This window comes from Paenibacillus lacisediminis (assembly GCF_046567315.2).
The window spans coordinates 173015-230685 of record NZ_JBKIAX020000009.1; the positions used below are offsets into that span (position 1 = coordinate 173015).

At 54.5% G+C, this 57671-nt stretch carries 45 protein-coding genes (2 of these 45 running past the window's edge); 8 read left to right on the forward strand and 37 right to left on the reverse strand.

All coding sequences use genetic code 11. The annotated features are described in order from the left end of the window. From ACLD72_RS18480 to ACLD72_RS18530, 11 genes are all read right to left on the reverse strand, one after another. Nucleotides 1-31: the beginning of a Ppx/GppA phosphatase family protein gene (locus ACLD72_RS18480; protein ID WP_411001619.1), read on the reverse strand. 1514 nt of this gene lie to the left of the window's left edge; only the first 31 of its 1545 coding nucleotides appear in the window; its start codon is at nt 29-31; its stop codon lies off the left edge, out of view. A gap of 178 nt (nt 32-209) precedes the next feature. After that, nucleotides 210-1922, reverse strand: a complete 1713-nt coding sequence (gene ptsP / locus ACLD72_RS18485; RefSeq protein ID WP_411001618.1) for a phosphoenolpyruvate--protein phosphotransferase — start codon at nt 1920-1922, stop codon at nt 210-212. After that, nucleotides 1915-2190, reverse strand: a complete 276-nt coding sequence (locus ACLD72_RS18490; protein WP_251592625.1) for an HPr family phosphocarrier protein — start codon at nt 2188-2190, stop codon at nt 1915-1917. The genes ptsP and ACLD72_RS18490 overlap by 8 nt, the downstream gene beginning before the upstream one ends. A gap of 130 nt (nt 2191-2320) precedes the next feature. Continuing rightward, nucleotides 2321-4384: a glucose-specific PTS transporter subunit IIBC gene (gene ptsG / locus ACLD72_RS18495; RefSeq protein ID WP_411001617.1), complete on the reverse strand. Its 2064-nt coding sequence runs from the start codon at nt 4382-4384 to the stop codon at nt 2321-2323. A gap of 225 nt (nt 4385-4609) precedes the next feature. Beyond that, nucleotides 4610-5455, reverse strand: coding sequence for a glucose PTS transporter transcription antiterminator GlcT (gene glcT, locus ACLD72_RS18500; RefSeq protein WP_411001616.1), 846 nt, complete (start codon nt 5453-5455; stop codon nt 4610-4612). A 174-nt stretch (nt 5456-5629) separates the two neighbouring features. Beyond that, nucleotides 5630-7228, reverse strand: coding sequence for an SPFH domain-containing protein (locus ACLD72_RS18505; RefSeq protein WP_411001615.1), 1599 nt, complete (start codon nt 7226-7228; stop codon nt 5630-5632). A gap of 5 nt (nt 7229-7233) precedes the next feature. Beyond that, nucleotides 7234-7773 (reverse strand): NfeD family protein, encoded by a 540-nt coding sequence (locus ACLD72_RS18510; RefSeq protein WP_411001614.1) that lies wholly within the window; start codon nt 7771-7773, stop codon nt 7234-7236. A gap of 177 nt (nt 7774-7950) precedes the next feature. Continuing rightward, nucleotides 7951-9114 carry an iron-containing alcohol dehydrogenase gene (locus tag ACLD72_RS18515; RefSeq protein ID WP_411001635.1) on the reverse strand — a complete coding sequence of 388 codons (1164 nt, stop codon included), beginning with the start codon at nt 9112-9114 and terminating at the stop codon, nt 7951-7953. A gap of 575 nt (nt 9115-9689) precedes the next feature. After that, nucleotides 9690-11267 carry a UDP-glucose--hexose-1-phosphate uridylyltransferase gene (locus ACLD72_RS18520; protein ID WP_411001613.1) on the reverse strand — a complete coding sequence of 526 codons (1578 nt, stop codon included), beginning with the start codon at nt 11265-11267 and terminating at the stop codon, nt 9690-9692. 15 nt (nt 11268-11282) lie between these two features. After that, a complete protein-coding gene (gene galE, locus ACLD72_RS18525) occupies nt 11283-12272 on the reverse strand; it encodes a UDP-glucose 4-epimerase GalE (protein ID WP_411001612.1) in 990 nt (329 codons plus the stop codon). A 2-nt stretch (nt 12273-12274) separates the two neighbouring features. Further along, on the reverse strand, nt 12275-13453 hold the full coding sequence (locus ACLD72_RS18530; protein ID WP_411001634.1) for a galactokinase: 1179 nt from the start codon (nt 13451-13453) through the stop codon (nt 12275-12277). Nucleotides 13454-13938: 485 nt separating this feature from the next. Between ACLD72_RS18530 and ACLD72_RS18535 the strand changes: the two genes are divergently transcribed. Continuing rightward, nucleotides 13939-14835, forward strand: coding sequence for a helix-turn-helix domain-containing protein (locus ACLD72_RS18535; RefSeq protein ID WP_411001633.1), 897 nt, complete (start codon nt 13939-13941; stop codon nt 14833-14835). A 17-nt stretch (nt 14836-14852) separates the two neighbouring features. On the opposite strand, the gene ACLD72_RS18540 is transcribed toward ACLD72_RS18535, so the two are convergent. Further along, the gene (locus ACLD72_RS18540; protein ID WP_411001611.1) at nt 14853-15605 is read right to left on the reverse strand and encodes an NAD-dependent protein deacylase; all 753 of its coding nucleotides are present in this window, start codon (nt 15603-15605) and stop codon (nt 14853-14855) included. 37 nt (nt 15606-15642) lie between these two features. Continuing rightward, the gene (locus tag ACLD72_RS18545; RefSeq protein ID WP_411001610.1) at nt 15643-16419 is read right to left on the reverse strand and encodes an HAD family hydrolase; all 777 of its coding nucleotides are present in this window, start codon (nt 16417-16419) and stop codon (nt 15643-15645) included. 215 nt (nt 16420-16634) lie between these two features. Here ACLD72_RS18545 and ACLD72_RS18550 point away from each other — a divergent pair, with 215 nt between their 5' ends. The 3 genes from ACLD72_RS18550 to ilvD all read left to right on the forward strand — a co-directional run bounded on the left by ACLD72_RS18550 (nt 16635) and on the right by ilvD (nt 19959). Further along, on the forward strand, nt 16635-17690 hold the full coding sequence (locus ACLD72_RS18550; protein ID WP_411001609.1) for an acyltransferase family protein: 1056 nt from the start codon (nt 16635-16637) through the stop codon (nt 17688-17690). Between the two features lie 129 nt (nt 17691-17819). Beyond that, entirely contained in the window at nt 17820-18077 is a 258-nt protein-coding gene (locus ACLD72_RS18555; protein ID WP_128634826.1) for a KGG domain-containing protein, read from the forward strand. A 196-nt stretch (nt 18078-18273) separates the two neighbouring features. After that, nucleotides 18274-19959, forward strand: coding sequence for a dihydroxy-acid dehydratase (gene ilvD, locus ACLD72_RS18560; RefSeq protein ID WP_411001608.1), 1686 nt, complete (start codon nt 18274-18276; stop codon nt 19957-19959). Between the two features lie 410 nt (nt 19960-20369). Here ilvD and ACLD72_RS18565 read toward each other — a convergent pair whose 3' ends face one another. The 20 genes from ACLD72_RS18565 to ACLD72_RS18660 all read right to left on the reverse strand — a co-directional run bounded on the left by ACLD72_RS18565 (nt 20370) and on the right by ACLD72_RS18660 (nt 45862). Further along, the gene (locus ACLD72_RS18565) at nt 20370-21797 is read right to left on the reverse strand and encodes a polysaccharide deacetylase family protein (protein WP_411001607.1); all 1428 of its coding nucleotides are present in this window, start codon (nt 21795-21797) and stop codon (nt 20370-20372) included. 208 nt (nt 21798-22005) lie between these two features. Continuing rightward, on the reverse strand, nt 22006-23784 hold the full coding sequence (locus ACLD72_RS18570) for a peptidoglycan D,D-transpeptidase FtsI family protein (protein ID WP_411001606.1): 1779 nt from the start codon (nt 23782-23784) through the stop codon (nt 22006-22008). A gap of 812 nt (nt 23785-24596) precedes the next feature. Next, the gene (locus ACLD72_RS18575; protein WP_411001605.1) at nt 24597-26780 is read right to left on the reverse strand and encodes a methyl-accepting chemotaxis protein; all 2184 of its coding nucleotides are present in this window, start codon (nt 26778-26780) and stop codon (nt 24597-24599) included. Nucleotides 26781-27024: 244 nt separating this feature from the next. Then, complete coding sequence (locus ACLD72_RS18580) at nt 27025-28359, reverse strand: peptidase U32 family protein (RefSeq protein WP_411001604.1); 1335 nt, start codon at nt 28357-28359, stop codon at nt 27025-27027. A 564-nt stretch (nt 28360-28923) separates the two neighbouring features. Continuing rightward, on the reverse strand, nt 28924-29859 hold the full coding sequence (locus ACLD72_RS18585; protein WP_411001603.1) for a peptidase U32 family protein: 936 nt from the start codon (nt 29857-29859) through the stop codon (nt 28924-28926). A gap of 13 nt (nt 29860-29872) precedes the next feature. After that, complete coding sequence (gene mltG / locus ACLD72_RS18590) at nt 29873-30928, reverse strand: endolytic transglycosylase MltG (RefSeq protein WP_411001602.1); 1056 nt, start codon at nt 30926-30928, stop codon at nt 29873-29875. A 95-nt stretch (nt 30929-31023) separates the two neighbouring features. Then, entirely contained in the window at nt 31024-31326 is a 303-nt protein-coding gene (locus tag ACLD72_RS18595) for a DUF1292 domain-containing protein (protein WP_251592663.1), read from the reverse strand. Beyond that, nucleotides 31319-31636 carry a DUF1292 domain-containing protein gene (locus ACLD72_RS18600; protein WP_251592665.1) on the reverse strand — a complete coding sequence of 106 codons (318 nt, stop codon included), beginning with the start codon at nt 31634-31636 and terminating at the stop codon, nt 31319-31321. The genes ACLD72_RS18595 and ACLD72_RS18600 overlap by 8 nt, the downstream gene beginning before the upstream one ends. A gap of 13 nt (nt 31637-31649) precedes the next feature. Then, on the reverse strand, nt 31650-32066 hold the full coding sequence (gene ruvX, locus ACLD72_RS18605; protein WP_411001601.1) for a Holliday junction resolvase RuvX: 417 nt from the start codon (nt 32064-32066) through the stop codon (nt 31650-31652). Nucleotides 32067-32289: 223 nt separating this feature from the next. Beyond that, nucleotides 32290-32550 carry an IreB family regulatory phosphoprotein gene (locus ACLD72_RS18610; protein WP_036620680.1) on the reverse strand — a complete coding sequence of 87 codons (261 nt, stop codon included), beginning with the start codon at nt 32548-32550 and terminating at the stop codon, nt 32290-32292. Nucleotides 32551-32682: 132 nt separating this feature from the next. Continuing rightward, nucleotides 32683-35307: an alanine--tRNA ligase gene (gene alaS / locus ACLD72_RS18615; RefSeq protein WP_411001600.1), complete on the reverse strand. Its 2625-nt coding sequence runs from the start codon at nt 35305-35307 to the stop codon at nt 32683-32685. Between the two features lie 742 nt (nt 35308-36049). Next, complete coding sequence (locus ACLD72_RS18620; RefSeq protein WP_411001599.1) at nt 36050-37117, reverse strand: AI-2E family transporter; 1068 nt, start codon at nt 37115-37117, stop codon at nt 36050-36052. A gap of 538 nt (nt 37118-37655) precedes the next feature. After that, the gene (locus ACLD72_RS18625) at nt 37656-38813 is read right to left on the reverse strand and encodes a mannitol-1-phosphate 5-dehydrogenase (protein WP_411001632.1); all 1158 of its coding nucleotides are present in this window, start codon (nt 38811-38813) and stop codon (nt 37656-37658) included. Nucleotides 38814-38815: 2 nt separating this feature from the next. Continuing rightward, nucleotides 38816-39247 carry a PTS sugar transporter subunit IIA gene (locus ACLD72_RS18630; RefSeq protein WP_240752015.1) on the reverse strand — a complete coding sequence of 144 codons (432 nt, stop codon included), beginning with the start codon at nt 39245-39247 and terminating at the stop codon, nt 38816-38818. A 43-nt stretch (nt 39248-39290) separates the two neighbouring features. Further along, on the reverse strand, nt 39291-41414 hold the full coding sequence (locus tag ACLD72_RS18635; protein WP_411001631.1) for a BglG family transcription antiterminator: 2124 nt from the start codon (nt 41412-41414) through the stop codon (nt 39291-39293). A gap of 94 nt (nt 41415-41508) precedes the next feature. Continuing rightward, on the reverse strand, nt 41509-42945 hold the full coding sequence (locus tag ACLD72_RS18640) for a PTS mannitol transporter subunit IICB (RefSeq protein WP_411001598.1): 1437 nt from the start codon (nt 42943-42945) through the stop codon (nt 41509-41511). 232 nt (nt 42946-43177) lie between these two features. Beyond that, complete coding sequence (locus tag ACLD72_RS18645) at nt 43178-43387, reverse strand: hypothetical protein (RefSeq protein ID WP_082208025.1); 210 nt, start codon at nt 43385-43387, stop codon at nt 43178-43180. Nucleotides 43388-43418: 31 nt separating this feature from the next. Next, complete coding sequence (locus tag ACLD72_RS18650; protein ID WP_411001597.1) at nt 43419-43922, reverse strand: PRC-barrel domain-containing protein; 504 nt, start codon at nt 43920-43922, stop codon at nt 43419-43421. An 83-nt stretch (nt 43923-44005) separates the two neighbouring features. Beyond that, nucleotides 44006-45166: a cysteine desulfurase family protein gene (locus tag ACLD72_RS18655; RefSeq protein WP_411001596.1), complete on the reverse strand. Its 1161-nt coding sequence runs from the start codon at nt 45164-45166 to the stop codon at nt 44006-44008. Nucleotides 45167-45253: 87 nt separating this feature from the next. Further along, nucleotides 45254-45862 (reverse strand): TetR/AcrR family transcriptional regulator, encoded by a 609-nt coding sequence (locus tag ACLD72_RS18660; RefSeq protein WP_411001595.1) that lies wholly within the window; start codon nt 45860-45862, stop codon nt 45254-45256. 156 nt (nt 45863-46018) lie between these two features. On the opposite strand from ACLD72_RS18660, the gene ACLD72_RS18665 reads away from it, so the two are divergent. The 4 genes from ACLD72_RS18665 (at nt 46019) to ACLD72_RS18680 (ending at nt 50407) form a co-directional block, all read left to right on the forward strand. After that, complete coding sequence (locus ACLD72_RS18665) at nt 46019-46588, forward strand: hypothetical protein (RefSeq protein WP_411001594.1); 570 nt, start codon at nt 46019-46021, stop codon at nt 46586-46588. Then, nucleotides 46585-47226, forward strand: a complete 642-nt coding sequence (locus tag ACLD72_RS18670) for a GNAT family N-acetyltransferase (RefSeq protein ID WP_411001593.1) — start codon at nt 46585-46587, stop codon at nt 47224-47226. Before ACLD72_RS18665 ends, ACLD72_RS18670 begins: the two co-directional genes overlap by 4 nt. A gap of 109 nt (nt 47227-47335) precedes the next feature. After that, a complete protein-coding gene (locus ACLD72_RS18675) occupies nt 47336-49738 on the forward strand; it encodes an AraC family transcriptional regulator (RefSeq protein WP_411001592.1) in 2403 nt (800 codons plus the stop codon). Between the two features lie 18 nt (nt 49739-49756). Then, entirely contained in the window at nt 49757-50407 is a 651-nt protein-coding gene (locus tag ACLD72_RS18680) for a carbohydrate deacetylase (protein ID WP_411001591.1), read from the forward strand. Between the two features lie 91 nt (nt 50408-50498). Here ACLD72_RS18680 and ACLD72_RS18685 read toward each other — a convergent pair whose 3' ends face one another. The 4 genes from ACLD72_RS18685 to ACLD72_RS18700 form a co-directional block, all read right to left on the reverse strand. Continuing rightward, a complete protein-coding gene (locus tag ACLD72_RS18685; protein ID WP_411001590.1) occupies nt 50499-51515 on the reverse strand; it encodes a glycoside hydrolase family 130 protein in 1017 nt (338 codons plus the stop codon). Beyond that, nucleotides 51512-54727 (reverse strand): alpha-mannosidase, encoded by a 3216-nt coding sequence (locus ACLD72_RS18690; protein WP_411001589.1) that lies wholly within the window; start codon nt 54725-54727, stop codon nt 51512-51514. The genes ACLD72_RS18685 and ACLD72_RS18690 overlap by 4 nt, the downstream gene beginning before the upstream one ends. Continuing rightward, nucleotides 54724-57036 carry a glycoside hydrolase family 3 N-terminal domain-containing protein gene (locus tag ACLD72_RS18695; protein ID WP_411001588.1) on the reverse strand — a complete coding sequence of 771 codons (2313 nt, stop codon included), beginning with the start codon at nt 57034-57036 and terminating at the stop codon, nt 54724-54726. Before ACLD72_RS18695 ends, ACLD72_RS18690 begins: the two co-directional genes overlap by 4 nt. Before the next feature lie 116 nt (nt 57037-57152). Next, nucleotides 57153-57671, reverse strand: the 3' portion of a protein-coding gene (locus ACLD72_RS18700) for an ABC transporter substrate-binding protein (RefSeq protein ID WP_411001587.1). 1083 nt of this gene lie beyond the right edge of the window; 519 of the gene's 1602 nt are visible here — the last part of the coding sequence; its start codon lies beyond the right edge, outside the window — the gene reads right to left on this strand; the stop codon is at nt 57153-57155.

The window sequence follows — 57671 nt, forward strand, 5'->3', positions numbered from 1 at the left end:
TGATTCCGATCGTCATTCGGCTGTTTTCCATAAGTTTGCTCCTACGACTTAAAGTAAGTTTTACCTCACTTTATCCCAAATTCGCCCAAAAATAAACCTTTTCGAGGAGAAAACACAAAAACAAGATATGAAAAAACCGGCGCCTTGAGAGGCGCCGGCATCATAGAGAAAACTCGCAAAACCAGTTGGAAAAGAATAGATAGAACTTCTTACTCGCCGATGCTGCGCACCAGTTCCACGACTTCCTCCGCGGTCCGCATTTGCAGCGCTTTGGCCGCCAAGGTTTCCATCTCCGCTTTGGAAAGCTTGGAAATCTGCGAGCGTGCCGGCAGAATCGAAGTTGCGCTCATGCTGAACTCATCCAGGCCGAGGCCAAGCAGCAGCGGAATCGCCACCTTATCGCCCGCCATCTCGCCGCACATGCCGGCCCATTTGCCTTCCTTGTGCGCGGCGTCGATCACCATTTTCACCAGGCGCAAAATCGCCGGGTTATACGGTTGATACAAATAGGAGACGCGTTCATTCATGCGGTCGGCCGCCATCGTATATTGAATGAGATCATTGGTGCCGATGCTGAAGAAATCCACTTCTTTAGCGAACTGATCGGCCAGAACGGCGGTCGAAGGAATCTCCACCATAATGCCGAGCTGAATATCGCCTGCGACCTGGACGCCTTCGGCCACCAGCTTCTCCTGCTCTTCCAGCAGCACCGCTTTGGCTGCGCGGAACTCGTCCAGCGTGGCGATCATCGGGAACATGATCCGCAGCGAGCCGTAAACGCTCGCCCGAAGCAGGGCGCGCAGCTGCGTGCGGAACAGGTCTTTTTGCTCCAGGCAAAGACGAATGGCACGGAAGCCGAGGAACGGGTTCATCTCCTTCGGCAGATTCAGGTAAGGCAGCTCCTTGTCGCCGCCGATGTCGAGCGTTCTGACGACAACCGGCTTGCCCTCCATTTTCTCCAGCACCGTTTTGTAAGCATTAAACTGGACTTCCTCCGACGGCAGTTCGGTGCGGCCCATGTACAAAAACTCGGTACGGTACAAGCCTACGCCTTCGCCGCCGTTGTCGAGCACCCCGGCAACGTCGTTTGGCGTGCCGATGTTGGCCGCCAATTCGACGTGCACGCCGTCCTTCGACGTGGTCGCTACTCCGCGCAGCTTCTTCCATTCCTCGATTTGTTTGAGGTGGTCGTCGCGTTTTTGCGTGTATTCCTTCACCACATCGTCGGACGGATTGATAATAACCAGGCCGTCCAAACCGTCAACAATCACCAGATCGCCGTTGTTTACTTTGCCCAGCACCTCTTTGGTTCCGACAACGGCCGGAATTTCCAGCGAGCGGGCCATAATTGCGGAGTGCGACGTTCTGCCGCCGATATTCGTCGTAAAGCCTTTGACGTATTTCCGGTTAAGCTGAGCGGTATCGGACGGCGTCAAATCCTCGGCAACAACAATTACTTCCCGGTCGATCTCCGCCGGGTTGACGTAGGTGAGACCCAGCAAATGGGTCAGCACCCGTTTGGTGACGTCCCGCATATCGGCGGCGCGTTCTTGCAGGTACGCGCTTTTCATGTTCTCGAACATGGCGATAAACTGGTTCGCCGTTTCGTTCAGCGCGTATTCCGCATTCACTTTTTCGCTGGAAATTTTGTCACGCACCGGATCCAGCAGCTCGGGATCGTTCAGAATCAGCAGGTGGGATTCGAAAATTTCCGCTTTCTTCTCGCCAAGCTCTTGAAGCGTGCGCTCTTTGATCGCTTCAAGCTCCTGCTGCGATTTGGCCAACGCATCGTCCAGCCGCGCCAGCTCGGCGGCAGGATCGGAAGCATCCCGGCGTTTTACCGTAAAATCGGGATGCTCCAGTTTGAATGCCTCGGCGATGGCCACGCCCGCCGAAGCGGCGATGCCGTCGATCTTAAGCATTTACTTCTCCTAACCCTTCGTTAACCATGACGTCGGTGAGCGCTTGAAGAGCTTCTGCAGCCTGTTCTCCATCTACGGACAACGTAATGGTGTCTCCTTGCTCCAGTCCCAGGGACAACACCCCGAGAATCGATTTCAGAGTCACTTTTTTACCCTTCGCTTCGGCAAAGGATTCAGCTCCTTTAAACTTGTTTGCCGTATTTACCAATGCCGTAGCAGGGCGTGCATGAATACCGTCTTCATCCGTAATTCTAAAGGTTCTTTCCATAATAAAATCCTCTCGCTTTCTCATCAATGTAGTATAAATGTATATCAACGCTCCCTTTTATTTTAAGGGAACGAGCTTACAAATCCAAATTTTTTGCTGGCGCCCGCGACGCCAAAGCGTTTGGCAGTTCTTATTTGATTGTGACGATACCGGGTTCGCCTTTCGCCAGCTTACCGGTTTTGTTCATCTTGACCGCCGCCCCTTCCGGCAGGTTGGAGAACACGATCGGCGAAATGATCGAAGGCGCGTGCGCTTTCACGTAATCCAGGTCGACCTCCATAATCGGCTGTCCGGCCGAAACCAGGTCGCCTTCGTTCACGAGCACGTTGAAGCCTTGGCCTTTCAGCTTCACGGTGTTCACCCCGATGTGCACCAGCACTTCCTTGCCGCCGTCCGACATGATCCCCACGGCATGTTTGCTCGGAAAAACGTTAAACACCTTGCCGTAGACCGGGGAAGCGATGACGCCGTCATGCGGCAGAACCGCAAAGCCGTCGCCCGTCATTTTTTCCGCAAACACCGGGTCCGGCACATTGGAAATATCCATCAGCTCGCCGTTTACCGGCATCACGATATCCTCGTTGACGATGGCGTCGCCGTCCTGGGCCGCCTGCTGCTCCACTTCGACAGGTTTGTCCGTCTCCGTCTTCTCGGCCGCTCTCGGCGCCTTGCCGCTCATAATATCGGCAATTTGCGTCTTGATCGTATCGGAACGCGTGCCGAAGATCGCCTGGATATTGTTGCCGACCTCCAGGACGCCGGAAGCGCCCAGTTTTTTCAGCCGGTCCTTGCTTACGTTGGCTTTATCTTTGACTTCAACCCGCAGCCGCGTAATGCAAGCGTCCAGGTGGACGATGTTTTCCTGTCCGCCCAGCGCGGACAAAATATTGTGCGGCAGCTCATCTTGCGTAACTTTTCCTCGGCTGGCTTCCGTATCTTCGTTATCTTCAGCCTGCTCTTCCCGTCCCGGCGTCCTGAGATTGAACTTGCGGATGACGAACCGGAATCCGAAATAATAGATCACGGCCAAAATCAAACCGACGATGATGACGTACCACCAAGGCGTGCGGTTTGGAATAACCCCGAAAATGAGGTAGTCGATCAAACCGCCGGAGAACGTCATCCCGACTTTTACGCCTAACAGATGCATTGTCATAAACGACAAACCGGCGAAAACGCAGTGCACTGCAAACAGGACCGGAGCTACGAACAAGAACGAAAATTCAAGCGGCTCGGTAATCCCAGTTAGGAACGAGGTCAATGCCGCCGAGCCCATGATCCCCGCCACATATTTCTTGTGCTCGGGTCTGGCCTCGTGATAAATCGCGAGCGCCGCAGCCGGCAAACCGAACATCATGAACGGGAATTTGCCGGTCATGAACGTTCCGGCCGTAAACGGCGCGCCGTCGCGAAGCTGAGCCATAAAGATGTTCTGGTCGCCGCGGACCAGTTGACCCGCTGCATTGGTGTATTCCCCGAATTCGAACCAGAATGGGGAATAGAAGATATGGTGCAGACCAAACGGAATCAATGCGCGTTCGATAATCCCGAACACAAACGCGGACAACGTCCGGTTCTGGTCCAGCATGAAGTGGGAGGCGGCGTTCAGCCCCGATTGAATCGGCGGCCAAATGACGACCATCAGCAAACCAAGCAACACCGAAGTGGCCGCCGTCATGATCGGAACAAACCGTTTTCCGGCAAAAAATCCGAGATAAGATGGCAGTTCGATTTTAAAGAAGCGATTATACATGGCGGCGGCCAAGATCCCGACGATAATCCCGCCAAACACGCCGGTGGCCAGCGTCGGAATGCCCAGCACATCGGCGTACGCCGCGTTGGTTCCGATCATCGATGGCGTTACGCCGATAACCGTACCCATCGTTACGTTCATCACGAGATAGCCGATAATCGCGGCCAGGCCGGCGACGCCCTCGCCTCCGGCCAGACCAACGGCAACGCCGACGGCGAAAAGCAAGGCCAGATTCGTAAACACGATTTGCCCGGCGTTCATCATGACGGTCGCTACCGCATGAATCGTATGGTTGTCCAAGGCTGGAACCCGTTCAAGAAAGTCCGGGCTGACTAGCATATTGCCGATCCCTAGGAGCAGTCCTGCGGCAGGGAGCAGCGCGACGGGAAGCATAAGCGCTTTCCCAACCCGCTGCAAAACACCAAAGAAACGCTTGAACATAATGCACCCTCCTGAAATCTTAATTAACCATAACAACAAAAAAGCATGAGTCAAAAAAGATTTTCGGATATCGTTTCGTTAGGGATAGAATACCCCGTAATTCAACGATACACTCAAAAACCTTTGATCAACTCATGCCTGATCGAATCAGTTACACATTGTGATTTGAAATTGTTGTTAATGCATTTGAAATTATAGCAGACCTATCTCGCTAACGCAAGAGGTCTAATTGATCTCGGGCGGCACAATGCGGTGCAAATGCATTGTCAAATAGGAGACTTCCGCTTGATAAACCGGCATTTTCAGGCGTTTCTCCATCACTTTGGTCAGTTTCCAAGCCAGCGAATACAGGGTTGGATACTCGCGCTTAAGCAAGCTTTCCAGCTTATCGACCTCGGCCACCCGCTCGCCGCGGCGGACCCGCTCGATGGCAAACCGCAGGTGCGTCAGCAGCCGCGAATAATCGAGCGAATTCCGCAAGATGGAAAAATGCAGATCATCCTCAATTATGCCGACCAAATCGGCGATTAGTTGGGCATGCCCCCGCACCTCGCTGATGTGGCGGTTCGTCATGGCGCTGTTGATGTGAAGCGCCACGAATCCGGTTTCATCCTGGCCAAGATCGACGCCCATTTTACGGCGGATCAAATCGATGGCGTATTCGGCCAATTCGAATTCCAGCGGATAAAGCTCCTTCGTTTCAAACAGAAACGGATTGTGGAAGGCGAGATCCTGCTCCGCCCGCTTAATGGCAAACGCTAAATGATCCGTGAGCGCAATATGGATGTGCTCATTCAATGTTGCTTGCGTTTTGCTGGAAATATACATGATGATTTCGCCAATGAGCTCAATCAGCTGTTCGTCCACCTGGGGAATGAGCTGTTTGTATTGTTCCTGTTCCTGCTGATTCGTAAGAATGAACAGTTTCTCTACCGCCTCAAGAGGAATGGACTCGCCCGATTTGCGGTTAAATCCGATGCCTTTGCCGATCACAACGACTTCGCCATGATCCGGATGGTTGGCGATAATGACGTTGTTATTCAACGCTTTGGCAATGCGTAGACTGTTCACAGGTCGCACCTCTTCTTGTCTATTCTCCGAAAACATGTACGCCCATTATAAACGATTGGCCAAGCCCTTGTCAGCCGTTGCAGCATAAATTAAAAGGAGGACCGCTACAAAAGCACTTCATCCGCAAAACAAGAGGCCGTCCAAACTGCTTAGGACGGCCCCCCGATCCGTTCGTTATTCCTTATCTTCCCGCGAAGCCGCGCTTTCCAGTACAACCGCTTCCCGGCCGGCCTCGCTGGTTTGCGCAGCCGCTGCGGGCGCCGCCTTTGCCGGTTGTGCGGACGCAGCCTTTGCCGGTTGTGCGGACGCAGCCACCTTGCCTTTCGTCAATCCCTGAATCAAGCGGTCAAGTTCGATGCCTGACACGTTTTTCAACATATCCGGAGCCGTCGCCATCAGCTCGGTGACATAATTGCTGACGCGGGCCGCCCCTTCTCCTTTGCCCGTATCAACCACTGTCAATTTATCGATAGAGGACAATGGGCTTGCGATCTGCCCGGCCAGGTCAGGAAGCATTTTGACGACGATATCCAAAACCGCGGCTTCTCCGAACTTCGAGAAAGCTTCGGCCAGCTTTTCCTTCGCCTCGGCCTCGGCCAGCCCGCGCAGGCGGATAATCTCGGCTTCCGCAGCCCCTTTGGCCCGCTCGGCTTCGGCGATCGCCAAACCCTCCAGCCGTTTCTGTTCGGCCGATGCTTTCGCCTGAGTTTCGATAGAGTACTGCAGCGCGTCGGCTTCCCGCATCTTCCGGGCCTTCTCGGCTTCCGCCGCCTGTTCGACCGCGTAACGGTCGGCATCGGCTTTTTTCTTCACTTCAGCATCATATTGCTTCTGACGTACGTTAATTTCTTTATCCTGCAGGTCGATTTCCCGTTCCTTGCGCACGAGTTCGACCTTCATCTGCTCCTCAACCGCGATCTGCTTGGCCCGGGCCTCCTGGATGAAATAAGCCTGGTCGGCATCGGCCTTGGCAGTGTCCTGCTCTTTTTTGAAGGAAGCGATCTTCAGCTCTTTTTCCTTCTCTGCTTCGGCGATATTCGTGTCCCGCAGCAGCTCAGCCTTTTGCCCGGACTCTTCGGCCAGCGCCTTTTGAATCCGCGCATCCCGCAGCGCTTCCGCTTCGGCGATATCGGCATCCCGTTTGACCGCCGCGATCCGCGGTTTCCCCAGAGCCTCCAAATAGCCGTGCTTGTCGCGGACATCCTTGATCGTGAACGAGACGATCTGCAGCCCCATCTTTTTAAGGTCGCGCGCCGCCACGCCTTGCACCTCTTGGGCAAATTTATCGCGGTTACGGTATACTTCCTCAACGGTCATGGAGCCTAAAATGGAGCGCAAATGCCCCTCAAGCACTTCCTGGGCTTCGCCTTTAAGCGATTCGATCGGCTTGCCCATAAACTGTTCGGCCGCGGTAGCCACGTCCTCGATCGAACTGCCCACTTTAATGATCGCTACGCCGTCTGCCGAAACCGGCACCCCTTGTTCGGTGTACACTTCCGGGGTCATTACATCAAGTTTATGGGACAATAGCGATAAATACTCCGCTTTCTGAAAAATCGGCCAGATAAACGCCCCGCCGCCGCGGACGATTTTAATTTTGCGGCCGGACTGGTCATCGGAAATGTTCCGGTTGCCGAGAAAAGAACCGGTCACGATCATCGCTTCATCCGGGCTTACGGTTTTGTATCGGGCCCAAAAAGCCAGGCCCAGCACAATGATGACCGCGATCACAACACCGGGAATCAGGATAATGTCTGGAATGGTTTCAAACAATCACATCAGCTCCCTCTTAAAAATTGGTTTTCATACAACTCGGATACTCGAACGGTTCCGTCCTTCGTATCCACGACGACGACGCGCGTTCCGGCGGGAATTTCCCGATGGTCAAAGCTGGAGGCGATATGAAGGGTGTTGCCCGCCACCAGCGTTACCATCACTTCGCCGAAACCTTCCGAAGGAATTGGCACGGTCACCTCGCCCACTTTACCGGGCAGTTCCGCGGTCGAATAACCGGTGGAATTTTCGCTGTTTTCCGCCGGCTTGACGTAAGCGAAGTACACTGCGGCGGCGAGCGCCAAAGCGATGACAAGCGCAAGTACGACCACGGCGGTGTTCCCGAATCCAGTATAGCGAGTCAATAAAATCCCGGCCCCGCCAAAGCTGGTTACGGCCGAAGCCGTAATGACCGGTTTGAGGAAATCGGCGGACACCGCGTCGAAAATCCCGTCTATCCAGCTTCCGATCACGTCTCCAATCAGCACGCTGACGACCGCAAACAGCGCTCCACCGATAAAGCAGGACCAAAACAGCGTTTCCATGCCGCCCCTCCTTTCGATAAACAAATATGTAAATCTATATATTTCATACGTTATTTTAGGGAATTTGTTTCAACAAAAAAAGCCAAAAGGCCACCAGAGCACGTATTTCCGGCGATTTTTCACCCTGAAAACAAAAGGGGCCGGTCCCTAAAAAACGGGACGGCCCCTGTTATATGCTTACAACGACATCCGGTAAATTTCCACCACGTCCTGCTTATTGAGTACGGCAAATCGGCCGAACGGCCCGAATTTGACCGCCTTGTCGGCCATGACCTCAAGCTTGCTGCCGTCGATGCCGTAATCCGCCAGCCGGCTTGGTGCACCGATGGAACTCCAGAACGAACGAAGCGCCTCGATACCCTCCAGGGCCACGGCCTCGTCGCTTTTGCCCTCCGGATTGACGTCAAACACGTTTACGGCCAGGCGTTTAAAGCGGGATACGTCATGCTTCAAGTTGTATTTCATCCAGTTGGGGAACAGAATGGCAAGCCCGCCGCCATGCGGAATATCGTATACGGCCGACACGGCGTGTTCGATATTGTGGGTCGCCCAGTCGCCCGAATAGCCCATATTCAGCACGCCGTTCAACGCCATCGTGCCGCAAAGCAAAATCGTTTCCCGATATTCGTAGCTTTCGAGATCGGCGATCAGTTTGGGCGCCGTTTCGATTACAGTGCGCAGCAGCGCCTCGCAAAAACCGTCCTGCAGCAGGGTGTTGGCCGCTTGGTGGAAATAATGCTCCAGCACGTGCGACATCATGTCGACCATCCCGTAAACCGTCTGATCCAGCGGTACCGAAAACGTATTTTGCGGATCGAGGATCGAAAAAGCGGGATAGGCGAGCGGGCTGCCCCATCCTTGTTTTTCCTGCGTCACTTCGTTCGTAATGACCGAACCGCCGTTCATTTCGGAGCCGGTGGCGGCCATCGTCAGCACCGTTCCGAGCGGAAGCGCCGCCGTCGCGGCAGCCTTGCGATCCACGATATCCCACATGTCTCCGTCATATTTGGCGCCTACCGCAATCGCCTTGGAGCAGTCCAGCACGCTGCCTCCGCCGACGGCAAGCACCAGCTCAATGCCCTTCGTTTTGCACAACTCGATCCCGCGGTGAACCGTGGACAGCCGGGGATTCGGCTCCACGCCGGCCAGCTCCGTCACTTCGGCGCCGATTTCCCCCAAAATCGCCATCACTTTATCATATAGGCCGATGCGCTTGATGCTCCCGCCGCCATACACTAGCAGTACTTTTTTGCCGTAAACCGGAACCTCGGTTTTTAAAGCTTCCAGCTGGTTTTTGCCGAAAATCAGCTTCGTCGGATTACGAAACACAAAATTGTCCATGCCAAGCTCCCTCCAACCTGTTTTATGTAGAAAATACGACCTTATTATACTTCCAACCGGAAAAAGAAAACAATGAAAAGGGGGATCGCGGATGAGCCGTCTCGGGAATGGCGCCACGAGGAGACACCACGGGAGCCGTCACGTTGAGGGACCGCCTGCTCGGGAAAGGCCAGCCTACCTGAGAAACCTACAGTGAAAAAATAAGGGCAAAAAATGTCGTTATTCCGGCGATATCCGTTCATTTGAGAGAAATAGAGGAAATTTATGTCGTTATTTTACCCCGTAGCAAAGAAATGTCCGCGTTTCGGACCATTCTTAGGAAATAAGTACATAAAATGCCGCTAATGGAGATGAACAAGCCAGGGTTAAGATGATAAGTACATAAAGTACCGCTATTTTGCTGGCCGGCGGTCGATCGTTCCCAGTAGCCGGCTAGCGAATGCCAATTTCTAGGTTTAATTGCGTATTGGATGGAAATTAGTGGTGAAAATGGACCGGGACATAAAAATTGGGGCCGTCCCGAAGCTACATGCTTGCCCGGATCAGCCCCTGATTCATCTCTAAATAAACCTGTGTTACTGTTTCCGGTATCCCGCCGAGACGACGAAACGTTCAAAAGCCGCTCGCCCGGCTTCGGCCGTCTTAAACACGCCGGCATGCCCCAGGATTTCCGCGAACTTGCGCCCGACCTCGTCACGCAGCAGTGCATCGGCCGCTTCCCGGGTCAGCGAAGCTCCGGCGCGGTCAACCATTTCCTTTACCCAATCGGCATGCACCGCCAGAGGGGCGTTCTGGTCGGTTACGGTCTGATCATACAATGCCTTGTCCCCGCACAGGATGCCGGCGATCTCCGCCAGCTCTTCCTTCAGCCGTCCCGGCAAAATCGCCAGACCCATAACCTCGATCAAACCGATGTTTTCTTTTTTGATATGGTGCATTTCCCGGTGCGGATGGAAAATTCCCTCCGGATGCCGCTCGTCCGTCCGGTTGTTCCGCAACACGATGTCGGCCTCGAAGCCGCCGTCCGCGCTGCGCCGCACAATCGGCGTCACCGTATTGTGCGGTACGCTTTGCCCGTCCTGTTCGCTAAACGCGTAGATCTCGGCGTCAGGGTCGCTGTAGGTTTTCCACTTCTCGTACAGATCGTCCATCGCCTCCAGCAGCACGCCGGGATCCCGCCCTTGCAGGCGCAGCACCGACATCGGCCATTTCACCATGCCGGCCGTTACGCCGGAATACTGCGGATGGGCGAAAGACGCTTCGATCGGCGCTTTTTCCAACGGGAACGTATGGCGGCCCCCCTGAAAATGATCATGGGTCAAAATCGAGCCGCCGACGATCGGCAAATCCGCGTTAGAGCCGATGAAGTAATGCGGGAACAGCGCCGTAAAATCGAGCAACCGTTTAAACGTCTCCCGGGTCAGCTTCATTGGCACATGGTCATGATGGAACACGATGCAATGCTCGTTATAGTACACGTAAGGCGAATACTGGAAAAACCACGGTTCCCCGTTTAATTCCAGCGGAATGACGCGCAGGTTTTGCCGGGCCGGGTGGTTGAGCCGTCCCGCATAGCCGACGTTTTCGCGGCAGAGCTGGCATTTCGGATACACAGGAGGCGGCAGCAGCTTGGCCATGGCGATTTCTTGCGGATTTTTTTCCGGTTTGGAAAGATTAATCGTAATCTCCATCTCGCCATAAGGCGTAGGCTGGTTCCAATAAATATTTTGCCGCACCCGATCCATCCGGATGTAGTTGCTGTCCACCGACAGCTTGTAAAACGCGTTCGTCGCAGCGACGATCCCCCGTTCGCTTTCCGTTTTGCGGAAGGCGGAGATCGTCTCGGAAGGGCGCGGCATCAAAAGACCCATAATCTTGGCGTCCAGCAGATCGCGGTACGTTGCGGTATTTTCCGGGATCAGCCCGATGGCAAAGCCGTAATCGATCAAAATTTCCAGCGGCTCCTGCGGCCCGGGCAAAGGCTCTTCCGCCACCGCTCCGGCAAACGGCTCGTCAAAAGCAAACAGCTCCAGCAGGCGGTTGCGCGAGTAATCAACGTCCCACCAATCGATCATGCCTTGCTCCAGCGCGTAATGGACCAGCCGTTCGACCGCATGCAAAGCGTCCAGACGATTTCTCTCGTCTACTCCCATCGCTTAACTCACCCCTTAGTTGTCTTTATAGCCGTCCGGATGATTGCTGTGCCAAGCCCAGGCGCTCTCGATGATGTCCTCCAGCTTGCCCCGTGAAGGCTGCCAGCCAAGGACGCTGCGCGCCTTGTCGGAAGAGGCGATCAACACCGCCGGGTCGCCGGCGCGGCGCGGGCTGACGACGACCGGAAAATCGCGGCCGGTCACGCTTTTTACCGTTTCGATCACTTCTTTGACCGAAAAACCCTGGCCGTTACCGAGGTTAAACACCTCGCTCTCCCCGCCGCCCAGCAGGTGGTCAACCGCCCGCAGATGGGCGTCCGCCAAATCGCCGACATGGATATAGTCGCGGACGCAGGTGCCGTCCGGCGTATTGTAATCGTCGCCGAACACTTGGATCGATGGGCGCTGCCCCAAAGCCGCCTGAATAATAAGCGGAATCAGATGGCTTTCCGGGCGGTGGTCTTCGCCGATTTTCCCGCTTTCGTGGGCGCCGGCGGCGTTAAAGTACCGCAGCGATACGTATTTGATCCCGAGCACCTGATCGAACCAGGCCATCATCCGCTCCATCGTCAGCTTTGTTTCACCGTACACGTTGGTCGGCTCGGTTTTGTCGCTTTCTTCGATCGGCACTTTTTCCGGCTCGCCGTAGGTTGCCGCCGTGGAAGAAAAGACGATCTTGCGCACGTTCGCCTGATTCATCGCGTCAAGCAAGCACAGCGTGCCGTAAACGTTGTTGTCGAAATATTTGACCGGGTCCTTCATGCTTTCCCCGACCAGGGAGTTCGCGGCAAAATGAATAACCGCCTCAATGGAGTTTTCGGAGAACAACTTTTTCAGCAGCTCTTTGTCCCGCAAATCCCCTTCGTACAGCTTGCCGCCCAGCAAAGCTCCCCGGTGTCCGGTCTGCAGATTGTCGATGACGACAACCTCCTTGCCCTGATCCAGCAGCGCCGCCACCGTATGCGAGCCGATATAACCCGCACCGCCCGTAACCAAAATCGCCATGATTAGTTCTCCCCTTTCATTTCATGCACACCATCGCCCACACCGCAAACGTAGAACTCGCCTTCGATGCCGGTCCGCTCCTGATAAGCTTTGCCGACCTCGGCCAGGAACCGGTCCACCGCGTCCTCATGCACGAGGGATACGGTGCAGCCGCCAAACCCGGCGCCGGTCATCCGCGCGCCCAGTGTTCCCTCGATTTTGCGCGCTTCTTCCACCATCACATCCAGTTCCAGGCAGCTGACTTCATACAAGTCGCGCAGCGAATCGTGCGAAGCGTTCATCAGCTCGCCAAAAGCTTTCAGATCGTTTGCGGTCAGCGCTTCGACCGATTTCAACACACGCGCATTTTCTTCCACAACATGTTTGGCCCGGTTGAACAGCACCTCATCCTGAAAATCCCCCCGCCATGCGGTAAGCTGCCCCGGCTGCAAATGCGCCAGGTACTCCAGGCCAGGCTCGCGCTTTCGCAAAATCTCCAGCGCAGCGTCGCACTGCGAACGCCGCTCGTTGTATTTCGAATCGACCAGCCCGCGCCGTTTTTTCGTATTGCTTATTATAAGCTTATAAGCCCCCGTCCGGAACGGAACGAGCTTATATTCCAGCGTATCGCACATCAGCAGGATTGCGTGGTCCTTTGCCCCGTTCGCCACCGCAAATTGATCCATAATTCCGCTGTTGACCCCGACATAACCGTTTTCGACCCGTTGGGACAAGCGGGCGATTTCCACTGTATCGGTTTCTTTTCCTTCCACACTGAGCAGCGCGTAGGCCGTTACCACTTCGAGCGAAGCGGAGGAGGACAGGCCCGAACCGTTCGGGATTTCGCCTTGGAACAGCAAATCATAACCGCCGCTAAGCCGGGTGCCGAGCTTTTCCAATTCCAGGATGATGCCAACCGGGTAATCGACCCATTCGCCCGATTTCTCCTTGCCGAGCTCATCCAATTCAAGCTCCGCCGTATAAGGCAAATTCATGGAAGCAAACGACACTTTGCGGTCAGCGCGTTTGCGCAGCGCCAGCGTGGTGCCGAACTCGAGCGCCGCGGGAAATACGTATCCTCCGTTGTAGTCGATATGCTCGCCGATCAGGTTGACGCGTCCCGGCGCGTTGAAGATACGCAGCGGTTCCGCGCTTTCGCCGTATTTGGATATAAACAATTGTTCCATTTCCTGTTTTCTCATCAACGTACACCCCATCGTCAAAGAATCTGTACTTCTTGTTCCCAGTATAATGAAAACGCTCCGCTTTGATAATGCATCTTTGCGAGTTCTATATAGATAAATGTGACTTTTCCGGTTAAAATGGGGACAGTAAAATGCGTGCTCAAAAAGTCAGGTTTTCAGCGCCGAGAAGGTTGGATGAAGCAGGGACTGAGTAGCGGAGCGTAGGAAGATCCTACGTGAGCAACTGAAATGTTTCCGCAGGAAACATACTTCGGAAGCATATGCTACAGGCCCGGCTGAATTCAAGATTCGATGTCGATTAAGCTTCTTGTCCTGCTTCGTGATAAGAAAAACTTCTATCGAAGTATTTTCTAGGAAGCCAGACCGCGATTAGCGGTAGTTTTTCTTGCGATATAAGGAAGCTGATACTTGGACGTCTATTCTTTCTTATATCTTCAAAAGATGACTTTTTGAACTTCCTTGTTAAAGGAGAAGTCGATATGATGCAAAAAATGCAAGATACCTACAGTGCCGCGGCCAATCCCGAAATTTATGAATCCGGCGATCTGCATGTCCTGTTTGCGGGCGAAAGCCAAACCCGCGCCGATCACCGGCTTGGCCCCAAAGTATACGATTATTATCTGCTGCATTTTGTCGAAAGCGGCAAAGGAAATTTCCGCACGGAATCCGCCGCCTTCGACTTAAGCGAAGGGGACTGCTTCCTGATTCATCCGGAGCAGCTCGTCAGCTACGGCTCCGATCTGTCCGAGCCATGGTCCTACCGCTGGATCGCCTTTACCGGAGACAAAGCCGCGGAACTGGTTCACCGGACCGGCCTCACGCCCGAGCTTCCTGTGTTCCGTCACGGCGCAGGCAGCAAAATCCCCGGGATTTTGCAAAACGTACTGCAGTCTTTCCAAGCGAAAAAGCCAAGCTCGCACTTGCTATCGCTTGGCTTGCTGCATCTCTTGATGGCCGAAGCCCAGGAGGCGCTGGCAAAGGAATCGCCACTCCCATCCGGCGAATCCGGAGTTCAGCGCATCGTCAAACAAATGATTCACTATATGACCAGCCAATATGCCCATCCGGTATCCATCGAGCAGATGTGCTCCTCCCTCGGCTACAACCGGGCGTATTTATCGCGCATTTTCAAAAAAGCGACCGGCTTGACCCCCGTGACCTATCTGCTAAAGCTGCGCATCGATAAATCCCGCCAGCTGCTGCGGGAGCGGCCGGAGCTGTCGATCGAGCAGATCGCCGCCTCCGTCGGGCTGACCGACCCGCTCTATTTCTCCCGGCAGTTCCGCCGCTTCCATCACGAGTCGCCAAGCGAATACCGCAAGGCGGTTACGGGGACGGTCCAGGCCGAACCCAAAAGCGCCCCATCCTCTCATCCGTGAAAGGATGGGGCTTGTCGCTAACGCAACCCCAGAAGTCTGCCCACTTCGCCGAATACGGCGCCGATCGGTTCCGTGATCAGCAGATCGGCCCGCTGGTCGTAAGCGGTGGAAGAGGCGTTGACGAGCACCGTTTTGCCCCCGCGGAAATAAGTGACTAAGTGAGCCGCAGGCTGAACCGTCAAAGACGTTCCTCCGATCAGCAGCAGATCGGCCGCAGCGATGGCGGATACCGCCGCCTCGATGACCTCGCTATCCAAACTTTCTTCGTACAATACGACATCCGGCTTGATGATGCCGCCGCATTCGCAGCGGGGAACCGTGTCTTTTCCGCGCATGATTTCCTCCAGCGTGTAGCCGCGGCCGCAGGACATGCACGTATTGCGATGAATGGACCCATGCAATTCCAGTACCTTGCGGCTGCCCGCCAGTTGGTGCAAACCGTCGATGTTTTGCGTAATGACCGCATCCAGCTTGCCCGCGCGCTCCAGATCGGCGAGAAGGAGATGCGCCGGGTTCGGCCGGGCTTCGGGATGGATCATTTTTGATTTGTAAAAGTCAAAAAACACCTCCGGGTGCCTGTCGAAAAAGCGGCGGCTCAAAATCTCTTCCGGGGAATAAGGCGACTCTTTCTCCGTTTGGTAGATGCCCGCCGCCGAACGGAAATCGGGAATCCCGCTTTCCGTAGAGATTCCGGCGCCGCCGAAAAACACGATACGGCCGCTTTCCTTCACCCAGGACGCCAGCCGCTCCGTTTGCGTTTCACTGTTCATCGAATTGATTTCCTCCTTAAATTTTGATCGCGCCGCCTTAGCGTACCGAGAGCTCCCGATATCCGGAAACAACCACATCCGCATCCCGCAAATAGGCTGCCCCCGGCGGCGTCCCGTCCTCCGTCTCGGCCAGCCCGACGGCCAGCCGGACGCCGGCCCGCTTGCCCATCTGCATGTCGGCGTTGCTGTCGCCAATGACTACGGCCTCCGCCGGGGAAATGCCCAGCTCGCGGCAGGCCAACAGCGCCATGTCCGGTTCAGGCTTACCGCGCCCCACCCGGTCGCGGCCGACCACGCTGCCAAACCGCTCGCGCAGGCCCAGCCATTCCAGATGTTCCAGAGCCTCAGCGGTCACATCGGAAGTGACCACCGCCAGCGCGATCCCCGCCTCCCCACAAGCGTCAAGGAACTCGCGCAAGCCCGCCAGCGGCCTCGCCTCCCGCCGCCGCTTAAGCTCCACCAGCGCAGCCGCGTTGAACTCCCGCACCCGGCTCACCGCATCGTTCCAGGGAACGCCTGCGGCATATAACGGGCTGGCCAAAAGAGCGGTGACCTCCTCCTCCGTCCCCATCGCGACCGGACCGATGCGGTCATACCCGATGACGCGGTTCGCCTCGTCCAGCCGCAGTCCGAGCAGCTCCGTTTTGTTGAACAGGGCTCCGGCCCCCAGCGTCTCCAATTCCCGCTCTACGAACCCGGTTAGCGTCTCCGCCCAGCTTCCCCACAGCGCCATGAAGTCAAGCAGTGTGCCATCTTTGTCAAACAGTATGCCCCGGCAGGAGACAAGGCGCCCCGCCGCCTGAATGTTCGCCATCCGCATCCCAACCTTCCCGGAAATCCATGGTGATATATTCCATTATATCATCTTGGCGCCGGGGTTCATCAGTTCGTCATAATTGCAGCAATTGATAACGTTTTCTATTGTGATTTATATCACAATGTTTTGCCAGCAAACATCGTACCTTAATACTTGAGTCATTTATTTAAAATTTTGAGTTTTTTAGCGGGAATGAGGAGGAGGCAAACGTCATGACGGAAACCGGCATAACCCCTCGCGGAGAAACGTTTTTTCTAAACCTGCGCTTTCTGCTGATCGTCTGCGTGTTCGTCGGCAATTCCATCGAACCCCTGATGGGGCGGATCGGCGGCATGACCTGGCTTTACACGTGGATTTTTACTTTTCATATACCTTTGTTCGTGTTTGTTGCGGGGTATTTTGCCAAAGCGAATTTGCTTGGCGAAGCCGGACGCAAGATGCTGCTTCAGATTGGGCTGCAATATGTCATCTTCCAAAGCCTTTATTCCTTGCTGGATGTTACGGTGTTTCACGTAAACGGCATTCATCGCTCTTTTTTCGCCCCTTATCTGCTGCTCTGGTTCCTGGCCAGCCATGTGGGCTGGCGTTTGATGCAGCTTATGCTGCGCAAATGGCCCGCGCTTTACCAGTTGGCCTTCTCCGTCGCGCTGGCCGTGCTGGCCGGCTACCTGCCCGTGGACGGGAACTGGCTGAGCCTGTCGCGCACGTTTGTTTACCTGCCTTTTTTTATCGCGGGATATCATTTTTCGTTTGAACGTATGGAACGTCTGCTCACTTCAAAAGTCCGGCTTGCCGCCATCGCCTTATCGCTTGCCTGGTTTGGCGCTATCGCTTTCGGCGCAGCGAATATCGCCCCTGGCTGGCTGTACGGCAGCATGACTTACGGTCAGCTTGGGCATCCGGAATGGTACGCCGGCGTTTTCCGCTTGCTGCTTTATCCGCTGCAATTGTTTGCGGGAATCGCTTTTTTGGGATTTGTTCCGGCAAAAAAAAGCAAAGTCACCGAGATGGGACGCCATACCCTTTACGTTTTCCTGCTGCACGGCTTTATCGTACGCCTGGCGGCGATTTCCCCGCTTTATGCCGGCGTGCGGAGCCTGCCTGCCGCCCTCGGCGTCGTGGCCGGGGCCGTGGCGCTGACATGGCTGCTCACCCAGCGTTGGGTGCGAATGTGCAGTTCCCCGCTCATCGAGCCGCCGGTATCCTGGCTGCTGAAGCTGGAACGTGGGGCCTCTCGCCAAATAGGCGCAACGGGCAAACATTTATAGGCCCACAGTCCGTTATTTTGCTCACAACCGAGATCATGGCCTTATTTCCTTGCGAAATTCGTTTCAAAAGGCAAATCTGTGGTAAATAAATCATACCATTTATTTACCAACCAGATTAGGAGGGATTTCATGGCAAGGAATGGAAGGAAAATGACTCGTGAGGAAGCCGGACGCTTGGGAGGTCTCGCTACCGCCAAAACCCATGGCAAACAATTTTACCAGGAAATCGGTCAAAAAGGAGGGGAGGCTACCTCCAAATCGCACAACAAGGAATTCTATCAGGAAATCGGCCAAAAAGGCGGCGAAGCCACCTCTCAAAAGCACGATAAAGAATTTTACCGCAATATCGGCCGCAAAGGCGGCGTTTCCCGCAGCAAAAGCTATTAAATGCTGCCATTCTCCGAAGTCCCCGAAAAAACTCGGGGATTTCTTGTATTATCGGGGGCAAATCAGACTTTTCCTTCCCTCTGCTCCCTGTGATCTCCGCTAGTAAAAGATAACTACTTGTGATAGACTTTAGAGAAAACCTTTAGCGGTGTAAAGCTACAAAATTACAATAAACCTTCATGGGGGGATAGACGTTATGACAGCCAAGAAAATGCGTTCTGACATGATCAAAAAAGGCTTCGACCGGGCGCCTCACCGCAGCTTGCTGCGAGCGGCGGGCGTCAAGGAAGAAGATTTCGGCAAACCGTTTATCGCGGTGTGCAACTCTTATATCGATATCGTTCCCGGGCACGTGCATCTGCAAGAATTCGGCAAAATCGTAAAAGAGGCCATCCGCGAGGCGGGCGGCGTTCCGTTCGAATTCAACACGATCGGCGTGGACGATGGCATTGCGATGGGGCATATCGGTATGCGTTACTCCTTGCCGAGCCGGGAGATCATCGCCGATTCCCTGGAAACCGTCGTTTCGGCGCACTGGTTTGACGGCATGGTCTGCATTCCGAACTGCGACAAAATTACGCCGGGCATGATGATGGGCGCGCTGCGCGTCAACATTCCGACCATTTTCGTCAGCGGCGGCCCGATGAAGGCCGGTGTGGACAGCAAAGGCCGCAAGCTTTCCCTGACTTCCGTTTTCGAAGGCGTGGGGGCTTACCAATCCGGCAAAATCGACGACAGCGAACTGCTGGAACTTGAACAGTACGGCTGTCCTACCTGCGGCTCCTGCTCCGGCATGTTCACCGCCAACTCGATGAACTGTCTGGCCGAAGCTCTTGGCCTGGCGCTTCCGGGGAACGGTACGATTCTGGCCGTTTCCGAAGAACGCCGCGATTTCGTGCGGAAGTCCGCGACCCAACTGATGGAACTGATCAAGCTGGACCTTAAACCGCGCGATATCGTCACCAAGGAATCGATCGACAACGCGTTCGCCCTGGATATGGCGATGGGCGGTTCCACCAACACCGTCCTGCACACGCTCGCGTTGGCGCAGGAAGCAGGGGTCGATTACCCGCTGGAGCGCATCAATGAAGTGGCCAACCGCGTGCCGCATATCGCCAAGCTGGCCCCGGCATCCGATATTTTTATCGAAGACGTGCAACGCGCCGGCGGCGTGAGCGCCGTGCTCCACGAACTGCTCAAGAAACCGGGAGCGATCTTCGGCGATCAAATCACCGTCACCGGGAAAACGATCGCGGAAAACGTGGAAGGATGCGAAATCCTCGACCAAAGTGTCATCCATCCGATCGACAAGCCTTATTCGGAAAAAGGCGGTCTGGCGATTCTGTACGGCAACCTTGCTCCGGAAGGCTCGGTTATTAAAGTCGGCGCCGTGGATCCTTCTGTCGGCGGTTATCATAAAGGGCCTGCGATCTGCTTTGATTCCCAGGAGCAAGCTTTGGAAGGCATCGCCAACGGGAAAGTCAAAGAAGGCAGCGTTGTCGTCATCCGCTACGAAGGGCCAAAAGGCGGCCCGGGCATGCCGGAAATGCTCGCTCCGACGTCGCAGATCGTCGGGATGGGGCTTGGCGCCAAAGTTGGCCTGATCACCGACGGCCGCTTCTCCGGCGCTTCCCGCGGCATCAGCATCGGCCACATTTCGCCGGAGGCCGCTGAAGGCGGTCCGATCGCTTTCGTGGAAGACGGCGATATCATCGAGCTCGATCTGAACAACCGCAAAATCGAGCTTCATGTCAGCGAAGAGGAATTGGCCCGCCGCAAAGCGAACTGGAAAGGCTTTGAGCCGAAGGTGAAAACCGGCTATCTGGCCCGTTATTCCAAGCTCGTCACCAACGCCAGCTCCGGCGGCGTCATGAAGATCTAATCGACTGATTTGTTTTATCCGCATAAGAAAAACCGCTGGAGTGAGTTTCTCCGGCGGTTTTTTTGACATGTAGCCCCTGCTGCCAGGAATATAGCGGTAATTTATGGCGTTATTTTTGCGATTTTCCCCCTTGCATGCTAAATAGCAGTAATTTTTGTACCTATTTGGGATAAAATTTGGAAAAGAGGGCTTTTGACTTCAGCTTTCTAAATTTAAAGGTAAAATATTCTTCTATTTTTGCCTTGCTCCCTTTTGGGTCGAAAATAAGACCCATTTTTACCGTTATTCCGCGGCCTCGGCCTGCACAACAAACGTTACCCGGTGCCTCCCTTCCGCCAAAAAAAGAGCCGTCCTGGAAGCAGCTTTAAGCTGCTCGGGACGGCTCTTTTTTGTTTTTATGATTCGCGTGATCAACTGCAGGGCAACGTTGTCCGCAGCGTCGTCTCATCTTCCTCCGCCGCGGCGGCGTGCTGTTCTTTGACCAAACGTTGGCGATGTGACCCGGAATCGATAAATCCGATTAAATGGTCAATCGGCATCACGATCAGCTTGGGAACCATCTCTTCAGTTTGCTGCTTTAGCCTCGAACCCCCCTCCGGATGAATAACGCTCATCAATAATTTCAGATAAACTTGGGAGGAACGGGCAAACCAGCCTTTGGGCAAGTCCGTGACGGTAAAGCCAAACTGCTCCGGTCCCCGGTTGATCATACTTACCCCGTATAATGCCTTAACGCCGCTGAGCTCCGGATGGGCGGCTACATATTCCGCTAACCGGGGCAGCGTTTTCTCCATGGCGCGGATCATTTGGATCGCAAGCTGAACCGAAGACCTGGCACGTGTGCTGTACTGAAACAAGGTCTTATTATCCAAGTGAATCTCCAAAATCCGGTCTCCCTGCTGCAAAGACGTCCCTCCGCTCATAGCTACCGGTTTGCCATGATAGGTCGTTTCCCGAAAATGCAGGAGCGGATTGTGCTCATCGACGGTTTTAAGCTGAAAAACGAAATGGAACAATTTCTCCCACAAGAGCCACAACGCGACGACGCATCTTTTGAATCCGGATATGGATACCGGCTTTTTCCGGCCGGTTTCCGTTCCCTTCGCTGGCTTGTTTTTTTTCATTTGGCGTGCAGCCTCCGTCTCTTGGATCATTTCATCGATCCGGATGCATTCCAGGCCTCGCCGCTTCGCTTCCTGCAGCACCCGCTCCAGAGCTACCAACATTTCACGCGGCGCATCGCTGTTTGCCCCTAACGTAGCGCCGCAATCGTGAAGCAGAAATACTTCTCCGCCGCGAAGCTTCCTCATCATTCGCTCCGTTAGCCGATTCGCGCCGACCTTGACGCGCCAATCGCTAAACATAGCCGACCACAATACGATTTGCGTATTGCCCCGGCCCGCGAAATCGAACAAATTTACGATGCCCCACGGCGGACGGTAATAATGGGAACGAACACCGGTGGCAGCGTAAATGATTTTGTTCGTTTTTTGAATTTGTTTTTTTACGGCGCCAGGACCCATCAGCCAATTGGTTTTATGAACGTAATTGTGGGTCCCGATCAAATGGCCTTCTTCATGCATCCTTTTCAGCAACTCGGGGTACTTCTCGGCGTTTGTGCCGACGACGAAAAAAGTGGCCTTGGCTCCGAAACGCTTCAACAAGTCAAGCAACTGCGGCGTATATCTCGGATCAGGGCCGTCATCGAATGTCAGTGCGAATTGCTTCTCATTGCTCCCATGCTTGAATACGTGAAACCCGAAAATCCTGGTAATTAAGCCGGGTATAAAAGCGTACAGCGTCGAAATATAAAACAACCATAGCAGCAAAGTCTCCATATGCTTTCCCCACTTTTCTATGATCAATGACTTTGGCATGCTTTTTAGCATAGCATCTCCATTATTTTATCATATCCCCTGCCGGTTTAGGCGTATTTTTTTGGGAAAGCTTAGGGAAGTTTTTGCGGCTCTGGCTTAAAGAGGCTGTTTAAAAAGCCCGCTTTTGATCACGAAGTAAATTCAAGAAGTAATTCGGCAGCGAAAAGCTTTACGAACCGCGCGATGCCAGCAAGTCCATCGTCCTGCGGAACAGCTCGGTCGCTTGATGCGCCGAACCTGCAGGACGGTTTTGGACCAGTACCGCCAGGGCATATTGGGGCTGATCGACCGGCCCGTATCCGATAAACCATTGATGGTTTTTTTTCACGCCGTCTTTTAGCACCTGGGCCGTACCGGATTTTCCGGCCAAGGGCCATTTGGCCCGGTTTAGCGAACGCCCGGTCCCGTCGGTCACTACCTGTCTCATCCAGGACAGCAGCGTATCCGCCGTACGGGGCGAAATTTGCCCGGCAGGAGATAACGCGGCTTGTACCGGGAAATCGGCTAGCAGCGAACCGTCTTTAAACCGGATTTCGCTGACCAGCCGCGGCGCCGTCACCTGGCCCTGATGCAGCAGCGTTACAACCAGGTTGGCCGCTTGGAGCGGGGAGACAAGCACATCGCGCTGGCCGATCGCCGTCTGGGCAAGTACGCCTCCGTCCGCTTTCGATATATCGTTAAATACAGCCCCCGCTTCCTCCTGATCGAGCTGTTTGAGGTCGTCCCCATTCAAAAAGCGAGCGGTCTGCCAGCCTACCTGACGGGCAAGCCCAAGCTTAGACGCCGTTTCCGCAATCCTTGCCGGTCCCAGCCTTTCACCCAGCGCAGCAAATACGATGTTGCAGGAGCGGGAATACCCCTCCTTCAGCGTGATCGTTCCGTGACCGCCTTCCTTCCAGCAGGACAGCCCGTATTTCCCGTAGTGTCCGCTGCAATGGAAGGTTTCATGCGGGGTGGAAACATGCTCCTCAAGCGCCGCAGCCGCGATCACGGTTTTGAAGATCGATCCCGGAACCGCCGCTTTTACCGCCTTGTTGGCCCAGTCCGGCTGCTTCGGGTTCACGTCACGCGGATCGTAAAACGGCAAGGAAACCATCGCTACGATGTCCCCATTGTCCGCATCGAGAACAACAACGGCGCCTTCCTTTACGTTCATCTTGGCGGCAAGCTGTTCGATATCCCGTTGCAAACCTTCATCCACCGTCGTCTTAATTTGCAAAGGATAGTACCGGCTGTTTTTCGCATTGATCCGTGTGCCGAGACCATCCAGCGGCCGTTTTTGCCCGTCTACCGTAAAAGCCGCCCTCACTCCGCCAATTCCCCGCAAATAGCGGTCAAACGTCCTTTCCAGTCCGGCCGCTCCAACTTGAAGCGTCATTGGCAAAGGGGCTCTCGGCTGATCCCGGCGAAGCCGGCGGATGACATCCGGGCGTTGGGCGACATAACCCAGCCATTGATTCCCGCGTTCCCCCGGATCATAACGCGTTACGTAAGGCAGCACTTCCAGCCCTTCAAGCCGGGGGAGCCGGCTTGCCTCCGCTGTGGTTAGTTGAAGCGGCTCCTCCCCCTCCTGGGGCCAAACGTATGGTTTCCGCAACTCTGTCCACGTTGACCGAAGCTCTGCTGAGGAAACCCCAAGCGAGGACGCCAGCTTATTAAGCTCTTCTCCGTCCGGAACGTCCTTGACGGGAAAAAGAATCGGAGACCAGGCCATCCGGCCGGTTAAAGGGAGACCGTTCCGATCGATGAAGCGGCCTCTGCCAGGGTCCAGCTCGATGCTTTCTTCCCGCTGCCGCACGGCGAGTTCGTTGATCGTTTTGCCGCCAACGGTCGCCGCCCGGAAAGCGGAAGCCGCTTGGATCCAGGCCATCCGCAAGGCAAACACGCCAAGCACTACAGTAAACAACAGCAAAATATAAAAAATGCGTTTTTTGCGCAATAATGACATGATTCGCCCCCCTTTGTCCCTTATTATTTCCTGGGAAAAGCAGGTTCACACCCAGGGGCGGCTGCTTGAAATTGAAAAGGACAGTTTGGAGGAAATAAAATGGGGGGCAGGTTGGCTATCGGCGCTGTATGAAATTGCGCATGCGGTTGCAGATTTGGAGTCGCATTCGCGCTCTCATTGGAAATAATCCAATAGATTACCGGAATGGAACACCATTTTGAACTCTCATTGGAAAAAATCCAATAGAATTTGCTCTAATCGCCTGTTTTGCACTTCATTGAGCTTCGTCTATTGGAAAATATCCAATCAAGCAACTACATTTACCAGTAGTTTTCCAATTCTATTGTATATATCCAATGACAGTGCCAATACCTGATTCAACAGCTTATTGCTTGTTAAATCTGGCTCGGGATGATAGTTGTAAACAAATACAACTAGATTTCAACAAAGCAACAGGCCTTTCTATTCTGTGGACGCTGCTCTAACAGGCTCCAGCGACGTTATCCGTCCATTTCCCGGGCATTTCCCAGCCTAACGGACCCAGATGACGCTATTTCGCTCTAAACGAGTTCACCCAAGCTGATTTGAGGGAAATAAGGTCATCTCTGTCCGTTACATTTTACACACCTCAGTTTTTCCGCAGATAACGCCCCTGAGGTCCTTTAGCCTCCAAATCCTTCTCCTCCTCCCCTCTCAACCTGCGCATCGTCCTCAACTCCGCCGGAATTTTTATAAACTTATAATGTTTAAAACAAAGGCCCTGCAAATCAACTGCTGATTTGCAGGGCCGTGTATGTGCTTTGATGCAATGCTTATACCGTAAACTTGGACAGCGATTCTTTCAAGCCGGACGATACGTTTTCGAGCTTGCTCGACAGCTGCACCAACTGATCGCCAACCGTCTGCTGCTCGCTGCTGAGCGAAGCCACTTCTTCGGAGGTGGCCGACGATTGCTGCGCTACGGCGCTGACGTTGCTCATCGCTTCCGACAACACCGACTGCGCCTCGTTCAGTTCGTCGATCGAAGACGTGACCGAATCAAGATGCCGCACGAAGCCTTCCATTTGCTCTTGTACGGAAACGAAAATCTGACTGGTTTCCTTTACGGAGTTGGCTTGCTCCTGGAACAAGGGGCTTGCTTCCGACAGCGCTTTGACCGTTTCGTTCATTTCCTTCTGGATCGTATCGGTAATCTCCCCGACCATCGTAATGGATTGACGGGATTGCTCGGCCAACTGGCGGATTTCATCGGCAACAACCATGAACCCTTTGCCTGCAGCGCCTGCCCGGGCCGCTTCAATCGTTGCATTCAGGGACAAAATGTTGGTTTGCTGCGTAATGTTTTGCATCACGTCAAGCACCTTCATCACGGAATTGGTGCTTGCTTTCAAAGAATTAACTTTGTCGGTCAAGGCATTGACCATTTCTCCCGTGATATTTGTTTTTTGCAAAAGACCGTTCAAATATTCGGTACCCAATTGACTGGACTTCTCGACTTGCCGTGCCGATGTTTCCATCTCTTTGTTGGTTTGAATCACGCGTTCCATTTGACGGGAAATGTTCTCCGTCAACTCGTTGCCGCGCTCGGCTTCGTTCGCCAGGCTGGTTGCCCCATTGGCGATTTCCTCCGTCGCAATGGCGATCTCCTTGGCGGAAAGCGCCGTTTTGTTGGAGGCGTGCGTCAGTTCGGTAGCGGTATCGAGCACATCCTGCGCCGAGCTGTTCGTTTGCTTGACAAGCTCGGTGATCTTTTCCATCATCACGTTAAAGCTGTCGGCCAACTGGCCGATCTCATCTTTAACTTTGAGCTCCAACCGGACGTTCAAATTCCCTCTGGAACCTTCCTCCATCAGGTTTTTCAATTTGCCCAGCGGGTGCGCGATCATCCGCACCATCCAGATACCGATCAAAATCGCAATAATGGCGACGCCAATCAGCGAGAAAATCGTAACCATCAAAATGGCGTTGGCGCTTTGGGTCAATTCTCCCGCGTCAACGGTGCCAAGCAATTTCCAGTCGGAGGATTGCTGCGTATTGAACACGGCCAAAACCGTGTTTCCGTTTGCATCGGTCGTCCGGAAGCTGCCGTGAGACTGTTTCGCGGCCGCCTCGCCGAATTTAAATTCCGATTCCTTGCCTTCATCTCCGGCTACCGACGAACCTACGACGATATTTTGGGCGTTCACCATTTGCAGCTTGGAGTTTTTGCCCAAATTCACTTCCTGCAGATAACCGTTCAACACTTCCAGATTGATATCCGCGATCAGAATGAACCGCTTCATGCTGTTGACGCTTTGCACGGATCTCACGAGACGGAATACGGAGGATCCCGCTTTTTGATCCGGCACATTAATCCACATCGTCTTGGACGATTTGGTCACATCCTCAAACCACGGCTGCTCCCGTACCGTGCCAAGGAAAGCCGAATCGGCGCTCCCGGAAGTGACATCGTCTATGGCCTTGTCCGGAGAGAGCATATACACGGCGGAAACGCCCGTAGTGGAAAATGTCAGCGTATTCAACCGAGTCCTCATTTTATTCGTTGCCGTGAACCGGTCATACTCGGACACCTCGGACAGCGACGCGTCCATAATCGCACTCTGCATTTCGTCGTCCAGGAACATTTGCTGCAGATTCTCTTCGTATTTTTGCAAAACGATATCGAGCTTTTGGGATGTTTGCACAATCGTCTGCAAATTCGCTTGTTCGGCGTTGTCCTGGATCGTCGCCTTTGCCATCTGGGAAGACAAAATGCCGATCGTTAGTACGAACACCATGATCGCCACGAAGAAAATCAGGAACAAACGTATTCCAACTGATTTGGATGGATTAACCTGTTTGGGCAGCTTATCCTTCAGCGAAACCGCCATCGCTTTCCAGTCAAATCCCGGTTTGCCGGTGTTCGCTTTTTTGGATTCCGTCCGCTCCTGCTTCTTGCTTTTCGCTTTTTTCTTGCTGTCGGCCTGTTGATCCTCGTTCTTTGGAACCAGACTCATGTTGATCACCCACCACTCATAATAGTTGACTCTCTGCCAAATAGGCTTGAGGTCATGCCTTAATACTGCTGGTATGTATGACTTCCGTCAGTAAATAGTTCGACAATAACTGACGTTCTCCTCTATAATATCGGCTGGAAATGGACTGGATTTTAAATTTTCTTAACAAAAAAGTCCCAAAACGCAAAAAAGAGGCCTTTTGTCCTAGACAAAAACAGGCCTCTAAGCATATTGCAATTTAAATTCATTTCTTCTTCCGCATCATATCGAAGTAGGATACCGGATGCTCCACTTTGATTTTAATCCGCTGCAGCGGATGTCTTGCCGCATCCAATTCATTGCCGTTCTCGTCATAAATCGTCCCGACCGTCTGCTTGAAAAATGTCCCGCCCGGCCCGAAAAATTCGACTTCCTGCCCGGGTTTAAAGTGGTTGCGCTGCTGAATGACCGCCATGCCGGTATTTTCGTCATATTCCATCACCAAACCGGCAAAGTCGTAAGGCGCCGCTTTTTCTTCCGGTTCGTAAATATGATCTTCATGGTCCGGCGTATCGTAGAAGAACCCCGTATTCAGCGGGCGATTCGCCGCTTTGTTGATTTCCTCCACCCACTCCGGCTTCAGCTGATAGTTGTCCGGATCGGCCATATAAGCGTCGATCGCCTGGCGGTAAACGTTCACGACCGTAGCCACATAATGGATCGATTTCATCCGTCCTTCGATTTTAAAGCTGTCCACCCCGGTATCGATCAAATCCGGGATATGCCCGATCATGCATAAATCTTTCGATCCCATCGTAAACGCGTTGTCGTTTTCCTCGAACAAAGGCAATTGGGTCACGCCCAATCGGAACTGCTGCAGGACTTGGCTCTCCCGTGCCTCCTCCTCGGAAACCCATGCGGCTTCCGGGCGGCCGTCCTCAAACAAATCGTATTTCCAGCGGCACGACTGACAGCAGCCCCCGCGGTTGGAGTCGCGGTCGGTAAAATGGTTCGACAGCACGCAGCGGCCGGAGTAGGAGGAACACATCGCCCCGTGAATAAAAGCCTCCAACTCGATGTCGACGTGCTTTTTGATCTCCTCGATTTCGCCCAGACTGGTCTCCCGGCCAAGCACGACCCGCGGCAGGCCTTGTTCCTTCCAAAACTTGACCGCCTGCCAGTTGACCGTCGACTGTTGGGTGCTCAGGTGCACCTCCAAGCCGGGAACGACCCGCCGCGCCGTTTCAATAATGACCGGATCGGCCACGATGATGGCGGCGATGCCGACCTCGTACAAATTCCGCAAATAATTCTCAATGCCCTCCAGGTCCTCATTGTGGGCATAAATATTGGTGGCCACGAACACTTTGGCCCCGTATTTCCGCGCGAACTCCACGCCTTCGCGCATTTCTTCAAAACTGAAATTATCCGCATTGGAACGAAGGCCGTATTTTTGCCCACCGATATACACGGCATCCGCTCCGTAATGAACGGCGAATTTCAGCTTCTCAAGATTGCCCGCCGGGGCGAGCAGCTCGGGTTTCGCCAGCCGGTAACGTTTCCCCGCATATTTCGGGATGTGTTTCTCCGCTGTCCGCATCTTCGTTCACCTCTTAGTTTTTAATTTAAATCATCCGCTAACGGACTGAAATGCTCTTATTATGCAAAAAAACAGGCGTTTCATTTTCTAACGGACTGGAGAGTCCTTATTGGCCCGAAAATGCCTAAGAATAGGCCGTTACAGGTAAAATAGAGGCTCTGGTGTCCGTTACCTTCCAAAACACCCCGATTTTCCCTTGAATAGCGGCTTTCCAGTTCGTTAGAAGTTGAAGCATGCTTCGTGTACCGTACTATCGATGGCTCAAAACCAGAAACATAGCTTGATCAAAAAATCATGAGAACTCCAGCGAAAACATAAGAACAATAAATGTCGTTATTCCGGCGATATCCGCCCACTTGAGAGAAATAGAGGAAAACTATGTCGCTATTTTAGCCGATCAAAAGGAAATGCCCACGTTCCAGACCAGTCTTAGCAAAATAAGGACAAAAAATTCCTCTATTTGGACTGAACATGTCAGGCACCGGATAATAAATACATAAAGTTCCACTATTTTCGAGGCAAACGCTTCATCGTTTTAGCAGCCGGCTATCAAGCAACTTCCTCTCAATACACCTGCTCTTTATAGAAAAAGCCAAAGGACAGCTCGCGCTCAGGGTCCTGAACGCGGCGGATGGCCTCAATCCAGGACTCGTCGAATTCGTAGCCGTCCGGGTCGCGGAAATAAGCCTCGATCGCCTGGCGATACGCGGAAATGACCACCTCGTTATAAGCCGCCGGCTTCAGCAGCGTTTCGATCTTAAAGCTGTCGATGCCCGCCCCCATCAGCACATGCAGGTCCTCCAGAATGCAAATATCGTCCGAGCTCATGATATGCGTTCCGTTCCGGTCTTCATAGATCGGGAACCTCTCCTCAGGGCGTTCGGCTTCAATCAGAAACAACCCGCGCCTGGGGCCCAGGTCGCTGCCCGGATCCACCGGGCGTCCCTGATGACTCATATAGCTCTGCACCAGCCGGCGTTTCGAATGGTAAATATTAGTCATCCCGTGCACCTGCACCTCTGCTTCAATCTGCAGCGAAGGGTGCATGCCCGTAATCTCGTCCATATTCAGCTCGCGCGCCAAAACGACCCGTGATGCGCCTTTGGACCCCCAATAATTGGCGGTCGCATAATTCGTCGAAGTCATTTCCGCGTTCCAATGCAGCCCCAACTCGGGCGCAACTTCGCGCACCGTCTGCAGCACCGCCGGATCGCCGAACTCCACCCCGTCGGCACCGCAATCGGCCAACCGCTTCACGTAATCGGGCAAATCCTCCAGCAGTTCGTTCGACATCAGGTTATTCACGCTTACGTAGATTTTGGCTCCCCGCTCATGTCCAAGGCGAACAGCCGCGGCAATTTCGTCCGGCGAAAAATCGCCGGGAAGCCGCATGCCGTATTTGGCTTCACCAATCATAGCCGCATCCGCTCCGGCCGCCAAATAACGCTCCAGCTCCTTCAGCGATCCCGCGGGAACGAGCAGCTCCGGTTTTTTCGTCATACAGTTACCACCCTTATTTTTCGGCCATAGCCTTGCTAGTCTCGATGTTTTTCAAATGCTCCGCGTACGTTTTGGCAAATAGATGCTCGCCGCTTCCGTCTTTTTTCGTCACATAAAAAAGATATTCCGAAGCCGTCGGCGCCAGCGCCGCCTCAATCGATTTAAGGCTCGGCGCCGCGATCGGGCCGGGCGGCAAACCTTCGTAAAGATAAGTGTTATAAGGGCTGTCCACGCTGCGTAAATCGGAATTCAGCAGCCGCTCCTTCGGTTTGTCCAGCACGTACTGCACCGTTGCGTCGATCTCCAGCTTCATATGCTGCGCAAGCCGATTGTAGATGACGCCGGCCACGATGCTCCGCTCCTCGTCAACGACGACTTCCCGCTCCACCAGCGAGGCTACCGTCATCAGCTCGTTTAAGCTCAGCCCGCGCTGCTCCAATTTTTGCCGGAAGTCCGGAATTTCGTTTAACCTTTTCTCCATTTCCTGAAGCATACGCTCAGCGATATCCCGCTCGGTGCTGCCTTTTTTCAGCTCATAGGTTTCCGGGAACAGATATCCTTCCAGCCGATAGGTCAATTTGTCGTTTTGCGGAATTTCCTTCAGCAATTCACTGTCCAGCCCGGAAGCATCTCCCGCCACCTTTAAAAAAACATCCTTGTCGACGGTGCCCTCTTCGCTCAGCTTATCGGCCATTTGCTTGACCGTAAACCCTTCGGGGATGGTAAACCGGACCATTTCCGTTTTCACGACATCGCCGCTGTTCAGTCTGGCAATGATTTCGTCATACGTCGCCCCCGGCTTGAATTCATAAACCCCTGCTTGAAAGTGACTGCCTTCGGACTTCCATTTCAAGTAGGACCGGAATAATAATGAATTTTTAATAAGTCCCTGCTTCTCCAGCAAATCCGCAATTTTACCGGTGCCCGTTCCGGGCTCGATCGTTATTTTAATGGCCTGTTCCGACGCCTTGACAGGCTGCATGCCCGTATATACGTAAGCACCCGCAGCACCTGCCGCGGCAATCGCGAGCACGATCAATATGCTCAGCCATTTTAGCGCCTTTTTCAATCGCTCAACTCCTTTACAGCCAAAAAGAGCGGTTGTTAACCCGCTCTTCCCAGACCGTTCTTATCCGCTTCGTGCTTAGAACCTGGTTTTACGTTTCATTCCGGGAACGTCAATTCATCATAAAGCTCGGATACGTTCTCCCACTCATCGTCGTTGTCGATGGTAATGAGCTCCAAAGATCCGCCCGCCGCTTCCACGATTTTAAAAATCTCCGGTTCATCGTCCCGGCCGGCTTGTTCCGGCAGCAGGACAGCGTAGGCCGCCCCGGCCACGTCAAACTCCCGTTCGACCTTGTAGTAGGCCGCTTTGCCGGACTCATCCTCCAGTTCCACAACCGGGCCGTAGGCGTCGCGCACGCGCGAAGTCCAAACGACTTGATCCGCCGTGTACTCAGTCATGATCATCTTCTCCGTCGAACTCGTCGATCAGCGTGTTGAACGTCTCTTCCACGATCTCCCATTCTTCGTCGCTTTCAATCGTGTACAGCTTCAGATCATCGCCGTCTTCCTCGTAACGGAATGCGTATACCTCTTCGCCCTCTTCATCCTCGTTTTGATCGGAATCCAGAGGAACGACCATCATATACTTATTGTCGGAACCGTCAACTTCGAATTTCATAATCACTTCGAATTCTTCTTCATTTCCCTCTTCATCGGGAATATAAATAATTTCCGGCTCTTCTTCATTACCGATACGATCTTTAGACATGAGCGGGTCCTCCTCACAATTTACTCTTAGAGTCTAAATAATTTTGTAAAATCAAACTGGCGGCCATTTTGTCCACGACCCCTTTGCGTTTCTTTCTGCTGACGTCCGCCTCGAGCAGCGTCCGCTGCGCCGAGACGGTCGTTAGCCGCTCATCCCAAAGATGAACGGGCAGATTCAGCCTGCTCCGCAGGTCGTCGGCAAAAGCCTTGCATATTTCTCCACGGGGACCGATCGAGCCGTTCATGTTCTTGGGAAGCCCAACTACGATCTCTTCCACTTCATGCTGCTGCGCCAGCTCCGCGATCCGGTCGAATTCTCCGCCTTCCTTGCGGCGTTCGATCACTTCCACGCCTTGGGCGGTCCAACCGAACGCATCGCTGACGGCCACCCCGATCCGGCGGTCCCCGTAATCCAGACCCATAATTCTCATGCGTTGCTCCTTTAAAATACGTGTTCAAAAAAGTCGGCTTTTCAACACCGAAGCGTATGCTTCCGAAGTGCGTTTTTCAAAACGCTTTAGGTCGGATGAAGCTAGGACTGAGCAGCGGAGCTGAACGTTTTCGGAGAAAATGGCTTGGCCCGGCTGAATTCAAGATTCGACGCCGAATCCCCTTCTTGTCCTGCTTCGTGATCAAAAGTCGGCTTTTTGAACTTTAACGGTGGCCGGCCATGTAGTACCGAACCAACTCTTCAATTAATTCATCGCGCTCTTTCTTGCGCACCAAGCTTCGCGCGTTGTTATGCCGCGGTATATACGCAGGATCCCCCGACAGCAAGTAACCGACGATCTGGTTGACCGGGTTGTATTCTTTCTCCTGCAGGGCTTCGTATACCGTTAATAGAATTTCCTTGGCTGACGCCTCCTGCTCATCGCCCTTGACGTTAAACTTGACGGTTTTATCCATGGAGTCCATGATGACACCTCGCTTCTTCAGACATCCCTATATGATCGCAGCCGGCTTCCTCTTAGCCTAATCATACTATACCATATCATGGGTTCCTTAAGGAAATTTTCGGCAGTCCCCGTCAAATTTTTATCGCCGGTTTCAGCCTTGAGATGCGATCAGTTGCTCAGCCAGCTTCAAGGCTTCGTCCAGCTTGCCGGCATCCTTCCCTCCGGCTTGGGCCATGTCCGGCCGGCCGCCGCCGCCGCCGCCGCAAACCGCCGCAATTTCCTTGACAAGCTTACCGGCGTGAAGTCCGCGTTCTACAGCATCCTTCGGCACGGCTACGACAAAATTCACCTTGTCCTCCATTGGCGCGCCCAGCACGAGCACGGCATCGGGGAGCTTGGCCTTCAGCTCGTCGGCCAGACCGCGCAGCGCCTCCATGCTGCCGGCTTGCACCTTGGCAGCGAGCAGGCGGGTATCGCCTACGCTGACAACTTTGCTGGTCAGTTCACCGGCTTCGATGGCGCTGAGTTTGCTCTGCAGCGACTCGTTTTCCCGGCTTAGCTCCTTCAATTGTTGATACAGACCCTCGATCCGTTTCGGCACGTCGCTTACGTTCGCTTTAAGCAGGCCGGCCGCTTGATTCAGCAGGTCCAGCTGGCCATCCAGGAACAAGTAAGCGCCGCGTCCGGTCACCGCCTCGATCCGGCGCACGCCGGAACCGATGCCGCTTTCGCTGACGATCTTGAACAGGCCGATTTCGGCCGAGTTGTTCACGTGGCAGCCGCCGCACAGCTCCAGGCTGTAGTCGCCGACCTTCACAACGCGGACGATGTCGCCGTATTTCTCGCCGAACAGCGCCATGGCGCCCATCGCTTTCGCTTCGTCGATCGGTTTGAGCAGCGTGCTGACCGGCAACGCCTTCCAGATCTGCTCGTTGACGCGACGTTCGATTTCAGTCAACTCCTCCGGCGAAATGCTGCCGAGATGGGAGAAGTCAAAACGCAGACGCTGCGGCTCGACGAGCGAGCCCGCTTGGTTGACGTGTTCGCCCAGCGTTTCCTTCAAAGCTTTGTGGAGCAGGTGGGTGGCCGTATGGTTTTTGACCGTATGGGCCCGCTGCTCCTTGTCGACCGCCGCAGTTACGCTCATGCCGACCCGCAGCTCGCCGGATTCCACCGTCACCTGATGCACATGCTGGCCGTGCGGCGCTTTGAACAAGCCATCCACTTTGGCGTTGCCCGACTCGCCGCGGATGATCCCCTGGTCGCTCACCTGGCCGCCGCTTTCCGCGTAAAAAGGCGTAACTTCCAAAATGATCTGCCCCGTCTTGCCGGAGGCGAGCGTGTCGACGAACGTTTCGTCCGCGATAATTGCCACGATAGTGGTGTTTACTTCAAGCTCATTATATCCAACGAACTCTGTTTTAGTCGTAAAATCCGCCAACACGCCGCCCTGTACCTTCATGCTGCCGCTATCGTGCCGGGCCGACCGGGCGCGCTCTCGCTGCTCCTCCATTGCGGCTTCAAAACCTTCACGATCGACGCCAAGGCCTTGCTCCGCCGCAAAGTCTTCGGTCAAATCAAGCGGGAAGCCGTAGGTATCGTACAGTTTAAACGCATCCGCCCCGCCGATGAACGTGCGGCCGGCCGCTTTCGCATCGGCGCTGATTTCGGCCAAAATTGCCAGTCCTTCGCTGAGCGTTTCGTGAAAGCGCTCCTCTTCGGCATGAACGACTTTCTCGATAAACTCCCGTTTCGTCACGATGTCCGGATAATAGCTGCCCATAATTTCCCCGACAGTTTCCACCAGGCCAAACATGAACGGTTTGTCCATCCCGATCAGCTTGCCGTAGCGCACGGCCCGGCGCAGCAAGCGGCGGATGACGTAACCGCGCCCTTCATTGGACGGCAGCACGCCGTCGGCCACGGCGAAAGCGACTGTACGGATGTGGTCGGCGATCACTTTGAGCGCAACGTCGCTGTCTTCGGCTGCCTTGTATTGGATTCCAGCCATTGCCGCCGTCTTGGCGATAATCGGCTGGAACAGATCGGTGTCGAAGTTGGAGTCCACGTTTTGCAAAATGGAAGCAAACCGTTCCAACCCTGCGCCGGTATCGATGTTTTTGTTGGGCAGCGGCGTGTAGCTGCCGTCTTTGTTATGGTTGAATTGCGAGAACACCAGGTTCCAGACTTCCAGAAAACGTTCGTTCTCGCCCCCCGGATACATTTCCGGATCGGACAGAGCGCCGTAAGCGTCCCCGCGGTCGTAGAAAATTTCGGTACACGGTCCGCAAGGACCTTCGCCGATATCCCAGAAGTTGTCTTCCAGCTTGACGATCCGCTCCGCCGGGATGCCAATCTTCTCGTTCCACAGCTTGTACGCTTCTTCATCTTCGGGATAGACAGTTACCGATAAGCGCTCCGGATCGAAGCCGATCCACTGGGGACCGGTCAGAAATTCCCAGGCCCAGGTAATCGCTTCTTCCTTGAAATAGTCGCCAATGGAGAAGTTGCCCAGCATCTCAAAAAACGTATGGTGCCGCCGCGTTTTGCCGACGTTTTCGATATCATTCGTACGGATGCATTTTTGCGAGTTGGCCAGACGCGGATTTTCCGGCTTCACCCGGCCGTCAAAATACGGCTTCAGCGGCGCCATACCAGCGTTGATCCACAGCAGCGACGGGTCGTTATGCGGAACGAGCGAGGCGCTCGGTTCGATTTTGTGGCCTTTGCCGGCGAAAAACTCCAGCCATTTGGAACGGATTTCACTTGCTTTCATAGTTTTTAACCTCCTAGAGTTCATATACAAATAAAGTGCGGCGCCCTTAATTGAATCCCCGCGATCACCGGCAAAAATAACGGCATTGGGGGACGTTATTTTGGGGACTTGGCCTGTTTTACCGAAGATAGCGGTAATTTTAGGCGTTATTCCGTCAGCACCTTAAGGAAACGTGCCCATTTGCTGCTCCCGCCCGAAAATAACGCCAAAAAAGTCCTCTATTTACGGCTTGACCGGGGAATCCGCGAGATAAGGCCTATTTTTTCCGCTATTCAGCACCGGCTCGTAACTCCTCGCGGAACAACAAAAAAACGCCCCTGAAATTCAGGGACGATTAAATCGCGGTACCACCCTGGTTATCGCTTCCGCCGCCGTCCGAAGACCGGCACACCGTATAGCGATCGCCTCATTGGTCCGGTAACGGGGACCTCGCCGGTGAATTTGGACTCACACTCCGAAATCAGCTTTCCGTCCGCGCGATATTTCGGGTTCTCTCAGCCGACGCTTTTTCAAGGGGGCGTTAACGCCCGGCCTGAAGCGAAGGAACCCTTCTCTGATAAATCCGCGATTCGAACGTACTCCATTTCATCAACGTTTTCATCTTATTTCAAACATATTATTTTTAGTATATAAGGCGAAAAACGCGCTGTCAATGCACCTTTACACTGGATGGCACCGATGCGCTAACACTGGGCGGTATTGTGGGGAATCCGGCCAACTCCCCTCCGGCACCGGAATCCCTTCACATCGCCTTGCGCCGTACATAGTAGCTGAAAAAATGCTGAATGATCACCTTCACCACGGCGAACAGCGGCACGGCCAAAATCAGCCCCGGAACCCCGGCGATCTCCCCGCCGACCAGCAGCGCGAAAATGATCAGCATCGGGTGCAAATGCAAACTGCGGCCGACCACCTGCGGCGAAATGACGTTGCTTTCGATCGTTTGGCAAAGCATGTTGACGAGCAGCACGAACAGCACCATTTTCCAGGAAATCGTGGAAGCCATGACAAGCGCCGGGGCGGCGCCGAGAAAAGGCCCCAGATAAGGAATGATATTACAGACGGCGACAACCCCGGCGAGCAGCAGAGCAAACGGCATCCCGATCAACATGTACCCGATGTAAGCCAGCACGCCGATAATGACGCAAACGAGCAACTGCCCCCGAATGTAATTGCCGAGTGCCTGGTCGATTTCCCTCAGCAGCGTGATAAGCGATTTGCGGCGCGAACGCGGAAGATATCGCAGCACGAGCCGTTCGATCAGCTCAATGTCCTTCAGCATGTAGAAAATGAGAAAAGGGATGATAAACGCGTTAAAAACGACCCCGATCGTAGCCCCGATATTGTCCAGGAAACGGGAAATCGCACTCGCCAGCCTGTTCTCGAACTGAAAAAACCAGTTGTTCATCCCCATGCGGACGCTGCCCGGCAGAAGGCCATTATCCCAGTTGCTCATCATCTGCTGCGTATGAATGGTCAATTCCGGCAAATGCTCCCCCAGCTCTTCCAGCTGCTCCACGAACATCGGGATGACGTTCATCAAAATGACCGAAAGCGCGGTCAGAAACACCGCATAGATCAGCAGCACCGCGATCGTTCGCGGCACTTTGCGCCCGCCGAGCATGCGAACGACCGGATTTAGGACGTAGGAGATGATGATGGCGATCACGAACGGGGCAAGCACCGCTTTGAGAAAACCGTAGACCAGCGCAAACATCGGGCGAAGCAGCCAAATGAAGTACAAAATCAGCAGCCCGAGCAGCAGCCAAACCCCATAGCGGAATGCCTTGCTGTTGAAGATCGGATTCATGCGCGATTCCTCCTTGGAAAGCGGATTGGCTACAGTTCATTATTTGCCAGCGGAGGGAAAAATAATCGTATGTGCTTTGGGTTCTGGCTAATCCAGGCTAATCCAAGGCTATGCTAACTATGCCATCTATGGCCAACTATGCCAAATCCAGCGAGATGCAAAAGTGCAGTCCGTTTCGCCCAAATGGCTCCGACTTCTACGTTGGACGTTACTCTAACGGACACCAGCGACCTTAACCGCCCATTTCCCGGGTATTTCCCAGCCTAACGGACACAGGCGACCCTATTTCGCTCTAAACCCGTTCATCCAGGACGTTTTGAGGTAAATAACGTCATCTGTGTCCGTTACATTTTGCAAACCCCCGTTTTCCCTCAAATAACGGCTCTGGTGTCCCTTAGCCCCCAGGCCCCTCTTCTCCTCCCCTCTCCACCTGCGCTTCGCCCTCTACTATGCCCATGCCCGAAAATTTTATAAATTCTAAGAGGTTAAGAAAGACCGCCGGAGGAATTTGTTCCGGCGGTCCCTTTAGCCTCATCAATTAGCGAGCCTTACTCAGCTCCTCGTAATGGCGCAGCGCGGCTTGAACAATCGGGTGGTCCGCTCCAAGCCCCGTGTACTTCGCAAGGGTGCTCTCCGGCCCGGCCCCCCGCAGATGAGCCTGAAGCTCCTCTACTTCCACGTCGTCCGCCGCGGTGAAGAACAACGCCGCCGCCATTGTCCGCGCCAGGTATTCATACCCGAGCCCGCGCTCATTAGCTTGCGTCGCCGGGGAGACGAGCCGGTCGCCGGGGGACAGCTTGCGGATCGGCGAGCGGCCGACGCGCGACACTTCATCGGTCAGCGCCGGATTGGCAAAGCGCTGAAGCGTCGTGTCTATGTAGGCCTGATGCTCCGCTTCCTTGAAGCCGTGCTTGGCTATAAGCACCGCTCCCGACTCGGCCAGCACAGAACGGACATGTCCGTCTACTTTTTCATCTTTCATCGCTTCCTGTATAGTAGCGTAACCTTGCAATTGGCCGATGTAGGCCGCGGAGCAGTGCCCTGTGTTAACGGTAAACAGCTTTCGTTCGATATACGGCTCCAGCCGGTCCACATAATGCACGCCCTCGACTTTATGGAAGCCTGCGAACATTTGCGATTGATCCACCGCCCATTCGTAAAAAGGCTCCACGACGACCTGAAGCGGATCTTCGTGCTGCTGCAGCGGAACGATCCGGTCCACCGCCGCGTCCGGAAATGCGACCGTTTGATCCGCCCAGCGGCGCATCTCTTCATCGAGCAGCGCATACACGTGCTCCTTCAACTGGGAGCTGCCGCCAATGGCGTTTTCGCAGGCGATGACGTGAAGCTTCGCCTCAGGTTTGCCCTGTTTGCGCAGCTTGAGGCCTTCGGCAATCGTTCCGGCGATATGCTTCAGGATCGAAACGCCCACCGCCGTCGTCACCAGATCCGATTCCGCGATCGCCCGCGCCGCTTGCTCCGGCTCGCTCATGCTGTTCAGGGCGGTGACGCCCGTAACACTCAGCGTCTCGCGTTGTTCGCTGGCGAGGATGACGGGGTATTCCCCGCGCCGTTTCAATTCGGAAACGACGCGGTCATTTACGTCAACAAAGCAAACCTCGTAACCCGAACGGGACAACAGCAGCCCGATAAATCCTCTTCCGATATTGCCTGCGCCAAAATGGACTGCCTTCATCATTACATGCCCCCTTCGAGGATATCGGCAATTTCTTCTTCGGTTGCGGCGTTCATGATGCGTTCCAAGTTCGATTCTTCGGTGAAGATCATGGCCACGTTGGTCAGCACCTCCATATGGTCGCCGCCGGCCGCGGCGATGCCGATCACGATAAACGCCGGCTCATCGCCGCCGAAATCGACGCCTTCCGGAAAACGGACGACCGACAGCCCTGTGGAGAAAATCAGGTTTTTCGCTTCCTTTGTCCCGTGCGGGATGGCCAAGCCGCCGCCCATGTAAGTAGAAACGATCTCTTCGCGCTCCAGCATTTTATCGACGTATTCCGGGGCGACATGGCCGGCGTCAACCAGCAGCTTGCCGGCCATGCGGATGGCTTCGTATTTGTCTTTGGCCTTACCGTTCAGGATAATTTTTTCTTTAGACAGCATTTTCATATTTATTTTCTCTCCTTTTCCACTAATATCCTACCAATTCCTATCAATAGTTCTCAACATACTGCAACAGTTCCGCCGCCAAAAAATCGCGGATATCCGCGCGCTCCCCGGTTTCGAGCAGCTCGATCAACTCCGGCTTGAGCAGCAGGGCGCTGATTTCGCTAAGCACCTCCAGGGTTTCCCTAGGCAGCTCCCGCGGGGCCAGCATAAACAGGATGGCGCTTATTCGGGTATCTCCGTCCAGCACCACGGGCTCCGCCATCCGGAACAAAGCCAGCGAACGATAGTTCACAAACCGTGTACGGGTATGGAATAACGCGAGCGAGGTGCCGGGAATGACTTGACTGGCCATTTTTTCGCGTTCCAGCAGGCGGTCGGCGACGGCGTCAATATCGGACATCGCGCTGATGTTTTCCGGCAGCTCCCGGAATGCTCCGGTTCCGGGAGAGACGGCGGCGCTCTCCGGAAAAGTAGCGTTTATCTCTTTGAGTGCCGCCAAAACCGTCTCGCGCAGGGAATAACCCGCGTTATCCATTTCTCCCACCACGAACTGATTCAGCAAAAGGATGATTTCATCCAGCATGGAGCTTAGGCTGCGCAGCCGGTCGTACGCCCTCGTTTTGGCCGGATCTTTGTGCGGAGCATTTTTCCTCGTTTTGAGCGTCGTATTTTGCACAAAGTGGAGCAGCCGGTCGCTGTCCTCGTCCGTCAGCAAAGGACTGAGCCTAACGTACCGATCGGACGGAAGCGGCAGATCAATCGTGGAGATGATCAAATCGTAATCTTCCTCCGGCAGGCGTTTGGCTTCATACCAGGACACGTTCCCCATCACTTCGATCTGCGGCATTTCCTTGGCCAGCCGCGTAGCCAGCAGCTTGGAAGAGCTGAGCCCGCTGGAGCAGACAAGAATGGCCCGGACGTTTCGGCCCAGCTGATTCAGGCGTTCTACCGACGCGCCGAAGTGCATGACCAGAAAACCGATTTCTTCGTCGGGCACCTCCAAGCTCGCGCCGCTTTCGTTCATCGCTTCCCGCACGATGTAGAACAAATCCTCGTAATCTTTGCGGATTGCGCCGAGCAGCGGGTTGCGGATTCTTGCCCCTTCGCGGATCCGTTTGAACGCCGGGCCCATATGCTCGAGCAAGCCGCTGCGGAGCAGACGGTCCTCCTGAAACGGGATGCCGGTCCGCTTCACCACATTGTCCGTCAGCCGGGACACGATGTCCACCAGCTCCATGTCCGCCTGTACCAATTCCGGCGAAGCATCCTTGGCCTGATGGAACAGGCGGCACATATATCGGGCCTCTTCCGGCGGAAACCACAGCTCCAGCTTCTCGCCCAACAGTGCGGCAAAACGTTCCGTTTCGCCTTCTCCCGGCTGTTCATCGCTTCCTCCCAGGGACGACATTCCCTGATCTGCACCGGACACGCGCCGTCCCGCCCTAATGCGGTTTACGGTTACGGCCAGGTTGATCAGCAGCTGTGTGTAGGCCTTTTCGGACAAGTGCTCGGTCCAGTCCCAGTTCATTTGCCACAGCGTATTTTCCACGGTCATCAGATGCTGCGAACCCGCCGCGTCCAACAAGTGAACAATGGCCGCCGACCACCTTCGTTCGGATGAACCGCCGATCAGATCGGAGTAGTCCAAATGATCGGAAGCTAATTGGCAAATAGCGGCCCTTTTGCCAATCTCCCCTCCAACGATTTCCACCCCGTACCCTCTCCGGCGAACCAGTTCCTGCCCGAAGCGGCGAATCCACGGCTCGACCTCATCGAGATCGCTGCTTACGGTAGCCGCTGTCACTTTCAAATCATGAGCCAGCGTAAACAGCTTGCATGGCTCATGTTCATCCAGCAGACGGCAGATCAGCATAATCTTCCGCTCTTCTCCGGAGTAATCGCCGGGGCTGCCCTCGAGCAGCAGCCGGCGCGCTTCCTTCAGGCGTTCCTGTTCGTCTTCACCCGGGGTATCGCTCCAAACGGAAATGCCCGTGCCGGATTTGCGGTACAGCATCAGGCCGAAATAGGCGAGGCTTTTCTCGATTTCGTCCATTTCCCGGTGCACCGTCCTGACGCTTACCCCGATATCGGCAGCGATCTCGGCGGCGGTCATGCCCGTTTTCCGCCCGAGCAGAAGCAAAAAAATCTGCTTTTGCCGGGCGGTCATTTTCCTCACTAGAACTCCCCCCCTCAGAAAAACAGACACAAAACACCGGCGGATCGAACCGCCAGTGTTTTGCCCTAGTATCGTCCCCGCGAGCTTAGTCTTTCAGCCGTTCAACCAGCTCGTCGTATTTCGGACTCTTCAGGAAATTGTCGATGGAGATATGCTCCGCGTTCGGCCGGTTCGCCTTTGCGCGCTCCGTGAGCGTTTTTTGCGTAATGACGATATCCGCATCTTCCGGAATCTCGCTGACCGCCGAATTGACGACCGTCACCTTAACCCCGGCATCCTGCATTTTTTTGCGCAGCACCGAAGCGCCCATGGCGCTCGAGCCCATGCCGGCGTCGCAGGCGAATACGATTTTGTCGACCGTATCCTTGCGAACGCTTGTAACCGCTTCAGCCGCCGCTTGCGTATTCATGCCGGCGGATTTCATCTCTTTCATTTTTGCCGAAGCTTCTTCCAAATCCAGTTCTTCATCGTTTTGCTTACCCGTTTTAAGCAGCAAAGACGCAACCAGGAAGGAGACAACCGCAGCTACGATGACACCGCTGAACATCGGCAGGAATCCGCCTTTCGGCGTCATCATAATGTAAGTGAGAATACTGCCTGGAGAAGGCGCCCCGGAAAGAGCGGCACCGGTCAACTGGAACGTAAACGTACCGGCTACGCCGCCGGCAATCGCGGCAAGAATCAGCACCGGCTTCATCAGGATGTACGGGAAGTAAATCTCATGAATCCCGCCGAAGAAGTGGATGACGACCGCACCCGGAGCGGATTGCTTCGCCGAACCGCGTCCAACCAGCCAGTAGGCCAGCAGGATACCAAGGCCCGGGCCGGGGTTCGATTCCAGCATGAACAACATGGATTTACCTACCCGCGCGACTTCTTCAGCCGCGAGCGGGGTAATAACACCGTGGTTGATGGCATTGTTCAGGAATAACACCTTGCCGGGTTCGATAATGATATTGACCAGCGGCAGCAATTTGGCATCCACCAGGAAGTTCACCCCGGAAGACAACACCTTGCTGATCGCTTGAACGAACGGGCCTACGCCGGAGTAAGCTCCCAACGCCATCGCGCCGCCAAAAATGCCGATCGAGAAGTTGTTGACCAGCATTTCGAAACCGGAACCGATTTTGCCTTCAATCGCTTTATCGAACTGTTTGATCAACCAAGCCGACAAAGGACCTACGATCATCGCGCCAAGGAACATCGGAATGTCGCTGCCGACGATAACCCCCATCGTCACGATGGCGCCGGTGACGGCCCCGCGTTTGCCGTGGATCATTTGCCCGCCGGTGTAGCCGATCAGCAGCGGCAGCAAATATTTGATCATCGGGTCGACCAGTTTGGCCAAATATTCGTTTGGAATCCAACCGGTCGGAATAAACAAGGCGGTAATCAAGCCCCAGGCGATAAAAGCGCCGATGTTCGGCATGACCATGCCGCTAAGCGCACGGCCGAACTGCTGCACCTTCACCCGGGCTCCGCCGGTTCCCTTTGGTTGTGTTTTGGTTTGTGCTATAGCCATAAAGAGAAACCTCCTTCAAAAATTGTGCGGACCACCACAAACTTTATCATTTACCGTGTTCCTAATCTCATCCTAATTCAAAGCGCTTTCTTTCTCAATGAAATCAAAACACGGTTTCGTCATGATCATTGTTGACAATTTTATAGGAGCAGAAAAAAAGCCGTCCCTCTATTCCGATATAATAGATGGACAGCTTTCAGCATTTCCGCAGGCGGAAGCGAATATATATCTTTTAAGAAGAAGCTTGGATCTGCGGGAATTCCTGCACGATTTCCTCGCCGAAAAACAAGTCATCCAGGGAACTCAGCGTCCCGTCCTCCTCCACTTGATAAACCGACATCTTATCGCCGTTTACCGTCAGCTCGATAAAGCATCCCCAGCAGTAAAACTGATGGGAACCGATTTTGCCGATATCCTTGGAATTGCAATTTGGACATTTCATCATTGACCGACCACCTACCGTTCGTAAAAATTCATGGCTTTTCAAGCAACTGCTCGCTGCTTCGGGGCACCATGATCGCATTTTCCCCTCGGGTCATTTCCGGGACAAAGGGGAGCATTTTCCGCCCTTCCATCAGATCGGTGAAAAACCCGTCGCTTATTTCAATTCCAGTAATTGTGTTGCCCAATTCGTGTTCAAAATAAACATCCGTGACGTATCCGATCCGAATCCCGTCCTCCGTAAGTACGGACAGATCCTTCAATTTGCCGGGTCCGGACAAAAACGTATTTTGTATATGCTCGGCTTCCCATTTGCAGACAGCCTGTTGATTGCGTATCATCACAGCATCTTCGCCGTAAGCGGCGATATCGTCCCAGAGCACCACCTTAACGCTGGAATGAAACAGAGATCTGTTCTCCAGCTGAATGCCCGTGATCGACCAATCGCCCCCCAGCAAGACATCAAGGACTTTCCCGACCCGCTTGCCTTGTTCCACATCAAAGACAGCCAAGCCGATCATCTCCTGCATTCTCATGAATCGACGACACTCCCTGCTGGCATTTCCCTTGATTACTTAGCCGAACTCAACCTCCCTTCGCAAAAGCTGGACAACCCCTGTTACGAGTGCCCATGATTTCTTTTACGAAGACGTTCCAAAATGGTTGCAATTTTTTCAGCGGTCTGCACAACTTCTTCTTTAGTATTACCCCATCCGAAGCTAAAACGAATCGCCGAACGCAAAAATGCCTCAGATACATGCATCGCCTCAAGCACATGCGACGGTTCCAGCGACCCTGAGGTGCAGGCCGATCCGCTTGAAGCGGCGATCCCTTCCATATCCAGGTTCATCAGCATCGTCTCCGAATCACACTCGGGAAAACTGATATTGACGATATGCGGCAAATGCTCCGTAGGATGGCCGTTGACGTGGAATCGTTCGCGCGTAATGCGCTCCTCCAGCGCGTTTAGCAATTCCCGGCGCAGCTTGGCCTCATGGGCGGTCCGCTCCTCCCGCTGCGACGCTACCAGTTCCACCGCCTTGGCGAAGCCGGCGACCCCCGCCATGTTTTCCGTACCCGCGCGGCGTTTTCTTTCCTGAACTCCGCCATGTAGAATCGGCTCAATCACCAGGTCCTTCCGCACATACAAAGCCCCGACTCCTTGCGGACCATTGATTTTGTGGGAGGAGAAACTCATCAGATCGACCGGAAGCTCGCTTACGGAAAGCGGAATCGAACCAAGCGCTTGCACGGCGTCGACGTGAAACACGATCCCCTGCTTCCTGGCGACTTGTCCGATCTCCTCAATCGGCTGAATCGTCCCAACCTCGTTATTGCCGTACATCACGCTGATCAGGATCGTATCCGGCCGAATCGCCTCCCGCACCTGCTCCGGATGCACCTGGCCGTACCGGTCGGCCGGCAAATACGTTACCTCGAAGCCGCCCTTTTCCAAACGCTCGCAGGCATGCAGGACGGCGTGATGCTCAATGGCCGTCGTAATGATGTGGCGCCCTCTATCTTTAAGGGCAGCCGCCGTACCGAACAGCGCCAGGTTGTCGCTTTCCGTGCCGCCGCTCGTAAACACCAGCTCATCCGGACGGCAGCCGATGCGCGAGGAGATCGCATCCCGCGCCCCGTTGACGAGCCGCTTGGCGGCGCGGCCGTAAAAATGCACGCTCGAGGCGTTGCCGAACTGCTCCCGCATCACGTTCAGCATTGTTTCCGCAACCAGCGGATGGACCGGAGTGGATGCGGCATGGTCCAGGTATATTTTCATGAATATCACCTTATCCGGTATACTTTTAATCATGCATATTATATATTTATTCCAGAAAAATTCGCAATCAAACCGTTATTTCTTAAGTCAACGTGAGACTTTCTCAGGCTGCCCGGACAAGCCGTAGAAAAACAATTCCATCCACCCGTCCATATTCCTGATTTCGCCTTCCTCGCGGGAAGCCGCCGCCCAATATCGCCCCAGCTCATTTCGGTACATCGTAAAGTAGAGCATGGCCGTCTCATCCGTCCGGTCTTTATGAATATATCCTTCTTGCTTTCCCAGCGCAACAAATTTCATAAAAAAGTCCATTACTTTCTGCTCGCTATACCTTTCCATCATCTGTACCAATCCGCCCAATTCGGAAGAGGAAGCTTTCAAAAGTTCATCCGAGATGGCCGTTAAATTTTTGGCTTCCAGCAGCATGATTTCCCTAGTTTTCTCCGGAAACGAAAGCTCTGAATCAAGAATAAGCTCATATTGTTCGAGCTGCTTATCCATCCAATTTACTAACATATCGGCATAAAGCCGCTCTTTGGTCCCAAAGTAGTTATAGATGGTGGCGGGAGAAACCTTGGCCTTTTGAGCGATTTCGTTCACGCTGACCTTCTGGAATCCGTGTTTGGAAAATAACTGAAATGAAACTTCGAAGATCTGCTGGATTTTTTTCTGCTTCCGCCGTTCAAAACCGTTCATTTGCTTCACCTCACAAGTAGTTTATCCCATGTTTTAGAGTAATTCAACGTTATCAGTACAAATCTATTGAAAAATGCACTCAGCACAAATATAATAAATTTTGTAGTATATGAGTCTATATACTACAAAACTATAAATCATAAGGAGTGTATGGTAATGAAACAAATCAGGATCCCTTCATTTTTGCATGATGTTTTTGGCGAGACACAGCGGATCGGGTCCATTCTGGCCATCTTGCTGTTTGGTGCCCTGCTGACCACGGCGTTATATTTGCGGTTCCCCGAACTCACGGACAATTTGCCAATCTGGCGCAGCGCCATCGCATTGTTATTGATCTTCGATATTTTCTCCGGCTGCGTGGCCAATTTTACGGCTTCCACCAGCAACTTTTACGCGGCGCGGAAAATAAATCGCATCGTATTCATCGCCATCCATTTTCATATTGTAGTTGTCGCCCTTTTATTAAATACGGATATTGGGTACTCGATAGGGGTATGGGCATATACGATCACAGGGGCATTTATCGTCAATGCTCTGATCGGCAAACCTTCGCAGCTCTTTACCGCAGGATTGCTCTTGTCCATCGGCCTGGGCTGTATCCCTCTGCTGCCGAATATGCAGCCGTACATGTTGATCACGAGCTTATTATTTATGCTCAAGGTACTGTTCAGCTTCTCGGTGGATCATTACGGCAAATCATTAATCGGCACGGGTAAACGGGCATGAGTACTTCATCCAAAATATCCAGGCTGACTAAATCGGACAAAGCCCGATTTGTATCCGTCATGAGCGAGGCGTTTGCGCGGGACCCCTTATTCCTGCATTTATTCGGTGATACTCGGCAGGGCGGAAAAGCCGCAACCAGTCTGACCGCCTTTGTTTCCTTTATGTTCGATAAAAGCTTTTTGCTCCATGAAGAGGTATGGGGCTATTTTGAAAATGGAGAATTGCTGGGGACTTACGTCGTGGAGAAGCCCAATGCAAGCAAATCTCAGAATACGAAAGGATACTTATTGCTGGCAGGGAGGTTGATCCCTTTGCTTCTTCAAATGTCCGGGGCAACTTTAAATCTGCTGAATTCCTATATGAAAGTCACCAGATCCGCGGTTCCCCCGTTGGCTCATCACTACCTGATTATGATTGGGGTAAACCCGGAGGATCAGGGCAAGGGAATCGGCGGAACACTGCTGAAACATCTGCTTAATACGGTAGATAATGACGGCAAGTCTTTTGGAATCGCGCTGGATACGGAGAAAAAAGAAAATGTAGATTTGTACCGGAAATTCGGATTTTCTTTCAGCCAAGAAACACAAATCGGCCATTTGCCCGTTTACTGCATGTTTTATCGAAAACCTCCCCTTTAAATGAAATGGGCACGATTCAACATATTTCCTTCCTTTAACCGTAAATTTATAGCATAATAATTATAACGTTATAATGATAAAACAGACGGGTAAAGGGGGGAGGTTATTCGTGCCCAAAACAGCAAACCATTCAAAGCCGATGTTCGGCATCCCGGCCAGGTGGAATCATTTCACATCCAAACTTCTGCTTAAATACACGGTATCCTATATTTTAATGTTCCTTATCCCGCTGTCGCTGGTCACGGCACTGGTTTATGAAAGCGCAGTCAGAAGCCTGCGTACAGAGATCGAGCAAGCCAATGTGAATCAGTTGAACCAGGTCAAAACGACGATCGACGAGCGGATGGCCGAGCTGCAGGAAATCGCCAGTAAAATTTCGTACGACGAGCACTTGACGCCTTATATGGTGCGTCACCCTTTGTACAGCGCCGACGCGATCCGCACGTTGGCCAGCTATAAAGCGAACAGCAGCATCCTGGAGGATCTTTTTTTATATTTTCACCATGACTCGATCATTTACTCCTCCACGGGCCTAACCTACGTCAACGTGGTGTTCGAACGCATGTACAAGTTTGAAAACTGGACAAGCGAGCAGCTGGTGCGCGATTTAAACGAGTTGAAGCATCCGGTGATGCGGCCCGCAGAGAAGGTCAGCGTCTATTCCCGCAGCGACCCCATGCTGACCTTTTTGGTGCCGATTAAACCCAACGATCAATACCCTTACGGCACGGTGGTTTATTTAATGAAAGAATCCAAGTTGACCGGGGTGATGGATTCCATATTAAGCGACTTTTCGGGCAGCAGCTACATCTTCGACCAGAAAGGCAACGCCTTGACGGTCAACAATCACGGCGCAAGTCCGCAGGCCGAAGACCTGAAGGTGTTACCTACCCTGGAACCGGGCATTCACAGCCTTTCTTTTGACGGTGAGCAGTATTCCGTTGTTGTCGTCAAGTCTGAAGCTAATGGATGGCTTTATGTAACGACTATGCCCAGCTATCAGTTTTTCAGCCGCGTTGCCCATATTAAGGAACTCGTCTTTTTAATCTTCTGCATCGCCGTACTAACCGGGATCATTGCGGCCATGCTGCTGGCTAAACGCCAGTATCACCCGATCAAGGACTTGCTGGAGTTTGCCAAAATCAAAAACAAGCCTGCGGACAACCTCAAATCCCGAAACGAATGGGATTGGATCAAACAAACCATTCACGATTACAGTGCCAGAATCGATATGCAGCAGCCTTATGTACGGAATCAGTGCCTGCTGTTACTGCTGAAATACGGCAAACCCGACGATCCGGAAATCGAACGGATGATCGATGATGCGGGGTTGATGCTTCCGCAAGGCCAAGGCTTTTATTTTTCCGTGATTTTGGCATGGGACGAGACGGCCGAGGCGGAGAAAAACTGGAAGGAACAGCAGCACTTGCAGGAAATGCTTAGCGAATTCGAATTTTCTGAGCTGGGGACTCATGTTTACGGGATGGAATTTTCTGCGGCCGAGCAGTTTGCACTGATCGTATCGCTCTCCGCCAACAGCCGGAAGGAGGCGCAAAGCCGCATCTTGTCTATCATTGAAGCGATTAAAGTATTGGTGATCGAAAACTCCCGGCTTGTCCCTTATTTCGGGGTTGGAACGTTATACGATGATCCGGCGAATCTCAACCAGTCATTCATCGAAGCATCAGCCGCCTTGGAATACCGCATGATCGGCAGCAACGGACGAGTCACCTATTTTGGACAGATCGCGGAGCTATCTGTCCCTTCGGCGGAAACGTTCTGGATTTCGCGCAAGACGATACTGAAGCTCGAGCACGGGCTGAAACAAGGCAATGAGCTGGTCGCTAGGCAGATGATCGCTGCGATCATCAATGAACTGAAGGATGAATCCCTATCGGTCTCCCTGCTCCGCTGCATCTGTTTCGACCTGTTGAACTCACTGCTTCGCACAGCTTCCGAGTTAGGGATGAACGAAGTGTTCCTAAATATAGCGAGCTTTACTTCTTTCGAATCTTTGGAGGAGCTTGAGGCTAAACTATGTTCCCTCGCTTCCCGGATCTGCCTGCAGGTAGAGCGCAATGCGGAAAACGGGCAGCATTCCCTGATGGACGACATCGTGGCCTATGTGAACCAGCAGTTCGCCGATTACACGCTCAGCCTGGAGCACGTTGCCTTGAGATATTCGATTTCTACATCTTATCTGAGCCGATGCTTCAAAGAAAAAACGGGCTACAACTTCTCGCAGTATATTTGGCAATGCCGTATGAAGGAAGTGATCCGGCTGCTCGTAAACACCGACGCCCCGCTGAAAGAGATCATCGAGCAGGTCGGCTACCTGGATGCGCCAAACTTTATCCGCAAGTTTAAAAAAGAAACCGGATATACCCCGGGGCAATACCGCAAGCTGCACGCGGCCAAACCGCAAGCTGTTAAGCTGGAAGCCGTCAAGCCGCAAACTGTCAAGCCGCCCATGCCCGAGCCGTCCGCGCCCGAAGCGCTCGAGGGTCCGTAACGGGCGCGAAGGGTCAATATGCCCGGATTCGGCGATGCGTTGAGCCGGGCCGAAGCGGCGCCTGGACTCGGCATTGGCCTGCATTTTAACTTGACGTACGGCCGGCCGGTTTCTAGTCCCAAGGACGTTCCCTCGCTGGTGGGAGAAAACGGCGGATTTCATGGCGTAAATTACCCCGGCGGCAGGGACTCTCGCGACGTGAAAACGGAGCTTGCCGCACAGTGGAGGCGATTTACGGAATCCGGTCTCCGGCCAACGCATTTGGATTCGCATCACTTGCTTCATCAAACCGATCCGGCGATATATAAGGTCATGGCGGAAAAAGCTTGCCGGGAAAACGTTCCCCTGCGGAGGTCGCAAATCGATCATCGGTTGCGGGGGCTGCCTTCTCCGCGCATGACCGATGCGATCCTGCTGGATTCGTATGGAGAACAAGATGGGAAGGTTCGCTTGATCAAGTATCTATGCTCGCTTCGTCCCGGATTTACGGAAATCGCCTGCCATCCCGGGCACGTGGATGAAACTTTGCGCCGGATTTCCGATTGGACGGATATCCGCGAACGGGAGCTCTCCGTATTTATCGATCTGAAGATTCCGGAAGTTTTAAGTCATTTGAATATCCTTCCCGTGAATTATCATACACTGCCGTGCAAGTCCTCAAAATGTTAAAAACGAAGGCAGCCTGCCTGCGAAAATACGAAGCAGCGCCCCGGGCCGGTATGATCATAAGCCGGGCCGGGGCGCTGCTTTATTTATCGGCTTATTCCGCTTGCTTCAGGATGTAATCGACGAGTTCATCCACCGGTACCGTGGCCAACGCGATCGCCGTGTCGGTCACCCCGTAGTAGATGTAGAGCAGGTCGTCCTTCACCACGTTCCCCGTCGGGAAAATCACGTTCGGAATCTGGTAGCCGAATTTTTCGTAATACGTCTCCGGTTCCATGATGAAATTTTTCGTGCGGGCGATGATTTTTTCCGGATTATCCAGATCAAGCAGCATCGCGCCGACCCGGTACACAATCTCGTCGTCCACCCCGTGGTACAACACCAGCCAGCCGCGATCGGTGCGCACCGGAGGCGTTGATCCCCCGATTTTGCGCGACTCCCAGGCCGGGTTTTCGGCCTTCGCCAGCAGCTTCGGCTCTTCCCAATGGATCAGATCGTCCGAATAGGTGATCCACATCGCTGCTTTTTCCGTGCCGTAGGCTTCGCCCACATATTCCTCCGGCCGGCGCAACAGCACGTATTTGCCGTTTATTTTCTCCGGGAACAAAATGTTGTCGCGGTCGTTAATGTCGAGCGGCGTCGTGTCGGCCACAAACTCCCAGTCGATCAGGTTTTTGGAGGCGAGGATCGACGAGCGCGTCAGCCAATGCCCCTCCTGTTCGCCCCAGCCGTCCGGATACTCGGGAATCGAGCGCTCCGGCACGCCCCGGCCGGTCGGATAGTAGCTCATCGCGCACGGACGCAGCGCATAGTTCATATAAAACGTATCGTCGATTTTGACGATCCTAGGATCCTGCACGCTGCCGTAAGGGAACCCGAGCATGTCCGGAGTGACAATCGGCTCTTCCTTCACGTGGGTGAAATGCACGCCGTCCTCGCTTTCCAGGAGTCCCAGGAAGTTTTTACACGGGGTCAGCGATCCCGCCGTCCGCTCGATCATATAAAATTTGCCGTTATTGATAATCACTGCCGGGTTGAATACCGTTACTTTTCTCCATTCGTATCCGCCGGGGACCACAATCGGGTTTTCCGGATGCCTTGTAATTTTCATCTATCGCGCCTCCCGCTATCAACTTGATCTAACCTAATTTTTATCGTTTTGACTTCGAATGGCTTAAAAATAAGCCGAAGTGTTCCGTTTTCCGCGTGAAGCTCCCCGCATTCGTCTTCAAGCAGATTGGCCGCAAAAAAGCGGGCCCGCTCCGGCAATCCGCCGATCACGGCCTCGGCCCTGCCGCCGGACGATTCATACAGCCGCAACACGCTGCCGCTTCCGTCCTCGGCCGCCTTGACCGTCTCCAGGATTACGTGGCCGCTGCGGAAATCCAGCCAGCTCTGCTGCTGCGGATAAGCTGCTTGTCCACCGTCCGCAGGGGCCGCAACCGGCCGCAACGGAGCGTTCAGCGCGGCCGCTTCGCGGACGACCTGCGCTGCCCGCCAGTCGCCGGCATGGGGATACAACGAGTAGGTGAACTCATGCTCCCCGCGGTCCGCATGGCGATCCGGCCAGCTTGGAGCCCGCAGCAGCGATAGGCGCAGCACATTGCCGTGAATGTCATAGCCGTATTTGCAGTCGTTCAGCAGACTAACCCCATACCCGTGCTCCGACAAATCGGCGAAACGATGGCCGCAGACTTCGTATTGAGCCTGATCCCAACTCGTATTTCGATGGGTGGGCCGCTCCAGCGCGCCGAACGGAATCTCATAGGTCGCTTTGCCGGCCAAAACGTCCACCGGAAAAGCTACCTTCAACAGCTTATGGTCTTCCTGCCATAACACCTTCGTTTGGAAATCGACGCGGCGTCCGCGCTTGGGCAGCAGTACTTCTTGCTCGATGACGGAACGCCCGTACTCCCACCGGAACCGCAAAATATCGAGCACGCGGCCCCGGAGAACGGCTTCGCGCCGGGTTAGCAGTGGGCTGCCCGCCGGCTGCCGCTCGTAACGCGGGTCCAGGTCCCAAGCGTCCCAAAGCGGAGGCCTGTCGTGAAAAAGCTGTAGCTGGTTGCCTTTTTGCCCCTCTGCTAGCAGCTCCCTTCCGTTGTCTTTGTCATACCAGTGCACGATTTCGCCCTGATCGTTAAACCGCAGCAGGTAATGCGCGCTCTCCCAAACCTCGGGGAAATCACCGGAAACAGACGAACCGGCCAACGCCGGGTCGGACACCTCTTCCGCCGCAAATCCCTGCACTTCACGCAGCCATATCGCTTTGCAGCCGAACGCCGGTATCGCCGGCACTCGAACGGCCAGCGTCGCTTTCCCCCGCTCCGGATCGGAGAGCCAGGCATCGCTTTCCAGCGGCTCCGGCCCGTCAAATGCCCGCAGTCCAAGCAAACTCCGGTCCCCTTCCAACAGGACAATGCCGCCCTGCTCCCAGCTTAAACAGTTGAATACCAGGTACGGCCGGCCTTCCGCGGGCGAATCGGCCTCCACATGCCCGGCGTCTTCCCCCAGCGCCTGTTGCTCTTGTAACTGCGCTTGCTCCGCCAGCGCTTGCAGCGAAGCGTCCAGCGACTGCCGGCCCAAGCGGAATACCTGCTCGTAGTGTTCGCGCGAGGTTTCGTACACTTCGGGAATCGAACTGCCGGGAACGATGTCGTGGAACTGGTTCAGCAGCAGAAGCTCCCAGCCCTCCCGCAGGGCGTCCGTCTCGCGTTTAGCCCCATGCCAAGCCGCTAATTCGCCCCAAATCTCCGCTTCCCGGTACAGCGCCTCCGCCTTCCGGTTGCAGCGCTTGTTGTACGCCTGCGTCGTATAGGTCCCGCGATGCAGCTCCAGGTATAAATCGCCGTGCCATGCCGGCAATTCGGGACGACGCTCCGCCAGCTTCGCGAAAAAAGACTCCGCGGTGGAATACCGGCCGGCCGGAAGCCCGGCCATCAGCTTGGCGCGCTCGGCATACTCCAGCATCTCGTGGGTCACGCCCCCGCCGCCATCGCCGTGGCCGTAAAGCAGCATCAATTCGCCGTGCCGGTCCTTTTCCTCAAACGCCTGCCAATGCTCCCCGATGTCCTTGGGGCTGGTGGATTCGTTCACGCCGTGATTCTGGTAAGCAATCACGGACGTGCCATCGATGCCGACCCATTCGAACAAGGTGTACGGAAATTTATTCGTATCGTTCCAGCCGAGCTTCGTCGTTAGAAAATACTCGACGCCCGCCTGCTTCAGCAGCTGAGGCAAGGACGCGCAATAGCCGAACGTGTCGGGCAGCCATTCGACCGCCGTCCGCTTGCCGAATTCCCGCTCGTAAAATTGCTGCCCGTACAAAATCTGCCGGGCAAGCGATTCCCCGTTCGGAATGTTCAGGTCCGGTTCGACCCACATGCTCCCGACCAGTTCCCAGCGTCCTTCCCGCACTCTCTCCTTAATGCGGGCGAACAGTTCGGGATAATGCTGTTTGATGAAGGCGTAAAGCTGCGGCTGGCTTTGAGAATAACGGAATTCGGGATACCGCTCCATCAGCGTGAGTACGGTGGAAAACGTGCGTCCCGCTTTTCTGACCGTCTCCTTCAACGGCCACAACCAGGCCAGGTCGATATGCGATTGGCCGACCAGATGAATAAACCCGTCCCGAAACCCGGGCGAAGCTTCAGCCGCCGCCAGGTTCATTAGCCGTTTTTCCACGACGGTCACCCGGCCACCATCCGCCAGCGCCATTTCATCCCCCTGCTCCAGGTCGTCCATCGCCTGCTCCAATGCCCTAATTAGCCGGATATGCCGCATATCCTGGGGCGGCAGCAACCGCGCCGTCTCGAAAATCATCTTTACGGTATGCAGCAAGGCATACACCGGCCGGTCGATCCATACCAGGGATAAGGTAACACCGGTCACCGAGGGACGAATAACGGCTTGGCAGTTCAGCGGATCCTTGGGTTCGGGGAGGGGATCGTACAGCTCGATGTCGATCCGCAGCCGCTGTCCGGGGGATATGGCCGGCAAAGGCACGAAACCGTGGTTGCGGTCCAGCCCGTGATAAGGAGCCCCGTCCAGGCGCACCAGCCCTTCGCCGCCGCCCTCGTAGACCAGGCCGGCATCTTCTCCCTCCCAGCCTTGCGGAAGGGCGAATTCGCCGCTCAGAAAATACGTCGTCCCGTATCCGCCGTCCAGCACTTCGGTAGCGCAAAGCTCAGCGGGTTCCGGTCCATGCTCGTACACACTCGGCGCTAAATAGCGCGAGCGGCGGATCGACCACTCCCGCAGAGGCTGCCGCCCCCTCCACTGGCGTTTGCCGAGAACCGCGATAAACCGCTCGATCCGCTTCATGACGCTTCACGCTCCGTCTTGACCGTCAAACCGGCCGTCAAATACTCCGCGGAATTCGGCCCGACCATCACGCTAAACTCGCCGTCCTCCACGATACGGGAAAGATCCATGCCGACGAACTCCAACTGCCCCCGCCCGACGTTAAAGACTACGGTCTGGGTTTCCCCGGGCGCCAAGGCTATTTTTTGGAAGCCCTTCAGCATTTTCTCCGGTCTTGTTACCGACGCTGCCAGGTCGGATATGTACAGTTGGACGACCTCCATACCGGCCGAATTTCCCGCGTTAATGACATCCACATAAACCCGGGCTTGCCCGTCCGGACCGATAACCGCCGGTTCCACCCGGAGATTGCCGTATTCAAACTTCGTATAGCTAAGTCCGAACCCAAACGGATATTCGGCCTTGAAATCGGTCTCCAGGTACCGTTTGCCTCTCGTTCTCCGATGATAGTAATAAACCGGCAGCTGGCCGACCTGCTTCGGCACGCTGACCGTGAGGCGGCCGGACGGATTCACGTCGCCAAACAGCACGTCGGCGATGGCATGGCCGCCCTCCTGGCCGGGATACCAAGCTTCCAGGATGGCGTCGGCATGCTCCGAGATCCACGGCTCGACGATCGGGCGCCCGTTGATGTACACGATGATCAGCGGTTTTCCGAGCTTGCGAAGCTCCTGGATCAGCGGAAGCTGGGCGCCGAGCAAATTCAGCGTGGCACGGTCGATCCCTTCCCCGCACTCCATTTCGCTCCAGGCATGGTCCGTCACGACCGACGCGCCGGTCAGCAAATCGATCGTGCCTTCGCCGAAATCTCTGGCGCTGGACCCGCCCACCGCCACAACGATGGCATCAGCCTCGGCAGCGCATTCCAGGGCGCGCGGAAATCCTGCGCGGGAATCGTCGCGGATGCGGCAGCCCGGCGCGTACAGCACGCGCTCCCCTTCGTCGCCGAGCGCGCTGCGGATGCCGTCCAGCACGGTGACGATCCGGCCCGGCGGCTGCGGGGAGGTGTAGTCGCCAAGCTGATTGTAGGCCGCGTTGGCATTTGGCCCGATCACCGCAAGCTTGCGGATATCTTTGCGCAGCGGCAGCGTGCCGCGCTCGTTCTTAAGCAGCACGATGCCTTCCCCGGCGATTTGGCGGGCCAGTTCCCGGTGCGCGGCGCTGCCGATGACTTCGCCTGCGCGCGCCGGATCTCCGTACGGGCGTTCAAACAGCCCTAATTCGAACTTCAGTTTCAGCACCCGCAGCACCGCCTTGTCCAGCTCCGCTTCGGACAACCATCCCGCAGCCAAAGCCGCGCGCAGATGCTCCCGGAACATGTCGCCGGACATCTCCATATCGATGCCGGCCCGGATCGCCTGGGCAACGGCGTCTTCGCCGCTTTCGGCCGTGTTGTGTCCGTTCACCAGCATGCCGAGCGCCCCGCAATCGGTGATCACAAAGCCGTCAAACCCCCACTCGTCCCGCAAAAGGTCTTGAAGCAGGTATCGGCTGGTTGTGCAAGGAACCCCGTCAATCTCGTTATAGGCTGTCATCACCGAGCGGGCTCCGGCCGCCACCGCCTTGCGGAACGGCAGCAAATCCACCTCATGCAGCTCCCTCAGTCCCATATGGACGGCCTGGGCGTTGCGCCCGCCTTCGCTGCTGCCGTAAGCGGCGAAATGCTTCGGCGTGGCCAGCAGGCTGTCGGGAGCGTCCAACCGTTCGCCCTGCAGCCCTTCGATCGCAGCCGCGCCCAGTTCGGCCACCAAGTACGGATCTTCGCCGTAGCATTCCTCCGTCCGCCCCCAGCGCGGGTCGCGGACGACGTCAAGCACGGGCGAATAAGTGGCTGCCGCTCCCTGGCTGCGCGTTTCCGCCGCCACCGCCCGGCACATGCTCCGGTAAAGCGCGGGGTTCCACGTGCTGCCGATTGCGAGCGGGACCGGGAAGACGGTCGCGCCGATCGACATATGTCCGTGCGAGCACTCCTCGCCGAACAGAATCGGGATGCCGAGCCGGCTGTGCTCGAGGGCATATCTCTGCACCTTGCCCAGGGCTTCAGCGCCCTCCTCGGGAGACAGTCCGGTCGCCAGCGTCATCCCTGTCCACGGATCGGCGCGCAGCATCCCGTAAAGCGATCCGACTCCGCCCCGGGCGAGATGCTCCTTGAAGGAATCGGTGAGTCCGATCGTACCGTCCGCGGTTTTCTCAAAGCATTTCCAGCCGAAGGGCTGCACCAGCTGGCCGATTTTTTCATCCAATGTCATGCGTCCGAGGAGATCGTCCGCTCTCCTTCCGGCAGACAGAAGTTTGTTTTTGTAATCCATCTCTCGCACCTTTCTCCGCTAAATTCGTAAGCAGACTCGCGTGTTAACCGCCCGAAGGGAACCAGCCCTCTGAGATAGGCATCTCGGAGAGCCGGCCGGTTTTGTGTATTTCCAAGTTAATTGGATTTCCAGCTGTCGTAAGCTTCCTGGTAAATCTGCCGCATGCGGTCCCCGCCCATTTTTTTGACGGTAGCCACATAGTTGTCCCAGCCCGCCAACGGCTCGGCGCCGGTTACGAATTTCGCTTCCATCTGCCGAACGTAAGTATTTAGGTCCGAACTGAGCGTCGTCACTTCGGCCTGCTGCTCGGAGGTCAGGAACAAGGTGGGGAACGGAATTCTCGCGCCTTGGTCCAGCAGCTTTGTTTTGGATTCGCTGTCCACCCAAACCTCGAAATCGGTTTTCAAGCCTTTGTAAATATCGTCAAAAGAAATCGTCGGCGCCGGAATCCCATAGTTCGGCGTCAGCGTCGCCCGGTATTCCTCGCGGTCGCCGCCGCCAGGAACCGGCAGATATTGCTTGACCCGGTTTGCTTTGTCCGTATATTCCCAAAGCACGCCTTCCGGGCCTTTGTTGAACAACAGGGCGCCGTCGTAAGAGTACAGGTAGTCGATCCACCGCAATGAGGCTTCCGG

Coding starts and splice junctions, on each gene's coding strand:
- ACLD72_RS18660 (WP_411001595.1), bottom strand. CDS start 45,862: ATGAACGGTTTTGAACGGCGGAAGCAGAAAAAAATCCAGCAGATCTTC.
- ACLD72_RS18540 (WP_411001611.1), bottom strand. CDS start 15,605: ATGAACAGTGAAACGCAAACGGAGCGGCTGGCGTCCTGGGTGAAGGAA.
- ACLD72_RS18565 (WP_411001607.1), bottom strand. CDS start 21,797: ATGGAGACTTTGCTGCTATGGTTGTTTTATATTTCGACGCTGTACGCT.
- ACLD72_RS18580 (WP_411001604.1), bottom strand. CDS start 28,359: ATGCGGACAGCGGAGAAACACATCCCGAAATATGCGGGGAAACGTTAC.
- ilvD (WP_411001608.1), top strand. CDS start 18,274: ATGACAGCCAAGAAAATGCGTTCTGACATGATCAAAAAAGGCTTCGAC.
- ACLD72_RS18640 (WP_411001598.1), bottom strand. CDS start 42,945: ATGGCTATAGCACAAACCAAAACACAACCAAAGGGAACCGGCGGAGCC.
- ACLD72_RS18570 (WP_411001606.1), bottom strand. CDS start 23,784: ATGTCATTATTGCGCAAAAAACGCATTTTTTATATTTTGCTGTTGTTT.
- ACLD72_RS18585 (WP_411001603.1), bottom strand. CDS start 29,859: ATGACGAAAAAACCGGAGCTGCTCGTTCCCGCGGGATCGCTGAAGGAG.
- ACLD72_RS18635 (WP_411001631.1), bottom strand. CDS start 41,414: ATGACCGCCCGGCAAAAGCAGATTTTTTTGCTTCTGCTCGGGCGGAAA.
- ACLD72_RS18685 (WP_411001590.1), bottom strand. CDS start 51,515: ATGAAAATTACAAGGCATCCGGAAAACCCGATTGTGGTCCCCGGCGGA.
- ACLD72_RS18625 (WP_411001632.1), bottom strand. CDS start 38,813: ATGAAGGCAGTCCATTTTGGCGCAGGCAATATCGGAAGAGGATTTATC.
- ACLD72_RS18650 (WP_411001597.1), bottom strand. CDS start 43,922: ATGAGAATGCAGGAGATGATCGGCTTGGCTGTCTTTGATGTGGAACAA.
- ptsP (WP_411001618.1), bottom strand. CDS start 1,922: ATGCTTAAGATCGACGGCATCGCCGCTTCGGCGGGCGTGGCCATCGCC.
- ACLD72_RS18575 (WP_411001605.1), bottom strand. CDS start 26,780: ATGAGTCTGGTTCCAAAGAACGAGGATCAACAGGCCGACAGCAAGAAA.
- ACLD72_RS18695 (WP_411001588.1), bottom strand. CDS start 57,036: ATGGATTACAAAAACAAACTTCTGTCTGCCGGAAGGAGAGCGGACGAT.
- ACLD72_RS18520 (WP_411001613.1), bottom strand. CDS start 11,267: ATGGGAGTAGACGAGAGAAATCGTCTGGACGCTTTGCATGCGGTCGAA.
- ACLD72_RS18665 (WP_411001594.1), top strand. CDS start 46,019: ATGAAACAAATCAGGATCCCTTCATTTTTGCATGATGTTTTTGGCGAG.
- ptsG (WP_411001617.1), bottom strand. CDS start 4,384: ATGTTCAAGCGTTTCTTTGGTGTTTTGCAGCGGGTTGGGAAAGCGCTT.
- ACLD72_RS18645 (WP_082208025.1), bottom strand. CDS start 43,387: ATGAAATGTCCAAATTGCAATTCCAAGGATATCGGCAAAATCGGTTCC.
- ACLD72_RS18620 (WP_411001599.1), bottom strand. CDS start 37,117: ATGAATCCGATCTTCAACAGCAAGGCATTCCGCTATGGGGTTTGGCTG.
- ACLD72_RS18530 (WP_411001634.1), bottom strand. CDS start 13,453: ATGAGAAAACAGGAAATGGAACAATTGTTTATATCCAAATACGGCGAA.
- ACLD72_RS18510 (WP_411001614.1), bottom strand. CDS start 7,773: ATGGAAACGCTGTTTTGGTCCTGCTTTATCGGTGGAGCGCTGTTTGCG.
- alaS (WP_411001600.1), bottom strand. CDS start 35,307: ATGAAAGCAAGTGAAATCCGTTCCAAATGGCTGGAGTTTTTCGCCGGC.
- galE (WP_411001612.1), bottom strand. CDS start 12,272: ATGGCGATTTTGGTTACGGGCGGTGCGGGTTATATCGGCTCGCATACG.
- ACLD72_RS18545 (WP_411001610.1), bottom strand. CDS start 16,419: ATGGCGAACATTCAGGCGGCGGGGCGCCTTGTCTCCTGCCGGGGCATA.
- ACLD72_RS18630 (WP_240752015.1), bottom strand. CDS start 39,247: ATGAAAATGCTGTCTAAAGAAAAAATTATCCTGAACGGTAAGGCCAAA.
- ACLD72_RS18610 (WP_036620680.1), bottom strand. CDS start 32,550: ATGGACTCCATGGATAAAACCGTCAAGTTTAACGTCAAGGGCGATGAG.
- ACLD72_RS18670 (WP_411001593.1), top strand. CDS start 46,585: ATGAGTACTTCATCCAAAATATCCAGGCTGACTAAATCGGACAAAGCC.
- ACLD72_RS18555 (WP_128634826.1), top strand. CDS start 17,820: ATGGCAAGGAATGGAAGGAAAATGACTCGTGAGGAAGCCGGACGCTTG.
- ACLD72_RS18550 (WP_411001609.1), top strand. CDS start 16,635: ATGACGGAAACCGGCATAACCCCTCGCGGAGAAACGTTTTTTCTAAAC.
- ACLD72_RS18535 (WP_411001633.1), top strand. CDS start 13,939: ATGCAAAAAATGCAAGATACCTACAGTGCCGCGGCCAATCCCGAAATT.
- ACLD72_RS18595 (WP_251592663.1), bottom strand. CDS start 31,326: ATGACTGAGTACACGGCGGATCAAGTCGTTTGGACTTCGCGCGTGCGC.
- ACLD72_RS18490 (WP_251592625.1), bottom strand. CDS start 2,190: ATGGAAAGAACCTTTAGAATTACGGATGAAGACGGTATTCATGCACGC.
- ACLD72_RS18515 (WP_411001635.1), bottom strand. CDS start 9,114: ATGGACAATTTTGTGTTTCGTAATCCGACGAAGCTGATTTTCGGCAAA.
- ACLD72_RS18655 (WP_411001596.1), bottom strand. CDS start 45,166: ATGAAAATATACCTGGACCATGCCGCATCCACTCCGGTCCATCCGCTG.
- ACLD72_RS18690 (WP_411001589.1), bottom strand. CDS start 54,727: ATGAAGCGGATCGAGCGGTTTATCGCGGTTCTCGGCAAACGCCAGTGG.
- ACLD72_RS18600 (WP_251592665.1), bottom strand. CDS start 31,636: ATGTCTAAAGATCGTATCGGTAATGAAGAAGAGCCGGAAATTATTTAT.
- ruvX (WP_411001601.1), bottom strand. CDS start 32,066: ATGAGAATTATGGGTCTGGATTACGGGGACCGCCGGATCGGGGTGGCC.
- ACLD72_RS18680 (WP_411001591.1), top strand. CDS start 49,757: ATGCCCGGATTCGGCGATGCGTTGAGCCGGGCCGAAGCGGCGCCTGGA.